Origin of the sequence: Pseudomonas sp. UBA2684 (assembly GCA_002354655.1) — a bacterium.
Taxonomy (GTDB): domain Bacteria; phylum Pseudomonadota; class Gammaproteobacteria; order Pseudomonadales; family Pseudomonadaceae; genus Aquipseudomonas.
Genome location: DELY01000006.1, coordinates 75,460 through 128,524 on the forward strand (window position 1 = coordinate 75,460; position 53,065 = coordinate 128,524).

At 63.2% G+C, this 53,065-nt stretch carries 45 protein-coding genes and 1 pseudogene; 20 read left to right on the forward strand and 26 right to left on the reverse strand.

Annotated features, from left to right (window positions below; translation table 11 throughout):
- Window positions 1-610 precede the first annotated feature (610 nt).
- The 3 genes from B3M58_RS03160 (at window position 611) to B3M58_RS03170 (ending at window position 5,307) form a co-directional block, all read left to right on the forward strand.
- Window positions 611-1,996, forward strand: coding sequence for a GntP family permease (locus B3M58_RS03160; protein ID WP_296217102.1), 1,386 nt, complete (start codon window positions 611-613; stop codon window positions 1,994-1,996).
- A gap of 291 nt (window positions 1,997-2,287) precedes the next feature.
- Window positions 2,288-3,853, forward strand: coding sequence for an acyl CoA:acetate/3-ketoacid CoA transferase (locus B3M58_RS03165; RefSeq protein ID WP_296217103.1), 1,566 nt, complete (start codon window positions 2,288-2,290; stop codon window positions 3,851-3,853).
- A gap of 188 nt (window positions 3,854-4,041) precedes the next feature.
- The gene (locus B3M58_RS03170; RefSeq protein ID WP_296217104.1) at window positions 4,042-5,307 is read left to right on the forward strand and encodes an OprD family porin; all 1,266 of its coding nucleotides are present in this window, start codon (window positions 4,042-4,044) and stop codon (window positions 5,305-5,307) included.
- A gap of 90 nt (window positions 5,308-5,397) precedes the next feature.
- Here the strand turns inward: B3M58_RS03170 and speB are convergent, their stop codons facing one another.
- On the reverse strand, window positions 5,398-6,354 hold the full coding sequence (gene speB / locus B3M58_RS03175; protein ID WP_296217105.1) for an agmatinase: 957 nt from the start codon (window positions 6,352-6,354) through the stop codon (window positions 5,398-5,400).
- A 121-nt stretch (window positions 6,355-6,475) separates the two neighbouring features.
- Window positions 6,476-7,549, reverse strand: coding sequence for a polyamine ABC transporter substrate-binding protein (locus tag B3M58_RS03180; RefSeq protein WP_296217106.1), 1,074 nt, complete (start codon window positions 7,547-7,549; stop codon window positions 6,476-6,478).
- Between the two features lie 190 nt (window positions 7,550-7,739).
- Between B3M58_RS03180 and B3M58_RS03185 the strand changes: the two genes are divergently transcribed.
- From B3M58_RS03185 to B3M58_RS03195, 3 genes are all read left to right on the forward strand, one after another.
- A complete protein-coding gene (locus B3M58_RS03185; RefSeq protein ID WP_296217107.1) occupies window positions 7,740-8,654 on the forward strand; it encodes a LysR family transcriptional regulator in 915 nt (304 codons plus the stop codon).
- A 90-nt stretch (window positions 8,655-8,744) separates the two neighbouring features.
- A complete protein-coding gene (locus B3M58_RS03190; RefSeq protein WP_296217108.1) occupies window positions 8,745-9,305 on the forward strand; it encodes an NADPH-dependent FMN reductase in 561 nt (186 codons plus the stop codon).
- Window positions 9,306-9,762: 457 nt separating this feature from the next.
- The gene (locus tag B3M58_RS03195) at window positions 9,763-10,419 is read left to right on the forward strand and encodes an endonuclease (protein WP_296217109.1); all 657 of its coding nucleotides are present in this window, start codon (window positions 9,763-9,765) and stop codon (window positions 10,417-10,419) included.
- Window positions 10,420-10,477: 58 nt separating this feature from the next.
- Here B3M58_RS03195 and B3M58_RS03200 read toward each other — a convergent pair whose 3' ends face one another.
- The 11 genes from B3M58_RS03200 to bioB form a co-directional block, all read right to left on the reverse strand.
- Window positions 10,478-12,256, reverse strand: coding sequence for an acyl-CoA dehydrogenase C-terminal domain-containing protein (locus B3M58_RS03200; RefSeq protein WP_296217110.1), 1,779 nt, complete (start codon window positions 12,254-12,256; stop codon window positions 10,478-10,480).
- 169 nt (window positions 12,257-12,425) lie between these two features.
- Window positions 12,426-14,222, reverse strand: coding sequence for an acyl-CoA dehydrogenase C-terminal domain-containing protein (locus tag B3M58_RS03205; RefSeq protein WP_296217111.1), 1,797 nt, complete (start codon window positions 14,220-14,222; stop codon window positions 12,426-12,428).
- A 117-nt stretch (window positions 14,223-14,339) separates the two neighbouring features.
- Window positions 14,340-15,629 carry a GGDEF domain-containing protein gene (locus B3M58_RS03210; protein ID WP_296217112.1) on the reverse strand — a complete coding sequence of 430 codons (1,290 nt, stop codon included), beginning with the start codon at window positions 15,627-15,629 and terminating at the stop codon, window positions 14,340-14,342.
- A 417-nt stretch (window positions 15,630-16,046) separates the two neighbouring features.
- Complete coding sequence (locus B3M58_RS03215) at window positions 16,047-17,852, reverse strand: phenylacyl-CoA dehydrogenase (protein WP_296217113.1); 1,806 nt, start codon at window positions 17,850-17,852, stop codon at window positions 16,047-16,049.
- A 167-nt stretch (window positions 17,853-18,019) separates the two neighbouring features.
- Window positions 18,020-18,781 carry a putative metalloprotease CJM1_0395 family protein gene (locus tag B3M58_RS03220; RefSeq protein ID WP_296217114.1) on the reverse strand — a complete coding sequence of 254 codons (762 nt, stop codon included), beginning with the start codon at window positions 18,779-18,781 and terminating at the stop codon, window positions 18,020-18,022.
- 54 nt (window positions 18,782-18,835) lie between these two features.
- The gene (locus B3M58_RS03225) at window positions 18,836-19,135 is read right to left on the reverse strand and encodes a hypothetical protein (RefSeq protein ID WP_296217115.1); all 300 of its coding nucleotides are present in this window, start codon (window positions 19,133-19,135) and stop codon (window positions 18,836-18,838) included.
- Between the two features lie 94 nt (window positions 19,136-19,229).
- Entirely contained in the window at window positions 19,230-19,919 is a 690-nt protein-coding gene (gene bioD, locus B3M58_RS03230) for a dethiobiotin synthase (protein WP_296217116.1), read from the reverse strand.
- 84 nt (window positions 19,920-20,003) lie between these two features.
- Entirely contained in the window at window positions 20,004-20,810 is an 807-nt protein-coding gene (gene bioC / locus B3M58_RS03235) for a malonyl-ACP O-methyltransferase BioC (RefSeq protein WP_296217117.1), read from the reverse strand.
- Window positions 20,803-21,534: an alpha/beta fold hydrolase gene (locus B3M58_RS03240; protein WP_296217118.1), complete on the reverse strand. Its 732-nt coding sequence runs from the start codon at window positions 21,532-21,534 to the stop codon at window positions 20,803-20,805. The genes bioC and B3M58_RS03240 overlap by 8 nt, the downstream gene beginning before the upstream one ends.
- Window positions 21,527-22,714 carry an 8-amino-7-oxononanoate synthase gene (bioF, locus tag B3M58_RS03245; protein ID WP_296217119.1) on the reverse strand — a complete coding sequence of 396 codons (1,188 nt, stop codon included), beginning with the start codon at window positions 22,712-22,714 and terminating at the stop codon, window positions 21,527-21,529. Before bioF ends, B3M58_RS03240 begins: the two co-directional genes overlap by 8 nt.
- Before the next feature lie 122 nt (window positions 22,715-22,836).
- Window positions 22,837-23,892 (reverse strand): biotin synthase BioB, encoded by a 1,056-nt coding sequence (bioB, locus tag B3M58_RS03250; protein ID WP_296217120.1) that lies wholly within the window; start codon window positions 23,890-23,892, stop codon window positions 22,837-22,839.
- A gap of 80 nt (window positions 23,893-23,972) precedes the next feature.
- Between bioB and B3M58_RS03255 the strand changes: the two genes are divergently transcribed.
- From B3M58_RS03255 to rarD, 4 genes are all read left to right on the forward strand, one after another.
- Window positions 23,973-24,710: a ComF family protein gene (locus B3M58_RS03255; protein WP_296217121.1), complete on the forward strand. Its 738-nt coding sequence runs from the start codon at window positions 23,973-23,975 to the stop codon at window positions 24,708-24,710.
- Window positions 24,711-24,801: 91 nt separating this feature from the next.
- The gene (locus tag B3M58_RS03260; protein ID WP_296217122.1) at window positions 24,802-25,566 is read left to right on the forward strand and encodes a TOBE domain-containing protein; all 765 of its coding nucleotides are present in this window, start codon (window positions 24,802-24,804) and stop codon (window positions 25,564-25,566) included.
- Between the two features lie 96 nt (window positions 25,567-25,662).
- On the forward strand, window positions 25,663-26,637 hold the full coding sequence (locus B3M58_RS03265; RefSeq protein WP_296217124.1) for a serine/threonine protein kinase: 975 nt from the start codon (window positions 25,663-25,665) through the stop codon (window positions 26,635-26,637).
- 243 nt (window positions 26,638-26,880) lie between these two features.
- Window positions 26,881-27,771: an EamA family transporter RarD gene (gene rarD, locus B3M58_RS03270; RefSeq protein ID WP_296217125.1), complete on the forward strand. Its 891-nt coding sequence runs from the start codon at window positions 26,881-26,883 to the stop codon at window positions 27,769-27,771.
- Window positions 27,772-28,171: 400 nt separating this feature from the next.
- Here the strand turns inward: rarD and B3M58_RS03275 are convergent, their stop codons facing one another.
- On the reverse strand, window positions 28,172-28,690 hold the full coding sequence (locus tag B3M58_RS03275; protein ID WP_296217126.1) for a glycine cleavage system protein R: 519 nt from the start codon (window positions 28,688-28,690) through the stop codon (window positions 28,172-28,174).
- Window positions 28,691-28,715: 25 nt separating this feature from the next.
- Window positions 28,716-29,162: a GNAT family N-acetyltransferase gene (locus B3M58_RS03280; RefSeq protein WP_296217127.1), complete on the reverse strand. Its 447-nt coding sequence runs from the start codon at window positions 29,160-29,162 to the stop codon at window positions 28,716-28,718.
- 312 nt (window positions 29,163-29,474) lie between these two features.
- Between B3M58_RS03280 and B3M58_RS03285 the strand changes: the two genes are divergently transcribed.
- The 8 genes from B3M58_RS03285 to B3M58_RS03320 all read left to right on the forward strand — a co-directional run bounded on the left by B3M58_RS03285 (window position 29,475) and on the right by B3M58_RS03320 (window position 40,398).
- Window positions 29,475-31,652, forward strand: coding sequence for a malate synthase G (locus B3M58_RS03285; RefSeq protein WP_296217129.1), 2,178 nt, complete (start codon window positions 29,475-29,477; stop codon window positions 31,650-31,652).
- Between the two features lie 382 nt (window positions 31,653-32,034).
- A complete protein-coding gene (locus tag B3M58_RS03290) occupies window positions 32,035-33,966 on the forward strand; it encodes a putative nucleotidyltransferase substrate binding domain-containing protein (RefSeq protein WP_296217130.1) in 1,932 nt (643 codons plus the stop codon).
- The gene (locus B3M58_RS03295; protein ID WP_296217131.1) at window positions 33,963-34,667 is read left to right on the forward strand and encodes a 3'-5' exonuclease; all 705 of its coding nucleotides are present in this window, start codon (window positions 33,963-33,965) and stop codon (window positions 34,665-34,667) included. Before B3M58_RS03290 ends, B3M58_RS03295 begins: the two co-directional genes overlap by 4 nt.
- Window positions 34,668-34,929: 262 nt before the next feature.
- Complete coding sequence (locus B3M58_RS03300; RefSeq protein ID WP_296217133.1) at window positions 34,930-35,448, forward strand: RNA polymerase sigma factor; 519 nt, start codon at window positions 34,930-34,932, stop codon at window positions 35,446-35,448.
- On the forward strand, window positions 35,445-36,386 hold the full coding sequence (locus B3M58_RS03305; protein ID WP_296217134.1) for a FecR family protein: 942 nt from the start codon (window positions 35,445-35,447) through the stop codon (window positions 36,384-36,386). Before B3M58_RS03300 ends, B3M58_RS03305 begins: the two co-directional genes overlap by 4 nt.
- 227 nt (window positions 36,387-36,613) lie before the next feature.
- Window positions 36,614-39,010: a TonB-dependent receptor gene (locus B3M58_RS03310; RefSeq protein WP_296217136.1), complete on the forward strand. Its 2,397-nt coding sequence runs from the start codon at window positions 36,614-36,616 to the stop codon at window positions 39,008-39,010.
- A gap of 78 nt (window positions 39,011-39,088) precedes the next feature.
- Window positions 39,089-40,219 (forward strand): PepSY-associated TM helix domain-containing protein, encoded by a 1,131-nt coding sequence (locus tag B3M58_RS03315; protein ID WP_296217137.1) that lies wholly within the window; start codon window positions 39,089-39,091, stop codon window positions 40,217-40,219.
- A complete protein-coding gene (locus B3M58_RS03320; protein ID WP_296217138.1) occupies window positions 40,216-40,398 on the forward strand; it encodes a hypothetical protein in 183 nt (60 codons plus the stop codon). The genes B3M58_RS03315 and B3M58_RS03320 overlap by 4 nt, the downstream gene beginning before the upstream one ends.
- A 76-nt stretch (window positions 40,399-40,474) precedes the next feature.
- On the opposite strand, the gene B3M58_RS03325 is transcribed toward B3M58_RS03320, so the two are convergent.
- The 5 genes from B3M58_RS03325 to creD all read right to left on the reverse strand — a co-directional run bounded on the left by B3M58_RS03325 (window position 40,475) and on the right by creD (window position 45,380).
- Entirely contained in the window at window positions 40,475-40,981 is a 507-nt protein-coding gene (locus tag B3M58_RS03325; protein WP_296217139.1) for a hypothetical protein, read from the reverse strand.
- Between the two features lie 83 nt (window positions 40,982-41,064).
- Entirely contained in the window at window positions 41,065-42,834 is a 1,770-nt protein-coding gene (locus B3M58_RS03330) for a sodium:solute symporter family protein (protein WP_296217140.1), read from the reverse strand.
- A 3-nt stretch (window positions 42,835-42,837) separates the two neighbouring features.
- Window positions 42,838-43,098 (reverse strand): DUF4212 domain-containing protein, encoded by a 261-nt coding sequence (locus tag B3M58_RS03335; RefSeq protein WP_296217141.1) that lies wholly within the window; start codon window positions 43,096-43,098, stop codon window positions 42,838-42,840.
- A gap of 404 nt (window positions 43,099-43,502) precedes the next feature.
- A complete protein-coding gene (locus B3M58_RS03340; RefSeq protein ID WP_296217143.1) occupies window positions 43,503-43,808 on the reverse strand; it encodes a hypothetical protein in 306 nt (101 codons plus the stop codon).
- 213 nt (window positions 43,809-44,021) lie between these two features.
- Entirely contained in the window at window positions 44,022-45,380 is a 1,359-nt protein-coding gene (gene creD, locus B3M58_RS03345; RefSeq protein WP_296217144.1) for a cell envelope integrity protein CreD, read from the reverse strand.
- Between the two features lie 194 nt (window positions 45,381-45,574).
- Between creD and B3M58_RS03350 the strand changes: the two genes are divergently transcribed.
- Together B3M58_RS03350 and B3M58_RS03355 are read left to right on the forward strand one after the other, a co-directional pair.
- Complete coding sequence (locus B3M58_RS03350) at window positions 45,575-46,081, forward strand: GNAT family N-acetyltransferase (protein ID WP_296217146.1); 507 nt, start codon at window positions 45,575-45,577, stop codon at window positions 46,079-46,081.
- Between the two features lie 13 nt (window positions 46,082-46,094).
- A complete protein-coding gene (locus B3M58_RS03355) occupies window positions 46,095-46,397 on the forward strand; it encodes a hypothetical protein (protein ID WP_296217148.1) in 303 nt (100 codons plus the stop codon).
- 82 nt (window positions 46,398-46,479) lie between these two features.
- Here B3M58_RS03355 and B3M58_RS03360 read toward each other — a convergent pair whose 3' ends face one another.
- The 6 genes and pseudogenes from B3M58_RS03360 to B3M58_RS03385 all read right to left on the reverse strand — a co-directional run.
- A complete protein-coding gene (locus B3M58_RS03360) occupies window positions 46,480-46,914 on the reverse strand; it encodes a CBS domain-containing protein (RefSeq protein WP_296217150.1) in 435 nt (144 codons plus the stop codon).
- Between the two features lie 171 nt (window positions 46,915-47,085).
- Window positions 47,086-50,268 (reverse strand): type I restriction endonuclease subunit R, encoded by a 3,183-nt coding sequence (locus tag B3M58_RS03365; RefSeq protein WP_296217157.1) that lies wholly within the window; start codon window positions 50,266-50,268, stop codon window positions 47,086-47,088.
- Window positions 50,269-50,273: 5 nt separating this feature from the next.
- Window positions 50,274-51,239, reverse strand: coding sequence for a Fic family protein (locus B3M58_RS03370; protein ID WP_296217152.1), 966 nt, complete (start codon window positions 51,237-51,239; stop codon window positions 50,274-50,276).
- Between the two features lie 11 nt (window positions 51,240-51,250).
- The gene (locus B3M58_RS03375) at window positions 51,251-52,183 is read right to left on the reverse strand and encodes a hypothetical protein (protein WP_296217153.1); all 933 of its coding nucleotides are present in this window, start codon (window positions 52,181-52,183) and stop codon (window positions 51,251-51,253) included.
- Entirely contained in the window at window positions 52,180-52,752 is a 573-nt protein-coding gene (locus tag B3M58_RS03380; RefSeq protein ID WP_296217154.1) for a DUF6932 family protein, read from the reverse strand. The genes B3M58_RS03375 and B3M58_RS03380 overlap by 4 nt, the downstream gene beginning before the upstream one ends.
- Window positions 52,753-52,795: 43 nt before the next feature.
- Window positions 52,796-53,065: pseudogene (locus tag B3M58_RS03385) on the reverse strand (restriction endonuclease subunit S); the annotation flags it as partial.

The following is a 53,065-nucleotide window of genomic DNA, read 5'->3' on the forward strand; positions in this document are numbered from 1 at the left end:
TGGCGGCATTTCGCTTTAGCGGCTGAGCTTGCGACAGTTGTTGTCGCGGCTGAAGCCCCTCCCACGATCTGTACGCGTGTCAGATGCGTAGCCTGGATGGAGTCCGGGCTACGGGCTGTAGGAACCGCATTGGCCGCGATGCTTTTGAGTGCGCAAGAGATCGCGGGCAAGCCCGCTCCTACAAGAGCTAAGCCAGTCATCAACGACGTGGAAGGCGCTGGGTAGCATTTCGCTTTAGCGGCGGGCTTGCGACAGCTGTTGTCGCGGCTGAAGCCCCTCCCACGGTCTGTATTCGTGTCAGATGCTGTGCCTACACAAGCAAAAGTCCATAATTTTGGAATAGATGCCTGCTCAGTCATCCAGATTTCTGGACTTATTCCATAATTAAAGACACCTCGTCCGGCCCGTGTGGCCTTATCGAGTCACCGGAAAATCAGCGCAAGCCTCAAGCACAGGTCTCTCGCCCACTTAGACCAAAGTCGTAGGGCCGCCTGGCACAGCTTTCGCTCTAGGGTTGCTTACGGCTTGCGTCTGTTGCCTGACTCAACGCGCACTCCCAACAAGCGTCGCCACAGAGCGATGCCTAAAACAACAACAAAAGGAACCACCCATGGGTACCCTCGGTATTCTGATTTCCCTGGCTTTGTTGATGTACCTCGCGTACCGCGGCATCAACGTGCTGATCCTCGCCCCACTCCTAGCCCTGCTCGCCCTGCTGTTCTCCGGCGACGTGGCGATGCTGTTGCCGACTTACACCCAGGTGTTCATGAAGGCCATGGGTGGCTATGTCATCCAGTTCTTCCCGCTGTTCCTGCTCGGGGCGCTGTTCGGCAAGTTGATGGACGACTCCGGATCGGCCCGCGCTATCGCCCATGGCATCGTCGCCAAGGTCGGTAGCGAGCGGGCGATCCTGGCCATCGTGCTGGCCTGCGGCATCCTCACTTACGGCGGCGTGTCGCTGTTCGTGGTGGCCTTCGCCGTGTACCCGATCGGCGCCGCGTTGTTCCGCGAGGCGGGCATCCCCAAGCGCCTGATCCCCGGCGCCATCGCCCTCGGTTCGTTCACCTTCACCATGACCGCGCTGCCGGGCACCCCGGCGATCCAGAACGCCATTCCCAACCCGTTCTTCGGCACCGATGCCTTTGCCGCGCCGGGTCTGGGGGTGATTGCTGGCTTGATCATGTTCGGTCTCGGCACCTGGTGGCTGACCGCCCAGGCGCGCAAGCTGAAAACTGCCGGCGAAGGCTATGGCGAGCATCGTGACGACCCGGTACAACAGGACAACAGCGGAATTCCCGGCTTCTGGCTGGCATTGCTGCCGATCCTGTTGGTGATCGCTCTGAACTTCCTGATGGCCAAACAGGTGCTGCCGGGCATCGACGCCAGCTACCTGGCCAAGCCGGAGTTCGGCGGGTTGCAGGACGCCAAGTCGCTGATCGGCATCTGGTCGATCATCGTGGCCCTGAGCGCAGCCATTCTGTTGCTCATCGCGATGCACTGGAAACGCTGGATGGACCTGAAGAAGAGCGTCAACGACGGCGCGTTCGGCTCCATGCTGCCGATCCTCAACACCGCTGCCGAGGTGGGTTATGGCACGGTAATCGCCTCGCTGGCCGGCTTCGTGATCATCCGCGACCTGGTGCTCGGCGTCTCCGACAACCCGCTGATTTCCGAAGCGGTGGCGGTGAACATCCTCGCCGGCATCACCGGTTCGGCCTCCGGCGGCATGTCGATCGCCCTGAAGACCCTCGGCGAGCAGTACCTGACCATGGCCAACGCCGCCGGCATCAGCCCGGAGCTGCTGCACCGCGTGGCGGCGATGGCCTCCGGCTGCATGGACACCCTGCCGCACAACGGCGCGGTGATCTCGCTGCTGGCGATCTGCAAACTGACCCACCGCGAGTCGTACAAATTCATCTTCGTCAACACCGTGGCCTTCCCGCTGGTGGCGTTGGTGGTGGTGATTACCCTGGGTACGTTGTTCGGCAGTTTCTAAGAACCTGTTCACGATCTGCTGCGCGTCGGCCATACGGCGTTGCAACGAAGCGAAGCGGAGTAACAGCCGAAGGCTGGCCCGCAGGGCGAGCGAGTCAATCGGGCTCAGACTGCTGATTTACACTCCGCGTCTTCGCCCGATTTCGCCTTGTCTGGCTCTAGCTCGCAAGGTCGTGAACCTGTTCTAAGCAATAGTCCTGTAGGAGCGGGCCATGCCCGCGATGCGATTCGCGGCCATGGCCGCTCCTACGGGTGACATATGACATAGCCCCCTTCGTTACGAGTACCCGCTATGAGCAAAATCATGACTGCCGCCGCTGCGGTGGCGCGCATCGCCGATAACAGCAACGTCGCCACCGGCGGCTTCGTCGGCATCGGTTTCGCCGAGGAAATCGCCATCGCCCTGGAGCAACGCTTTCAGGCCGAGCAGGCGCCGCGCGACCTGACCCTGGTGTATGCCGCCGGCCAAGGCGACGGCAAGGGTCGCGGCCTCAACCACCTGGCCCACGAAGGCCTGGTGCGGCGGGTGATCGGCGGCCATTGGGGGCTGGTGCCGGGTTTGCAGAAGTTGGCGGTGGAAAATCGCATCGAAGCCTACAACCTGCCGCAAGGGGTGATCTCGCAGCTGTTTCGCGACATCGCCGCGGGCAAGCCTGGGCAACTGTCCAAGGTTGGCCTGGGCACCTTCGTCGACCCCGAATTCGGCGGCGGCAAACTGAATGCCTGCACCACGCGTGATCTGGTGCGACACATGCCGATCGATGGCGAGGACTACCTGTTCTACCAGGCCTTCCCGGTCCATGTCGGCATCGTGCGCGCCACCAGCGCCGATGCGGACGGCAACCTGTCGTTCGAGCGCGAGGCGCTGACCATCGAGAGCCTGGCCATCGCCATGGCCGCGCACAACTCCGGCGGCCTGGTTATCGCCCAGGTCGAACGCATCGTCGAACGCGGCTCGCTGAACCCGCGCGAGGTGAAGATTCCGGGAATCCTGGTCGACTGCGTGGTGGTGGCCGAACCGCACAACCACCAGCAGACCTTCGCCACCGCCTACAACCCGGCCTTCGCCGCCGAAGTGCGGGTGCCCGTGGACAGCCTGACGCCGATGGCGCTGGACGTGCGCAAGCTGATCGCCCGCCGTGCGGCACTGGAGCTCAGGGCCGGCGCGGTGGTCAACCTCGGCATCGGCATGCCGGAAGGCGTGGCCGCGGTGGCCGCCGAGGAAGGGGTGATCGATTTGCTGACGTTGACCGCCGAGCCTGGGGTAATCGGCGGCGTGCCGGCCTCGGGCCTGGACTTCGGCGCGGCGAGCAACCACAGCGCGCTGATCGACCAGCCCTACCAGTTCGACTTCTATGACGGCGGCGGCCTGGACATGGCCTTCCTCGGCCTGGCCCAGGCGGACGCGGCCGGCAACCTCAACGTCTCCAAGTTCGGCGCACGCCTGGCCGGCGCCGGTGGTTTTATCAATATCAGCCAGAACGCCAAGCAGGTGGTGTTCGTCGGCACTTTCAGCGCCGGCGCGCAGGACATCCGCATCGAGGATGGCCAGTTGCGCATCGTCGAGGACGGTGCCATGCGCAAATTCGTCGCCGAGGTCGAGCACCGTACCTTCGCCGGACGCCGCGCTGCCGAGCGCGGCCAGCCGGTGCTGTATGTCACCGAGCGCTGCGTGTTCCGGCTGACCCTCGACGGCCTGGAGCTGATCGAGATCGCCCCCGGCGTCGACCTTGAGCGCGACATCCTCGCGCGCATGGACTTCGCGCCCCTGGTGCGCCAGCCCAAGTTGATGGACGCGCGGCTGTTTCAGGCCGCGCGCATCGACCTGCGCGACAGCCTTGGCCAGAGCGGTGCCTAGGGTCGGCTCCGGCGCGACCGCGAATGAAACGGCAATAGACCCTAGCGTTTGAGCGTAAACGCGGGCCGGCGTCTTGGGCCCGCGCTTTTTTCGAATACCCCTACCCCACGGCGCTGCCCCGGCACGCGTTGCCAGGACGGCTGTGGGCCAAAAACGCTGTAGCCACAATAAAAACAAGAGGAACACCCATGAACCATCGCCGTAACACCACCCGCCAGTTGCTCGCTGCCAGCACCGCCATCGGCCTGATCGCACCGGCCGGCGCAGCCTTTCTCGACGACAGCACAGCCAGCCTGGACGCACGTAATTTCTACTTCAACCGCGACTTTCGCGGCAGCGAAGCCACCCAGGCCAAGGCCGATGAATGGGCTCAGGGCTTTATGCTGCGCGTCGAGTCCGGCTTTACCGAAGGCCCCATCGGCGTCGGGGTCGACGCCATCGGCCTGCTCGGTCTGAAGCTCGACTCCAGCCCCGAGCGCACCGGCACCGGCCTGCTGAAATCCGACCATGAGGCGCCGAAACGCGCCCAGGACGAATACGCCGAGCTGGGCCTGACCGCCAAGCTGCGCGCCTCGCAGAGCCTGCTCAAACTCGGCACCGTGCAACCGCTGCTGCCGGTGCTGATGCGCAACGACAGCCGCCTGCTGCCGCAGACCTTCAGCGGCGCCTGGCTGACCAGCAACGAGATCGACAACCTCAGCCTCGACCTCGGCCGCCTCGACCGGGTCAACCAGCGCGACTCGTCGGACAACCAGGAGATGGCGGTTTTCAACGGCGGCAAGCGCAACATCGTGCTGGGCAGCACGACAACCAGCGACGAGTTCCTCTTCGCCGGCGGCCGCTACCAGTGGAGCCCGCAACTCAGCAGCAGCTATTACTACGGCGGCCTCGACGGTCTCTATCGGCAGCACACCCTGGGCCTGGTGCACCAGTTGCCGCTAAGCGCGGGGCAAAGTTTCAAGTCCGACCTGCGCTACGCGCGCTCCACCGACGATGGCGGCAGCAATGTCGACAACCACGCGTTCGGCGCACTGTTCACCTACAGCCTCGGCGGCCATGGTTTCACCGCCGGTTACCAGCACCTGAGCGGCGACACCGGCTTCGCCTACATCGCCGGTGCCGACAACTCGCTGGTCAACCTGGTGCAGATCAACGACTTCGGCAACCAGGACGAGCGCTCCTGGCAGGCGCGTTACGACTACAACTTCGCCAGCCTGGGGCTGCCCGGCCTGACCTTTATGACCCGCTACCTGTCCGGCGACAACGTCGAACGCGGCACCGGACAAAGCGAAGGCAAGACCTGGGAACGCAACACCGATATCGCCTACGTGGTGCAGAGCGGCCCACTGAAAAACCTCGGCCTGCGCCTGCGCAACGCCACCACCCGCAGCAACATCGCCAGCGACCTGGACGAAAACCGCGTGATCCTCAGCTACAGCCTGTCGCTCTGGTAAGCAAAAAACCGCTCGACTTCTCGTGCAACCATTACCGGGCCTCATGGCCCGGCTTTTTATGGCGCTGCCCCGGCATGCGCCAGCCGCACCTCACACTGCCTTATGCCGCGCGGCATACAGGCAAATCATCTCCATCGCCAAGGTGGCGCCAATCAGCGCGGTGACTTCGGCGTTGTCGTAGGGCGGCGCCACTTCCACCACGTCCATGCCGACCAAGTTGATGCCGCGCAGGCCGCGCAGGATTTCCAACGCCTGGTGGCTGCTCAGGCCGCCGCACACCGGCGTACCGGTGCCGGGCGCAAAGGCCGGGTCGAGGCAGTCGATGTCGAAGGTCAGGTACACCGGATGGTCGCCGACGCGGGCGCGGATGCGTTCGGCGATCTGCTCTGGGGTGTGCCGGTGCACCTCGCGGGCATCCAGCACCTGAAAGCCCATGACGTCGTCGTTAGTAGTGCGCAGGCCGATCTGCACCGAGCGCGCCGGGTCGACCAGGCCCTCGCGGGCGGCGTGGTAGAACATGGTGCCGTGGTCGATGCGCTGGCCCTCCTCGTCCGGCCAGGTGTCGCTGTGCGCGTCGAAGTGGATCAGCGCCAGCGCGCCGTGCTGCTTCGCGTGGGCCTTGAGCAGCGGGTAGCTGATGAAGTGGTCGCCACCCAGGGTGAGCATGGCGCAGCCGGCGCCAAGGATTTTGTCGGCGTGCGCTTCGATGGCTGCCGGGGTGTCGTGCGGGGTGCCGTGGTCGAAGTAGCAGTCGCCGTAATCGATGCAGGCGAGTACGTCGAAGGGATCGAACTCCCAGGGAAAATGCCGCGCCCAGGCCGACTGGATCGAGGCGGCGCGGATCGCCCGTGGGCCGAAACGACTACCCGGCCGGTTGGTGGTGGCGGTGTCGAACGGCACGCCGCTGATCACCAGGTCGACGCCGCGCAGGTCGCGGCTGTAGCGACGGCGCATAAAGCTGGTGATGCCGGCGTAGGTCGGCTCGGCGGCGGTGCCGTACAGGCTGTCGCGGGTGATGGCCTGGTCGTTGTCGAAGGCGTGATGCATTTTTCGGGTCCTCAGCGGTTGTGAAAATATCGAGCGCCGTAGCGAGACCGTCTCAAGGCGTTCGCGGCAAGACGCGTTACGTTGCAGCGGGCGTTTGGAGGCGGTCGCAGCACACAAGCGCTCAGTACTGGCTACGGAAGGACGTCCACAGGCGGGTGCGCAGGCGCTGCTCGCGCAGGCTCTGGATTCGCTCGGGGAACAAGGTGGCGCGCACCTCGGCCGGCGGGTAGATGTCCGGGTCGCCACTCACGGCCTTATCGAGCAGCGGCGCGGACGCCGCATTGGCGTTGGCGAAGTACAGCGTGTTGGTCAGCTCGGCGATGGCTTCGGGCTTGAGCATGTAGTCGATAAACGCGCGGGCGGCCTGGGGGTGCGGGGCATCCACGGGGATGGCCATGGTGTCGAACCAGATCAGCGTGCCCTCCTGCGGAATGCGGAACAGCACGTCGAACGGCTGCCCAGCCTCGGCGGCGCGGACGGCGGCCATGCCGGCGTCGCCGGTGTAGGTCAGCGCCAGGCAGATGCTGCCGTTGGCCAGGTCGTCGATATGCTTGCCGGTGCCGACGTAGCGCAGGTTCGGCTGCAACTGGGCGAGCAGTTGCTGCACCGCGTCGAGGTCGGCGGCGGCGCTGCTGTAGGGGTCCTTACCCAGGTAGTTGAGGGCGATGGCGATCACCTCCTGCGGCGAATCGAGCACGGCGATGCCGCAGTCCTGCAATCGGCTGGCGTACTGCGGCTTGAACAGTAAATCGAGGCTGTTCAGCGGCACGCCCGGCAAACGCTGCTGCACCGCTTGTTGGTTGATGCCCAGGCCCACGGTGCCCCAGGTGTAGGGCACGCCGTAGCGGTTGCCAGGATCGACGCTGGCCAGCTTGCCCAGCAGCTCGGTATCCAGGTTGCCGGCATTGCCCAGCGTCCCGAGCGGCTGCACCGCCTGGGCCTGAATCGCCCGTGCCAGCCCGCTGGACGCGGGAAACACGACGCCGTAACCGCTGCCGCCGGTGAGCAGCTTGCTGTCGAGCACCTCGGCGCTGTCGAAGGTGTCGTACTTGACCCGGATGCCGGTCTCGCTCTGGAAGCGCTTGAGCGCCTCGGGCGCCACGTAGTCGGCCCAGTTGTAGATATTCAGCACCGCCTCTGCGGCGTGCAGCGGCAGGGTGAAGGCAAGCAATAGCAGGCTTGCGGCAAGACGCATGGCGATAACCTCATGTCAGGCGGACCGGTTTGCTTTGGGATAGGAGCCCGCTTGCTGGCGATCACCGCTAACCATGCGAATCGCCAGCAAGCGGGCTCCTACAACGGCTCCATCCTGCGCCGCACGTTGCTTCCGATAAATACGAAGTGATCTACTCTGACATCTAGATTCATCAATGTTTGGAGCCGGCATGCTCAGCCAACTGCGCGACCTCGACCTGCACCTGCTGCGCCTGTTCGTCACCGTGGTGGCCAGCGGCGGCTTCAGCGCCGCCCAGGGCGAGCTGGGGATCGGCCAATCGACCATCAGCACACAGATGGCCAAGCTGGAAACCCGCCTGGGTTTTCGCCTGTGCGAGCGCGGCAAGGCCGGCTTTCGCCTGACGCCCAAGGGCGAGCAGGTGCTAGTCGCCGCGCGCAAGCTGTTCGCGGCCATCGAGACGTTCAAGGGCGAAGCCCAGGGCATGGCCGACAAACTGCTCGGCAGCCTCACCATCGGCCTCTCCGAAGCGCTGGATGCCCAGGTGCTGGAGCGCGTCGGCGCGGCCATCGCCCGCTTTCGCCAACGCAACCAGGCGGTGCAGATCGAACTGCTCAGCGCCATGCCGGCCGAGCTGGAGCGGCGCCTGCTGCAAGACCAGTTGCACCTGGCCATCGGCTACTTCGCCGGCACCCAGGCGGCGCTCGACCATCAGCCGCTGTTCGAGGAACAGCAGCGGCTCTACTGCGGCCGCGGCCATCGCCTGTTCGACGTTGCGTCGATCAGCCTCGAACAGCTGCAAGACGAAGACAGCGTGCACCATCCGTATCGCTTCATTCAGCTCGACGAGCCCTGGCAAGCCGCCACCAGCAGCGCGCGCAGCGAACAGGTCGAGGGCACCCTTGCCTTTGTCCTGTCCGGCGCACACATCGGCTACCTGCCCCAGCACATCGCCGCGCCCTGGCAGGCACGCGGCCTGCTGCGCGCGCTATTGCCCGAGCAACTCGGTTTCAGCGTGCAGTTCCAGCTGACCCACCACCGCGGCCGCCAGCCCAGCGAGGCGCAGCAAGCCTTTAGCGAGGACCTGCTCAGCGCCTTCACGCGCGCGCGTGCCGTCTCTGGTTAGGGTGGGCCAAGGCCATGCTGGGCGCGGCGGTCTATAGTTTTTTACTGACGCCCTCTCGTTCGCCCCCTCTCTCACCTGCAAGGAGTCATCATGAGCACGGTTTATCACGTTGCCGTTCTGGTCGGCAGCCTGCGCAAGGCCTCGATCAACCGCAAACTCGCCCTGGCCCTGGCCGATCTCGCGCCGCCCTCGCTGAAGCTGGAGATCGTCGAGATCGGCGAGCTGCCGCTGTACAACGAAGACATCGACATCGACCCGCCACCGGCGCCCTATAGCGCCTTCCGCGCCAAGCTCAAAGCCGCCGACGCGCTGCTGTTCGTCACCCCGGAATACAACCGCTCGGTGCCGGCGCCCATGAAGAACGCCATCGACGTCGGTTCGCGGCCCTATGGCCAGAGCGCCTTCAGCGGCAAGCCCGGCGCCGTGCTCAGCGCCTCGCCCGGCGCCATTGGCGGCTTTGGCGCCAACCAGCACCTGCGTCAGTCCATGGTCTTTCTCGACGTGCCGATGATGCAGCAGCCGGAGGCCTACCTCGGCGGCGCTGGCAGCTTCTTCGAGGAAGCCGGCATGCTCGGCGACGGCATCAAGCCGTTCCTGCAGAAGTTCATCAATGCCTATGCCGAGTGGGTGGCGCTGTGCGCTAAAGGCTGAGACGCGGCAGTGCCGCTCGGGCGTGTGAGGTGGCCCTGAAGAGCGCGGTTATCGCTGAGAGGTGGCGCGGCGCACGCCGGAAAAAGAAAACCCCGCTGGTGCGGGGCCTTTGCAGACTGAGTCCTGACATCCGTGATCTGCACACCGTCCTGGTGGCTATCCCGCGTATCCCTGTTGGTTGGTTTGCGCTTCCTGCGCGACGTCCATGGGCAGCAGATTACTCGCCGCCCCAGGGGGACAACAGTGGCGATCGGCAGCGCGCCATGTAAGCCAAAGCTTACAACGCACCCACCAAGCATTCGCTTGGCTTTATTTTGTGGCCCGCCATCCCTGGCGGCCACCCTGCGGGGCGACGTCAAAAAACGCTCCCGGCGTTTTTTTGTGACGGCCGTCTTGTTAGACTCACTTTGTCCTACAAAAACAACAGACCCCGAACACGGTGGTCATGGGGCTCATTATGCGTGCAGTGGTTATCGCCCTTGGTTGCCTGGCAGCCAGTCTCAACCTACCGGCCCTGGCCGGCGGCCAAAGCCAGATTGCCGATGCGCAAGCCAGCGAACAGCTGTTTTGGAATGAGTTGTACGCTGACGGCGGAACCTCGCTGTATTGCGACAAGTCCTTCGATAGTGCAGGCGGCCTGCTGACCGCCAGCCCGATCTACAGCAGCAAACAGCTGAAGAGCGCGTTGCGCTGCATCACCGACCGCCAGTGCACCATCATGAACCCGCGTTACCCCTATCTCGCCGCGGACCTGCACAACTTTTACCCGGCACTGACGCGCGTCGAACTGGCGCGGCGCAATGCGCAGTTCAGCGACCTGGGCGACAGCGTACCGAGCAAGTTCGACGACATCGGCTGCGATATGAAGACCAGCTTCCAACTGGTTGAGCCACGCGATGCGGCCAAGGGCAATATCGCTCGGGCGATCTTCTACATGCACATCGAATACGACCTGCCCATCGTCGGCCAGGTGCAGATGTACAAGCAGTGGCACCAGATCGATCCGCCGGACGCCGAAGAGCAAGCCCGCAACGACAAGATCGAAAGCCTGCAAGGCACGCGCAACCGCTTCATCGACGACCCCGGCCTGGTCGAAAAACTGATCGCCAACTGACCACCCGCGCGCACAAAAAAGCCCCGCCGAAGCGGGGCTTTCTTATACGCATGTACGTTTAGAACTGCGCGGCATCGAGCAGATACAGCGGCTCGCTACCCGCCTTGACCGACGCGGTCAGTGAGTGGATGCGCGGCAGCAGACGAGCGAAGTAGAAACGCGCGGTGCCCAGCTTGCTGACGTAGAACTCGTCCTGATCCTGCTTGGCCAACGCGGTGCGCGCCATCAAGGCCCACATATAGGCGTAGGCGGTGTAACCGAACACCTGCAGGTACTCGACCGAGGCGGCGCCGACTTCATTCGGGTTGGCCTTGGCGCGCTCCAGCAGGTCGCTGGTCATCAGTTCCAGGTTGGCGATGGCGTCTTTCAGCGGGTTGACGAACTCGGCCAGCGAAGCGTCAGCGCTGTCGGTAAAGGCTTTGATCTCTTCGGCGAAGTGCTTGTAGAACGCACCGCCGCTGCCGACCACTTTGCGGCCGACCAGATCGAGGGCCTGGATACCGTTGGTGCCTTCGTAGATCTGGGTGATGCGGCAATCGCGGATCAGTTGCTCCTGGCCCCACTCGCGGATAAAGCCGTGGCCGCCGAAAATCTGCTGACCGTGTACGGTGGTTTCCAGCGCCATATCGGTGAGGAAGGCTTTGGCCACCGGGGTCAGCAAAGCCACCAGCTCTTCCGCACGCTTGCGGGTGGCGGCGTCTTCGCTGTACTTGGCGGTGTCGAGCTGCATGGCCACATAGCTGGAGAAGGCACGGCCGCCTTCGTTCAGCGCTTTCATGGTCAGCAGCATGCGGCGCACGTCCGGATGCACGATGATCGGGTCGGCGGCTTTGTCTTTAGCCACCGGGCCGGTCGGCGCGCGGCTCTGGATGCGGTCGCGGGCGTATTCCACGGCGTTCTGGTAGCTGCGCTCGCCCAGGGACAAGCCCTGGATACCAACGCCCAGACGCTCGTAGTTCATCATGGTGAACATGGCAGCGAGGCCCTTGTTCGGCGCGTCGACGATCCAGCCGGTGGCTCCGTCGAAGTTCATCACGCAGGTGGCCGAGGCCTTGATGCCCATCTTGTGTTCGATCGAACCGCAGGACAGGCTGTTCTGCTCGCCCAGGGAACCGTCGGCGTTGACCATGAACTTCGGCACCAAGAACAGCGAGATGCCTTTCGGCCCCGCTGGCGCGTCCGGCAGCTTGGCCAGTACCAGGTGGATGATGTTCTCGGTCAGGTCGTGCTCACCGCCGGTGATAAAGATCTTGGTGCCGGACACCTTGAAGCTGCCATCGGCCTGCGGTTCGGCCTTGGTGCGGATGATGCCCAGGTCGGTGCCGGCGTGCGGCTCAGTCAGGCACATGGAGCCCGCCCAGACGCCTGAATACATATTCGGCAGGTATTTTTCTTTCAGCTCTTCGCTGGCGTGGGCGTTGATCGACAGGCAGGCACCGGCGGTCAACATCGGGTAGAGGCCGAACGACAAGTTAGCCGAGTTGACCATTTCCTCGACCTGGGCCGAGATCGCCTTGGGCATGCCCATGCCGCCGAACTGCGCGTCACCACCGACGCCCACCCAACCGCCTTCGGCATAAGCCTGATAGGCCTCGGGGAAGCCGGCCGGGGTTTTCACCGCGCCGTTGTGCCACGAGCAGCCTTCCTCGTCGCCGCTGCGATTGAGCGGGGCGACCACGCCTGCGGTGATCTTGCCGGCTTCTTCGAGAATGGCACTGGCGGTGTCTTCATCGACCACTTCAGCCAGGGCCGGCAGTTCGGCCCACAGCTTGGAAACTTCGAACACTTCGTTGAGTACGAAGCGCATATCGCGCAGGGGAGCTTTGTAGTCAGCCATGGAGCAATCCTCGAACGAACCAACGGGTTTACATCAGGCTTCGGAGTTTACCCGAACAACTTTTAAGACACATAGGGTCGCGTTGTGACCGTATGGACACGCAAAGTTTCTAGCCTATTGATATAAAAAGACCCGCCGCTGGCGGGTCTTTTTTCCACACAACCGTCGGTCAGAGACCGAAATGCTCGGCCGGTAGACTCATCATGCACTCGCTCCCTGCCTCGGCCGCCGCCAGGTGCGCCGCGGTGCGCGGCAGCAGGCGCTTGAAGTAGAACGCGCAGGTTGCCAGCTTGGCCTGGTAGAACGCCGCCTCGCCCGTGCCCGCCTGCAGTTGCTGCTGCGCGACCAGCGCCATGCGCAGCCAGAAATACGCCAGGGTGACGTAACCGGAGTACATCAGGTAGTCGACGGACGCCGCGCCGACCTCGTCGGGGTTCTTCATCGCCGCCATGCCGAGCTTTTGGGTCAGCTCGCCCCACTGGGTATTCAGGCTCGCCAACTGCGCGACGTATGGCTTGAGCTGTGCGTGATCCGCCTGCGCCTCGCAGAATTTATGCACGATCTTGGTAAAGCCGCGCAGCAGCTTGCCCTGGCTGCCGAGCACCTTGCGCCCGAGCAAGTCGAGCGCCTGGATGCCGTTGGTGCCCTCGTAGATCTGCGCGATACGACAATCGCGCACCAGCTGTTCCATGCCCCATTCGCGGATGTAGCCGTGGCCGCCGAACACCTGCATGCCGAGGTTGGTCGCCTCCTGGCCGGTCTCGGTCATAAAGGCTTTGCAGATCGGCGTGAGGAAGGCCAGCAGGTTTTCCGCCTCCTCGCGCGCCTCGGCGCTGTCGGCACGATGGGCCTGGTCGAGCAGTTGCGCGGTGAAGTAGGCCAGCGCGCGGTTGCCTTCGTTGAAGGCCTTCATGGTCAGCAGCATGCGCCGCACGTCGGGGTGCACGATGATCGGGTCGGCGACCTTATCCGGCGCTTTCGGGCCAGTCAGCGCGCGCATCTGCAAACGCTCGTTGGCGTACTTGAGCGCGCCCTGGAAGCTGGTTTCACCGAGACACAAGCCCTGCATGCCGGTGCCCAGGCGCGCGTGGTTCATCATGGTGAACATGCAGTTGAGGCCCTTGTTGGCCTCGCCGATAAGGAAGCCGGTGGCGCTGTCGAAGTTGATCACGCAGGTGGCCGAGGCCTTGATGCCCATCTTGTGCTCGATCGAGCCGCAGCTCACGCCATTGCGTGCGCCGGCCTGGCCCTGCGCGTCCGGCAGGAACTTCGGCACGATAAACAGCGAGATGCCCTTGGTGCCCGCCGGTGCGTCCGGCAGCTTGGCCAGCACCAGATGGACGATGTTCTCGCTCATGTCGTGCTCGCCGGCGGAGATGAAAATCTTGCTGCCGCTGATCGCATAGCTGCCATCGGCCTGCGGCACGGCGCGGGTCTTGATGATGCCCAGGTCGGTGCCGCACTGCGCTTCGGTCAAGCACATGGTGCCGGTCCAACGACCCTCGGTGAGCTGGGTCAGGTAAGTCTGTTTCTGCTCCTCGCTGCCGTGGGCGTGGATCGCCGACATGGCGCCGTGGGTCAGGCCGGGGTACATGCCCCAGGAGGTGTTGCTGGCGCCGACCATTTCGCTGATCAACAGGCCCAGCGAATGCGGCAGGCCCTGACCGCCGTAGGCCGGGTCAGCTGCCAGGCCGTTCCAGCCGCCTTCGACGTACTGGGCGAAGGCTTCCTTGAAGCCCTTGGGCGTGGTCACCACGCCGTTGTTGAACTGGCATTCCTGCTCGTCGCCGAAACGGTTGAGCGGCGCCAGCACTTGCTCGCAGAACTTGGCGCCTTCTTCGAGGATCGCGCTGACCATGTCCGGGGTCGCATCGGTGGCGCCCAGCGCCGCGTAGCTGGCGTGAAAGTCGAAGACATCGTCGATCAAGAAGCGCATGTCGCGCAGGGGAGCCTTGTACTCGGGCATGGTCGTTCTCCGTCAGCAAGCGCGCTGGGCGCGGGTTAATACCCCGAGCTTCTGCTACGTCACGCCACGGCACAACGATTGTGCATGCGCTGAATGCGCCGCCATAAACAGCCGAGTTCAGTTGCGCGGGGCCGCCAGCTTAATCGCGCCACGCCGCTGGCCATGGCTGCGAATGCAGTTGCGCCCGGCACTCTTGGCACTGTACAGCGCCTGGTCGGCAGCCTTGATCACCTGTTGCGGGCTGCCTTGCTCGGCCGCGCGTTCGGCCACCCCGATGCTCACGGTCACCGACACCTGCGCAGCGCTCGTACCAGCGCGGCGCTGGCGGCCTTGCTGGTCATTCTGCGGACGGCTGTTTTTGTCGCGCAGTTGCAGGTGATAGTCCTCTACTGCCTGACGCACCACCTCGAGATGCGGCAGGCATTCCTCGAGGGTTTTGCCGGGAAACACCAAGGTGAATTCCTCGCCGCCGTAGCGATAGGCCTTGCCGCCACCGCCGACCTTGCGCAACTGGCTGGCGACCAGACGCAGCACCTGGTCGCCGACATCGTGGCCGTGGCTGTCATTGAATTTCTTGAAGTGGTCGACGTCGGCCATGGCGATCACATAACTGCGGCCCAAACGCTGCAAGCGCTCGGTCAGCGCACGGCGCCCCGGCAAGCCGGTCAGCTCATCGCGAAAGGCCATCTGATAAGCCTCGTGCGCCACCGCCGCCACCAGCATCAGCATCACCTGGCTGCTCATCACATGCAGGGCATGCGGCAGGCTGAACGTCTGCGGCAACATCCACAGCACGCCGCACAAGCCGAGCAGTTGCGCCGCATGCAGCGGCCGCGGCGCGCGCAGGTACTGCACCAGCAGGAGGATCAAGCCAAGCAGAAACACCGGGTACGCCAACTGCACCAGGCTCATCCATTCGCCATGCAGAGCCGGCCAGCGAATCACCGACAACCACTGCAACAACGCCTCTGGGTGACGCTGCGCCAACGCCAAGGCGACCCCGCCCAACGCCAGCAATACCGCGGCACGGGCAACCAAGTCCTGCACCAGGTGGGTACGTTCCTGCCACGCGGCATATAACCCATACAGCAGCGGCAACAGCAGGCTGCAAAGATGGAAGACCAGCGCGGCATCGGGGCGCACCTGGCCTTCGCTGCGGTAATGGTCGAGCTGGATATCCAGGAGGAAATAGCCGAGGTACAGCACCAGCAGCAAAAACAGCTCGCGCTGACGGCTGTAGACCAAGCAGAAGGTGCCGCCGAGCAACAGCAGCAGGGTCGGCAACACATTGAACAGCGAGGTGAAGAACTCGCTCAGGTGCGGCAGGCTGGCCGCCAGCATCCCGCAGCCGAGCAGCAGCAACGACGGCAGAAAGTGGCTGAAGCGCACAGCAGCAAAGCGCGACAAGGCGAGCTCCAGGAAAATAGCGAGACGAAACAAAGGCTGGCATTTTGCCTGCCCCAGATCACTTGCGCAGCGGGCCTGGCTCGCAAAATCGACAATTCAGTACGCGCTTCGTCAGCGGCCGCACACCTATAAAAAATCGCTGCGCCGTTAACTGTTGATGCGATCCAGCGCCGCATGGGACGGCCTTGCACGATTAAACCCGCATAACACAGGCCTTGGCCGCGAGCGCGCGGGCCGACCTGGAACGCGGTAATGCGTAGGATGGGTTAGGCGCATGACCACGGACTATCGGCTGCACAGTCAGTTGCACCGTCACCCGCCCTACACAATCGACGTACAACCGTTAACGGATACACAGCCATAAAAAAACCGCTGCCAGACAGGGCAGCGGTTTTTTCGAAGCGAATTCGCGAAGGCTTAGTAGCCCAGTGCGAAATCTTCTTCTTTCATGTCCATCAGGTTGTTAGCACCCGACAGCATGGTTTCAACGTAGGTACGGGTACGCGGCAGAATACGCGCGAAGTAGAAGCGCGCAGTTTGCAGCTTGGCCTGGTAGAAGGCCTCTTCGCTGGTGCCCGCGGCGAGCTTCTCGGCAGCCAAACGCGCCATGTCGGCCCAGAAGTAGGCCAGGCAGGCGTAACCGGAATACATCAGGTAGTCCACCGACGCGGCGCCAACTTCTTCGCGATCTTTCATCGCTGCCATGCCGACTTTCATGGTGATGTCAGCCCATTCCTTGTTCAGCTTGGCCAACGGCGCGACGAACTCTTGGACAGCTTCGTTGGCTTCGTTGCTCTGGCAGAACTTGTGAATGATCTTGGTGAAGCCTTTCAGCGCCTCGCCCTGAGTCATCAGAATCTTGCGACCCAGCAGGTCGAGTGCCTGGATGCCGGTGGTGCCTTCGTACAGCATGGAAATCCGGCTGTCGCGCACGTTCTGCTCCATGCCCCACTCGGCGATAAAGCCGTGGCCGCCATAGATCTGCACGCCATGGTTGGCCGCTTCGAAGCCGACTTCGGTCATGAATGCTTTGGCGATTGGCGTGAGGAAAGCCAGCAGTGCGTCGGCTTGCTTCTTCTCGGCTTCGTCTTTGCTGTACTTGACGATATCAACCTGCTTGGCGGTGAAGTACACCATCGCGCGGTTGCCTTCGGCGAAGGCCTTCATGGTCAGCAGCATGCGCCGCACGTCCGGGTGGACGATGATCGGGTCAGCGGCTTTTTCCGGCGCTTTCGGGCCAGTCAGGGAACGCATCTGCAGACGCTCACGAGCGTACTTCAGACCACCCTGGAAACCGATTTCGGCGTGCGCCAGACCTTGCAGAGCAGTACCCAGGCGAGCCGTGTTCATAAAGGTGAACATGCAGTTCAGGCCTTTGTTGGCTGGGCCGATCAGGTAACCGGTGGCGCCGTCGAAGTTCATCACGCAGGTGGCGTTACCGTGGATGCCCATCTTGTGTTCGAGCGAGCCACAGGAAACGGCGTTGCGTGCGCCAACGGTGCCGTCAGCGTTGACCGAGAACTTCGGCACGATAAACAGCGAGATGCCTTTGGTGCCTTGCGGCGCGTCGGGCAGGCGGGCCAATACGATGTGGACGATGTTATCGGCCATGTCGTGTTCGCCAGCGGAGATAAAGATCTTGGTACCGGAAACCTTGTACGAACCGTCAGCCTGAGGCTCGGCCTTGGTCCGCAGCATGCCCAGGTCGGTGCCGCAATGCGGCTCGGTCAGACACATGGTGCCGGTCCACTCGCCGGATACCAGCTTGGTCAGGTAGGTGTGCTTCTGGTCGTCGGTGCCGTGCTCGGCGATGGTGTTCATCGCGCCGTGCGACAGGCCTGGGTACATGCCCCACGACCAGTTCGAGGTGCCGACCATTTCGCTGACCACCAGACCCAGGGACTCCGGCAGGCCTTGGCCACCGTGGTCGACGTCATGCGCCAGGCTCGGCCAGCCGCCTTCTACGTACTGCTTGTAGGCTTCCTTGAAACCAGTCGGGGTCTTAACGCCGGACTCGCTCCAGGTACAGCCTTCGGTATCACCCACACGGTTCAACGGTGCCAGCACCTGCTCACAGAACTTGGCGCCTTCTTCGAGGATGGCGTCAACCATGTCTGGAGTAGCGTCTTGGCAGCCAGGCAGGCTCTGATAGTGCGCTTCGTAGCCGAGCAGTTCGTCGCGTACGAAACGAATATCACGCAAGGGGGCCTTGTAATCAGGCATAGCGGTTAACCTCTGCGGTGGACTCTTAGTGTTTGGGTGACCGGGTATGCGGTCGTTGGCGGGATCGCTCCCGACTGCTTGGCTACCCCTTGGCAACCAAACAATCAAACAGGCGTTTGAAACATACGTTTACGCCCCGGCCTTGTCAAGCACCTCTGGGTGGCTGGTCATGCACGTAGATCAATCAGCGGTGCTGCCGCTTGGCGCTCGCCTAATTGCCGGTATAGATCCAGATTAGGCGTTGACGGCTGGGCCTGCGCGGTGGATTCCTGCGATTCATCGACTGGCGCCGGCTCCTCGTCCGGCTCGCTTTGCGCCGCCAGCTCGGCGCGTTGCTGCTCGGCGGCGCTGCGTTGCAACTCGGCTAAATCGGCGCGGGCCTGGACGATCTGCGCCTGCGCTTGCGCCGCCACGCGCAGGTCCTGGGCCGAGGGTTCGGCGGGCGCCAAGGCTGCCCGCAGGACGATTTCCATCTTGCGCAACGTCGCTTGCGGGTCGTTCGGCACCGGGCCGACATCGATGCCTACCTCACCGCCCACCGCATAGCGTTTGCCATCCGGGCCACGGGTGTAGGTGTAGCTCGGCGCACCGGCATAGCGCCCACCTACCGCCGAGTGGGCCTGCTCATGCGCGCGGACTTCCTGGTCGCGACTGACCAGTTCGGCGATTTGCAATTGTTCGGTGCGCTGCTGCTGCGGGCTGGGATTGGTGTTACCGCGGCCATTGGCCGACTGTTCGGTGGGCTGGTCCGCTTCTTCTCGGGCAAACGCCGACTGTTCGTCACGCAACGATTGGCTTGGGGTTGCTGGCGCTTGGGCAGCGCGAGTCAGGTCGGGGGATACCGCGGGTGAAACGCTGGCCGAAGCGGACCGCGCCGGCAGTAGAGAGGCTGCTGGCGCCAGGTAAGACGACGCGCCGCCAATGTACATGAATCCCTCCTCGCCCAGGTGTCTCGACGGCGTCTGCAGTCGGGGCGTAGTCGCTTAAGCGGTGGTGTCGATCAACGTACCCAGCACTTCATCTGCGGTGGCCACCACGCGCGCACCCGCTTGTGCCTCGTTCTGGCCAACGCGCAACGCCACCAGGCTTTCCGCCAGATCAGGAGGATTGTTGGTGGCGACTTCGGACGCTTGCCTGACCTGGTTCTGTGGTGGCGTCTGCACCGGCTGTTGCGGGGGCGTGACGGCCGTACTGGCGATCTCGGCAGCCGCTTGATCGACGCGGCGTTGCCCCGACTGAATGGTGCTGAGGCCTGAACTAAAGGCGCTACCGGAGATTTCCATGCACAAACTCTCGCTGGGGAAAGACACTTACGTTGCATTGAAACAGAAAATGCTCAAAAAACGTACACGCAAAAGGCTATGGCAAATGGCCTGCTTATAGCGCGAGGTCAAGCAACGTCAGATCGAGGTAGGTCGCCACAGCGGCTGGCGAGGCCGCCGCCAAGCGCGGCACGCGCCCCAGGCAGGGTGCGGGCAGGCGCTCGGCGAGAGTGGCCAGGTTTTCGTCCAGGCGCGCGGTCTGCGGGTCGATCACATTGGCCACCCAACCGGCCAGAGTCAGGCCGTCGCGAACAATTGCCTCGGCCGTCAGCACCGCCTGGTTGATGCAACCCAAGCGCACGCCGACCACCAGAATCACCGGCAGGCGCAGGCTGATCACCACGTCCGACAACGAGGCCTGGCCCGCCAGCGGCACACGCCAGCCGCCGGCACCTTCGACCAGGGTGAACGCAGCGCGCTTGTCGAGAATCCGCTGCACCGGCGCCCGCAGCGCCGCCACATCCAGCAGCACGCCAGCCTCGCGCGCGGCCAGGTGCGGGGCGATGGCCGGGGCGAACGCCAGCGGGTTGACCTCGTCATAGCGCAACGCCAGGCTGCATTCGCCGAGCAGCGCCAGCGCATCCTCGTTACGCAGACCGTCAGCTGTCTGGGTGCAACCGGAGGCCACCGGCTTCGCCGCGGCGGTCGACAATCCCGCCATCCGGGCGGCGTGCAGCAAACCGGCGGCGATGGTGGTCTTGCCGATTTCTGTATCGGTGCCGGTAACGAAAAAGGCCGCACTCATAGCAACTCCATCACGACGGGTTTTGCCGGCTCTTTATCGAAAATCAGGGTGTCGGTGCCGGTGACAAAAAAAGCCGTGCTCATATCAATCCTTACGCAGTACGCCGTAAACCACCTGATAGGTCGCCGGCAGCCCTTGCGGCTGGCGGAACTGCTCATAGGCATTGAGCAGCGCCAGCATGCGCGCCCGCCCGGTCAGCCCGCCCGGGCGGCCGGGGTTGAGGTTGTGCGCGCCGAGGGCTTTCAGCTCGTGGGTCAGACTGCGCAGATCCGGGTAGTGCAGCACCTCGGCCTGGGTCTGCAAGCTCGTCACTTGCAGGCCACTGGCGGTACACAGGCGCTGGTAATCCTCGAAACGGCGGAAGCGATTGACGTGAACGAAGCCGTCCACCGCCTGCCAGCTGTCGCGCAACTCCTGCAAGGTGCCGACGCACAGGCTGCTGAAGGCCAGCACACCGCCCGGCCGCAGCACCCGTTTAGCTTCGCGCAGCACCGCCGCAAAATCGGCGCACCACTGCAAGGCCAGGCTGGAGAACAGCAGATCGCAGGAAGCGCTTCGCAGCGGCAGGCGCTCGGCATCGCCGGCGATAAACTGCTGCGCGCCGCCCAACGGCCGGGCATGGCGCAGCATGCCTTCGGCGATATCCAGGGCCACACCTTGGCTGGCCGAAAAACGCTCGCCTAACGCGCGACTGAAATGCCCGGTGCCGCAGCCCAGGTCCAGCCAGCGCTGCGGGCTGATTGAGGCCGACACCTGCGCCAGCAACTCAGCGCCGACTTTGCGTTGCAAGGCCGCAACGCTGTCATAGCTCTCGGCCGCGCGGGAAAACGAAGCCGCCACCTGACGCTTATCCGGCAGGCCGCCCGGCGGGTTTTGGCTGAGATCAGTCATCGCCGGCCTCATGCAGAAACGCCTGAATTGCCGCCGCGATCTCATGCGGACGCTCCAGGGCGAAGGCGTGACTGGTGTTATCAATCAGGCCGATCTCGACGTCCGGCAACAGCGCCAGCAAGGCCGGTGCGGCACTCGCGGGAACCAGGGCATCCTGACCGGCGAATAGATGCAGCTGCGGCCCGACAAAGGCCTGCAGCGCTGCACGACTGTCCAGCGCCGCCAACAGATCCAGTCCAGCCAGCAGCGTCTCGGGTTGTGCCTGCGGTGCGCCAGCCAACAGCAGCCGGGAAAGACCGCGGGCGTCCGCAGCGCCTTGGCTACAAAGCAGAGCAAAGCGTTTCAGGGTGGCGGCCGCATCGGCGGCGCAGCCTTGGCGAAAGGCAGTAAAAGTCTCGACCGGCATAGCCGCAGGCCAGCTGGGCTCGGCGACAAACCGTAGGTTGCTGGCCAAGGTCAGCAGGCCGCTGCAACGTTCGCCACGCCGCACCGCCAGTTGCGCGGCGAGCATGCCGCCGAGCGACCAGCCACCCAGCCAAGTGTCCGGCGGTAGGTTGGCATCGAGCTCATCCAGCCAGTCGGCCGGGTCGCTGGAATCCAACAACGGCAACGGCTCAATCTGCACATGCAGGCGTGGATCGAGGCCGCGCAAGGCCTCGGCCAGCGGCTCCAGCGGCGCGCTGCCAAGACCCCAGCCGGGCAGCAGAATCAGCCGATCACGCATCCGCCACACTCCCGTCCTGAGTCGCCAGCAGCGGCCAGCACTCCGCCAAAGCCTCCAGCAACAACTCCAGCTGCTCCAGGCTATGGGCAGCGGACAGGGTCACGCGCAGCCGCGCGCTGCCGGCCGGCACGGTCGGCGGGCGGATGGCGGTGACCAACAGGCCGCGCTCGCGCAGCAGGTGCGACAGCTGCAGGGCGCGGCCGCTGTCGCCAATCAGAATCGGCTGGATCGGCGTGGCGCTGGTCATCAGTTCAAGACCAATCGCCTCGGCGCCTTGGCGAAAGCGCGTGATCAGGGCATTCAGGTGCTCGCGCCGCCAATGCTCGCTACGCAGCAGCTCCAGGCTTTTCAGGGTGGCGCAGGCCAGCGCTGGCGGCTGGCTGGTGGTGTAGATATAGGGCCGGGCGAACTGCACCAGGGTTTCGATCAGCTCCTCGCTGCCGGCGACAAACGCACCGGCGGTGCCGAAGGCCTTGCCCAGGGTGCCGACCAGCACCTGCACATCGTCCAGGCCCAGGCCGAAGTGCTCGACGATGCCGCCGCCGGTCGCGCCCAGCGGACCGAAACCGTGGGCGTCATCGACCATCACCCAAGCCCCTTTCAGACGCGCTTCGCCGCACAGCGCCGGCAGGTCGGCGAGGTCGCCGTCCATGCTGAATACGCCATCGGTGACCACCAGGGTATTGCCGTTGGCTTTGCGTAACCGGCTCGACAGGCTGACCGCATCGTTGTGCAGGTAACGCGAGAAGCGCGCGCCGCTGAGCAGGCCGGCGTCGAGCAGCGAGGCATGGTTGAGACGGTCTTCGAGCACCGTGTCATCGCGACCGACCAGCGCGGTGACCGCCGCCAAGTTGGCCATATAACCAGTGGAAAACAGCAACGCGCGCGGCCGCCCGGTGAACTCGGCGAGCGCCTCCTCCAGCTGATGGTGCGGCGTGCTGTGGCCAATCACCAAGTGCGAGGCACCACCACCGACGCCCCACTTTTCCGCACCGGCGCGCCAGGCCTCGATCACCTGCGGGTGATTGGCCAGGCCGAGGTAGTCGTTGGAACAGAAGGCCAGCAGCTGGCGGCCATCGACCTGCACCAGCGGGCCCTGCGGGCTTTCCAGCAGGGGCCGCTGGCGATAGAGGTTGGCGGTGCGGCGCTCGGCGAGGCGGGCAGCAAGGTCGAAAGACATAGGCAACCTGGATATAAGGACGCAATACCGTGGGAGGGGCCGGGCGGCGATCCGCTTTAGCCGCGACCGACCTAACGCCGGATCGCGGCTAAAGCCCCTCCCACCTATTCAGAGCACAGCCATCAGAACGCGGCGTTATAGAACAGCTTGGCATCGCGCTGTTCGACCAGGGCTTGCTCGATGGCCGCCTGGTGCACTTCGTCGGCGTGCTCTTCGCGCGCTTCCGGCTGGATGCCGAGGCGGGCGAACAGTTGCATGTCCTTGCCGGCTTGCGGGTTGGCGGTGGTCAGCAGTTTTTCGCCGTAGAAGATCGAGTTGGCACCAGCGAAGAACGCCAAAGCCTGCATCTGCTCGTTCATCGCCTCGCGGCCGGCGGACAGGCGCACGTGCGACTGCGGCATCATGATCCGCGCCACGGCGAGCATGCGGATAAAGTCGAACGGGTCGACGTCCTGTTCATCGGCCAGTGGCGTGCCCTTGACCTTGACCAGCATGTTGATTGGCACGCTTTCCGGGTGTTCCGGCAGGTTGGCCAGCTGGATCAGCAGCCCGGCGCGGTCGTCCAGCGACTCGCCCATGCCGAGGATGCCACCGGAGCAGATCTTCATCCCCGCATCGCGCACGTAGGCCAGGGTTTCCAGGCGCTCGTTGTAGGTGCGGGTGGTGATGATGTTGCCGTAGAACTCCGGCGAGGTATCCAGGTTGTGGTTGTAGTAATCGAGGCCGGCCTCGGCCAGCGCGACGGTCTGCTCCTGGGTCAACTTGCCCAGGGTCATGCAGGTTTCCAGGCCCAGGGCGCGCACGCCTTTGACCATCTCCAGCACGTAGGGCATGTCTTTCGCCGAGGGATGCTTCCAGGCCGCGCCCATGCAGAAGCGCGTCGAGCCGATGGCCTTGGCCTCGGCGGCGGCTTGCAGGACCTTCTGCACTTCCAGCAGCTTTTCTTTTTCCAGGCCGGTGTTGTAGTGGCCAGACTGCGGGCAGTACTTGCAATCTTCCGGGCAGGCGCCGGTCTTGATCGACAGCAGGGTCGAGACTTGCACGCGGTTCTGGTCGAAATGCGCGCGGTGCACGGTCTGCGCGGCGAACAGCAGGTCGTTGAACGGTTGCTCGAAGAGCGCCTTGACCTCGGCGAGAGTCCAATCGTGGCGCAGGTTGGCGGCGGTGGTGGCGCTCATGGGTAATTCCTTGTTATTGGCAACAGCCTGCTAGATTGCTCAGGCACGACACGGATGTTCGGCATATTTATGGAAGCCTTATGCGCTGTCAACCCAGCAACCAGCCAGTGGTTTACAACTGGTTAAAAAACAAACAAACCTGTTTGCTCTGCGACGAACCGGCGGATACCGTCCATCCGTTGTGCAGCAGTTGCGAAGCCGAACTGCCCTGGCTCGGCGGACACTGCCAGGTCTGCGCCTTGCCGCTGCCGAGCACGGGGCTGACCTGCGGCGCGTGCCTGAAACGACCGCCGAGTTTCCAGCGAGTGGAAGCGCCCTGGCGCTACGCCTTCCCCATCGACACCGCGATCAATCGTTTCAAGCACCAGGCCAAGTGGCCATTGGGACGTCTGCTCGGTGGGCTTTTGTCACATCACCTGCAACATGCCTTCGCGGAAGGTCTGGCGCGCCCCGACCTACTGCTCCCCGTGCCCCTGGCCGGCCCTCGGCAGCGCCAGCGCGGCTTTAACCAGGCCGGCCTCCTCAGCCAGTGGCTCAGCGCAAGCCTGCACCTGCCGCAACAACCGCACTGGCTCGAGCGCACCAGCGACACCCCGGCGCAGCAACAGCTAACGGCGGCGGCGCGCCAGCGCAACCTGCGCCGCGCCTTTGCCCTGACGAACGCCAGCCGGGTCGAGGGTCTGCACCTGGCGCTGATCGACGATGTCCTGACCACCGGCGCAACCGCCGAAAGCCTGGCGCGCCTGTTGCTCCGCGGCGGTGCCGCGCGGGTCGATGTGTATTGCCTGGCACGCACCGCAAAACCGGGCGATGACTAGCAGACCGAGGCACGACGGGCGACGAGATTGACTCGGCGGTCAGCATCGCGCACATTGCAGCGTTATATCGCCCACCACACAGCGCACCCGCATGACGCTCCTGACCACCCTCGCCCAGCATGTCGTCCGCCGCCCGCAGCGCATGGCGCTGCTGGAGCAAATCGCCATCCAAGGCTCGATCACCCGTGCGGCGAAGGCGGCCGGGCTGAGCTATAAAGCCGCATGGGACGCCATCGACGAACTCAACAACCTCGCCGAAGAGCCTCTGGTGCAACGCACCGTGGGCGGCAAAGGCGGTGGGGGCGCGCGCCTGTCCAGCGCCGGCGAACGCCTGGTGCTGCTCTACAAGCACCTGGAAAGCCTGCAAGCGCAGGTCTTGCAAGCGGTCGAAAACGCTGGCGACCTGCAACTGCTCGGTCGCCTGATGCTGCGCACCAGCGCGCGCAACCAGCTGAGCGGGCGGGTGCGGGCGATTCAGGCGCAGGGGCGCAACGACCTGCTCGACATCGAACTGCCCGGTGGCGCGCGGATTCATGCGCAGATCACCCGCGACAGCACGGAAAAACTCGAATTGGCCGAAGGCAGCGGCGTGGTCGCCCTGATCAAGGCTGGCTGGCTCGAATTGAGCCCGCTGTCCAGCGCCGCCGACCCGCAGCGCAATCAGCTGACCGGCTGGATTGAACAGATCCTGCCGGCCAACGACGGCCCCAGCGAAGTGCGGATCGGCCTGGCCAGCGGGCAAACCCTCTGCGCGCTGGTCGCGCCGGACGTCCTGGCGACGCAACACCTGCGCGCGGGCGACCCGGTGCGCGCGCAGTTTGCCGCCAATCAGGTGCTGCTCGGCACGCAAGTCTGAGCAGGCGCCGAGTCGATTAGCCCGGCCGCGCCACACCAAGCGCCGCTGGGGTACAGGTAAGCGCTACACTCTGCGCCCCACCGACCGGAGCCAGTCATGTCCCACCCATTTGCCACCCTCACGCCCGACTTGGTGCTGGATGCCGTGGAGAGCATTGGCTACCTCAGCGACGCCCGCGTGCTGGCATTGAACAGCTATGAAAACCGCGTCTACCAAGTGGGCATCGAAGACGAGACGCCACTGATCGCCAAGTTCTACCGCCCCCAACGCTGGACCGATGCGGCGATTCGCGAAGAACACAGTTTCACCTTCGAACTGGCCGAGTGCGACGTACCGGTGGTCGCCCCACTGGTGCGCGACGGGGAAACCCTGTTCGAGCACGCCGGGTTCCGCTTCGCCCTGTTCCCGCGCCGCGGCGGCCGCGCGCCGGAGCCGGGCAACCTCGATCATCTGTATCGCCTCGGCCAGTTGCTCGGCCGCCTGCACGGAGTCGGCTCGCTGAAGCCGTTTGCCCACCGCGAAGCCTTGCAGGTGGAGAACTTCGGTCATGCCTCGCTGGCCACCCTGCTCGACGGCAACTTTATTCCGCGCAGCCTGCTGCCGGCTTATGAGTCGGTGGCGCGCGACCTGCTCAAGCGCCTCGACACGCTGTTCGCCAACAACCCGGTGCAGGCCATTCGTCTGCACGGCGACTGCCATCCCGGCAACCTGCTGTGCCGCGACGAGACCTTTCACATGGTCGACCTCGACGACTGCCGCATGGGCCCAGCGGTGCAAGACCTGTGGATGATGCTCGCCGGCGAACGCCACGAACGCCTCGGTCAGCTCTCCGAGTTGATGGACGGCTACCAGGAATTCCACGATTTCAACCCGCGCGAACTGCCGCTGATCGAAGGCCTGCGTGCGCTACGGCTGATGCATTACAGCGCCTGGCTGGCGCGGCGCTGGGACGACCCGGCCTTCCCGCACAGCTTTCCCTGGTTCGGCAGCGAGCGCTATTGGGGCGATCAGGTGCTGATGCTGCGCGAGCAACTGGCGGCGCTGGATGAAGAACCGCTGAAGCTGTTCTGAGCCGGCTAGCCGTGGCGGGGTGCGGCGTGGCGCCGTCGTAGGGCGGAGCCTGCCGCCGGCTTGTCCGCCGCGGGCACAAGCCTGCGGTGGCTCCACCTTACAGAACGGTCATCGCCAGGCTGTAACGTCTTCCTTACGACTGGCTGGATTTTCCCCTGCAAGAAAACCCTCAACCCACAGACAAGGGCCGCGCGTCACGACTAGAATTCAGGGCTTTAGTTAGCTGCCTAAGCAAGGATCTCCATGGCCACCGTCAACCCGCAGCGCGGGTATATTCTCGGCCTCACCGCCTACATCATTTGGGGCTTGTTTCCCCTGTATTTCAAAGCCATCCAGAACGTGCCCGCAGTGGAAATCATCGTCCATCGCGCGCTCTGGTCGGCGTTGTTCGGCGCAACGCTGCTGCTGGTGTGGAAACACCCGGGCTGGCTGCGCGAACTGCGCGACAACCCCAAGCGGGTTGCCGTGCTGGCCGCCAGCGGCGTGCTGATCGCCAGCAACTGGCTGGTGTATGTGTGGGCGGTGAACAACGAGCGCATGCTGGAGGCCAGCCTCGGTTACTACATCAACCCGCTGGTCAATGTGCTGCTCGGCATGCTGCTGCTCGGCGAGCGCCTGCGCCGCCTGCAATGGCTGGCGGTCGGCCTGGCGGTAGTGGGCGTGGCGCAGCAGGTATGGCAGGTCGGCAGCCTGCCCTGGGTGTCGCTGGTGCTGGCGCTGACGTTCGGTTTCTACGGGCTGATTCGCAAGCAGGCGCCAGTCGCCGCACTGCCGGGCCTGGTCGTGGAAACCTGGCTGCTCCTGCCGCTGGCCATCGGCTGGCTGCTCCTGAACCCGGCGGCGATGAGCAGCCAAACCGAGTTCTGGAGCACGCCCGAAGCGCTGTGGCTGATCGCCGCCGGGCCGATCACCCTGGTGCCGCTGGTGTGTTTCAACGCCGCCGCGCGGCACCTGCCCTACACCACCCTGGGCTTCCTGCAATACGTCGCGCCGACGCTGGTGCTGTTGCTTGCGGTGCTGGTGTTTGGCGAGCGCTTCGATCCGAGCAAGCTGCTGGCCTTTATCTGCATCTGGGCCGGTTTGGCGGTCTACAGCGTCGACGCCTGGCTGACCCTGCGCAAACGCAGCGAGTAGCCGCGACGCAAACGCCTCTGCGCTGTACAAAAAACCATCAGCACCACGCAGCCCACGCAACGCCTGGGCTGCCGCTATCCATCCCAACCTTATCCACAGAAACATCCCCGGTTTACGTGCACAAGTTATTGAAATAGCTGTTTTTTTGACCAAGGAACGGCAAGCCGCGGGGGACGGGCGCTGGCGGCGAAGCTCCCCAGGTTATCCACAGTGATACACCCGTTAACAGGCCGTTGAAAAACTACCTGCGTTGCCGATACGGCGTTAAAAACAGGCTCGGAATGCTCATTTACAACACGTAAACTGCGCTTCCTCGCCTGTTTTTGCCTTGTCTCGGCTGCCTCGCCTACGCTTTTCAACGGCCTGTTAGCCGTGGATATGTTCAGCCACGCGCCCGCGCTCAGGTGTCCGTGCGCAGGTTGAGCTCGACCATCAGGTCATCGGCGAGGGTTTCCAGCTTGGCCTGCAACACATCCAGCGACAGCCCCAGCGGCACGGCCAGCAGCGCCTCGGCGTGGAACAGCGGCTCGCTGCTCATCGGCGCCGGCGTCACTTCGGTGACCAGGCTTTCCAGGTTGACGCCCTGCTCGGCGAGCAAACGGGTGATGTCGCGCACGATGCCGGGGCGGTCGTTACCGACCAGATCGAGGAGAATCGGCTTCCAGGTGCACGACGGCTCGACACCGCCCCCCGCCAACAACACGCGGATACCGTGCACGTTCAGCGCCTGCAACGCATCGACCAGCTCGCCATGCGCCTCGGCCGGCACGGCGATGCGCAGAATCCCGGCGAACTGCCCGGCCATTCGCGACATGCGACTCTCCAGCCAATTGCCACCGTGGTTGGCCACGCACTGGGCGATACGCTCGACCAGACCCGGCTGATCCTGGGCAATAATCGTAAGTACCAGATGTTCCATGCTCGACTCCTCGTGCAGTGGCAGCTCAAGCCAGGCTGAGCCAATAGGTATAGAACACTTCATCGCGCACATAACCGAGGCGCTCATACAGTGCCTGCCCCGCCAGATTGCTCTTCGCCGTCTCCAGCTGCAAACCGCAGGCCCCGGTGGCTTCGGCATGCGCCCGGGCGGCGTTCATCAACGCCTCGCCAACCCCCTGACGGCGTGCAGCCTGGCTCACATAGAGATCGCTCAACAACCAGGCCGGCTCTAGCGCCAGCGAGGAAAAAAACCCGTACAGCTGGACGAACCCCAGCGCCTGCCCGGCCTCATCGCGGGCGATAAACAGCGTCGAATCGCCGGCACTCAGGCGCGCGGCGAGGAACCCCTGAATCGCCGCTGGCGTTCGCGCCACTTCATAGAAGCTCAGGTAGTCGGCAAACAAGCGAACCAGGTCGTCGAGATCGGCAGGGCCGGCGGCATGGATTGGCATCGGTAGGCTCCAGATGGCTGTCGTCGCAGTATAGGCAGTGGCGTCGGCAGAGCCGGCAAGCGACCGCCGAGAACACTGCGCAATTAATCGTGTACCGTTTTCATATTTTTATGAAACAATTACGAACTTTTTTGAGAACACAACGTCCCCGCCGTGACTGCAAAGCGCTTCTTGGTCGCAGAGCGACGCGCACCCACTGATTTTCCCGAGTTCTTGATGTAGTATGCCGCGCCTCGGACTACAAGACGGGAACCCCCGGGTCCGAAGCGGCTATTGAGTAGAGCTGAAGAGCTGAGCAGAGTGAGGCAAGTGATGACTGAACGCGTTCAAGTCGGTGGCCTGCAGGTCGCCAAAGTGCTGTTCGACTTCGTGAATAACGAAGCCATCCCCGGTACCGGCATCGCTGCCGAGAAATTCTGGGCCGGCGCCGAAGCCGTGATCAACGAGCTGGCCCCGAAAAACCGCGCCCTGCTCGCCAAGCGCGACGACATCCAGGCGCAGATCGACAGCTGGCACCAAGCCCGCGCCGGTCAAGCGCATGACGCGGCGGCCTATAAAGCCTTCCTCCAGGAAATCGGCTACCTGCTGCCAGAACCGGCGGATTTCCAGGTCACCACGCAGAACGTCGACGACGAAATCGCCCGCCTGGCCGGCCCGCAGCTGGTGGTGCCGGTGATGAACGCGCGCTTCGCCCTGAACGCCTCCAACGCCCGCTGGGGCTCGCTGTACGATGCCCTGTATGGCACCGACGCGATCAGCGAAGCAGACGGCGCCGAAAAAGGCCGTGGCTATAACAAGGTGCGCGGCGACAAGGTCATCGCCTTCGCCCGCGCCTTCCTCGACGAAGCCGCGCCGCTGGCTGCTGGCTCCCACGTCGATTCCAGCGGTTACCGCATCGAAGCCGGCAAGCTGGTGGTCAGCCTCAAAGGCGGCAGCAACAGCGGCCTGCGCGACGACGCGCAACTGGTTGGCTTCCAGGGCGATGCCGGCGCACCGATTGCCGTGCTGCTGAAGAACAACGGCCTGCACTTCGAAATCCAGATCGACGCCAGCAGCCCGATCGGCAGCACCGACGCCGCCGGCGTCAAAGACCTGCTGATGGAAGCCGCGCTGACCACCATCATGGACTGCGAAGACTCGGTCGCTGCCGTCGACGCCGACGACAAGACCGTGATCTACCGCAATTGGCTCGGCCTGATGAAGGGCGACCTGGCGGAAGAAGTGGCCAAGGGCGGCCAGACCTTCACCCGCACCATGAACCCGGACCGCGTCTACACCACCGTCGACGGTGGCGAGCTGACCCTGCACGGCCGCAGCCTGCTGTTCGTGCGTAACGTCGGCCATCTGATGACCAACCCGGCGATCCTCGATGCCCAAGGCAACGAAATCCCCGAGGGCATTCAGGACGCGCTGTTCACCAGCCTGATCGCGGTGCACAACCTGAATGGCAACACCAGCCGCAAGAACACCCGCACCGGCTCGGTGTACATCGTTAAACCGAAGATGCATGGCCCGGAAGAAGTCGCCTTCACCAGCGAAATCTTCAGCCGCGTCGAAGACGTCCTCGGCCTGCCGCGCAACACCCTGAAAGTCGGCATCATGGACGAAGAGCGGCGCACCACCGTCAACCTGAAAGCCTGCATCCAGGCCGCCAGCGAGCGCGTGGTGTTCATCAATACCGGCTTCCTCGACCGCACCGGTGACGAAATCCACACCTCCATGGAAGCCGGCGCCGTGGTGCGCAAGGCCGCTATGAAGAGCGAGCAGTGGATTGCCGCCTACGAGAACAACAACGTCGACGTCGGCCTGGCCACCGGCCTGCAAGGCCGCGCGCAGATCGGCAAAGGCATGTGGGCCATGCCCGACCTGATGGCCGCCATGCTCGAGCAGAAGATCGCTCACCCACTGGCCGGTGCCAACACCGCCTGGGTTCCGTCGCCGACCGCCGCCGCGCTGCATGCGCTGCACTACCACAAGGTCGACGTGTTCGCCCGCCAGGCCGAACTGGCCACGCGTGCCCCAGCGTCGGTGGACGACATCCTGAGCATCCCGCTGGCCAAGGACACCAACTGGTCGGCCGAGGAGATCCAGAACGAACTGGACAACAACTCGCAGGGCATCCTCGGTTACGTGGTGCGCTGGATCGACCAGGGCGTTGGCTGCTCCAAGGTGCCGGACATCAACGACATCGGCCTGATGGAAGACCGCGCCACCCTGCGCATCTCCAGCCAGCTGCTGGCCAACTGGCTGCGTCATGGCATCGCCACTGAGGAGCAGATCGTTGCCAGCCTCAAGCGCATGGCCCCGGTGGTCGACCGGCAGAACGCAGCTGACCCGCTGTACCGTCCGCTGGCACCGAACTTCGACGACAACATCGCCTTCCAGGCTGCCCTGGAACTGGTGGTCGAAGGTGCCAAGCAGCCGAACGGCTACACCGAGCCGGTGCTGCACCGCCGTCGTCGCGAGTTCAAGGCCGCCAACGGTCTGTAATTCGCCGCTGCAATAAAAAAACCGCCCTCCGGGGCGGTTTTTTTATGCTCGGGTGCCTGTATTTTTATGGCTATGCCCCTGTTATGTGCTGGAACGGTTCATTCGTAGGGTGGGTTACGTGGCGCACCTACAGCGCAGTTGCTGTTTCCAGACCGGCGTGCGCCACTAACCCACCCTACAAGCGCCGTGCGCAACCCGTTACTGGGACATCGCCTGGTTATGGAGCGTGTTTACGCCCAGGCAGAAGCTCACAAGCAAACCCACTTCTACAATCGCGCGGTACGCCACGGCTCGCATGCAGCGCTGTTCTAGACTTACGTCCAATGGGCAGTCGCCCAGCAGCGGCCGACCATAGTGGTCAAACCACGCCCTCGAGAGCGCAATGAGCAAAGCGGACGCCTTCGCCCAGGCCGGCAAGACCGCGGTGCTGCAGAACATCCACGGCACCATGGAGTTTCTGCAGAAGTTCCCTCCGTTCAACCAGATGGACATGGCTCACCTGGCCTACCTGGTGGAGCACTGCCAACTGCGTTTTTTCGGCGAAGGCGAAACCATCATCAAACCCACCGACGGGCCGGTGGAGTTCTTCTATATCGTCAAGCAAGGGCGCGTGCACGGCGAACGTCCGCACTCGGCACGGCGCGGCACCGAGACCACCTTCGAGATCACCAGCGGCGAATGTTTCCCGCTGGCCGCGCTGATCGGCGAGCGCGCTACCCGCACCGAACACCTGGCAGCCGAAGACACCTTCTGCCTGCTGCTGAGCAAACCGGCCTTTATCAAGCTGTTCGCCCTGTCCAACCCGCTGCGCGATTTCGCCCTGCGCGGGGTCAGCAGCCTGCTCGACCAAGTCAACCAGCAAGTGCAATTGCGCGCGGTGGAAACCCTCGGCGCGCAGTATTCGCTGGACACCCGCCTGGGCGAATTGGCCATGCGCCAGCCCATCGGCTGCGCCCCCGACACCCCCGTGCGCGAAGCGGTCAAGCTGATGCACGAGCAGCACGTCGGCAGCATCGTGGTGGTCGACCCGGCGCTCAAACCGCTGGGCATTTTCACCCTGCGCGACCTGCGCCGAGTGGTCGCCGATGGCAGCTCGCTGGATCAGCCGATCGACAACCTGATGACCCACGCCCCGTTCCACCTGCCGCCGGATGCCAGCGCCTTCGACGCCGCCATCGCCATGACCGAGCGGCATATCGCCCACGTTTGCCTGGTCGAACATGAGCGCCTGTGCGGAGTGGTCTCCGAGCGCGACCTGTTCTCCCTGCAACGGGTCGACTTGGTGCACCTGGCGCGCACCATTCGCCATGCCGGCCGAGTGGAAACCCTGGCGGCGCTGCGCGACGACGTGCGCCAGCTGGTCGACCGCATGCTCGCCCACGGCGCCAGTTCGACGCAGATCACCCACATCATCACCCTGCTCAACGACCATACCGTGTGCCGAGTGATCGAACTGACCCTGGAAGACCTCGGCGATCCCGGCGTGCCGTTCACCTGGCTGTGTTTCGGCAGCGAAGGCCGCCGCGAGCAGACCCTGCACACCGACCAGGACAACGGCATTCTCTTCGAAGCCCAGGATGCCGTCGAAGCGGCCGACATCCGCCGGCGCTTGCTGCCGTTGGCGGCCGAGATCAACCAGCGTCTGGCGCTCTGCGGCTTTACCCTGTGCAAAGGCAACATCATGGCCGGCAATCCCGAGCTGTGCCTGTCGCGTCAGGAATGGACGCGGCGCTTCAACAACTTCGTCCGTGAAGCCACCCCGGAAAACCTGCTCGGTTCGAGTATCTACTTCGATCTACGGGTGGTCTGGGGCCCGCCCGAAGGCTGCGAACAGCTGCGTGAAGCGCTGCTGCGGGTGATCGACGGCAATAGCCTGTTCCAGCGCATGTTGGCCGAGAACGCCCTGCGCCAACGCCCGCCGGTGGGCCGCTTCCGCGACTTCGTGGTGGCCCGCAAAGGCGCCGAGAAAGACACCCTGGACCTCAAGGTGCAAGGCCTCACACCATTCGTCGACAGTGCCCGCCTGCTCGCCCTGGCCCACGGCATCGAAAGCTGCAACACCCTGGAGCGCTTGCGCGAACTGATCGCCAAGGGCGTGATTGAGCCACTCGACGGCGCCGCTTATGAAGAGGCCTATCACTTCATCCAGCAAACCCGCATGCAGCTCCACCAGCTGCAAGCGCGCCAGCAGCTGCCTTACTCCAACCGCATTGATCCGGACAGCCTTAACCACCTGGATCGGCGTATCCTGCGTGAATCCTTCCGCCAAGCCCAACGCCTGCAAAGCAGCCTGGCAGTGAGGTACCAACTATGAGCAGGTTTACCTGGTTTAGCGGGCGCGGCCCGGCGCTGACCCAACGGCAGTTGGAACGGCGGCACACACTGGCCGAAGCGTGCGCGCTCGACGAACGTCCGCTGCACCAGCAGCGCTTTGTCATCCTCGACCTGGAGACCAGCGGGCTGAACATGCGCCGCGACCAGGTGCTGTCGATCGGCGCGGTGGTGATCGAGGACGGCGCCATCGACCTCAGCCAGCAGTTCGAATGCACCCTGCTACGTGCAGGCCACCAGGCCAGCGCCAGCACCCTGATCCATGGCATCGCGCCCAACGCGATCGCCAATGGCGAGGACCCGGTCGAGGCTCTGCTGAGTTTTATGGAGTTCGTCGGCGGCAGCCCGCTGCTGGCCTTCCACGCCGAGTTCGACCAGCGCATGCTGGCCCGCGCCCTCAAGCAGAGCCTCGGCTACCGGCTGCAGCATGCCTTCTTCGATGTCGCCGAGATCGCCCCGCTGCTCTGCCCGCAGGCCAAACTGAGCCACCCCGGCCTGGACGGCTGGACGCAGCACTTCGGCCTGCAAGTGCAACAGCGCCACCACGCCAGCGCCGACGCCCTGGTGACCGCCGAGCTGGCGCTGATCCTGTTCAGTAAGGCGCGCCAGCAAGGCCTCGATAGCCTGCCGGCACTGCTGCAGCAACTCAACAGCCGTCGCCGCCAGCGGGCGCATTCGATGTAAGGGAATAGCGCCCCTGTAAGAGCCCGTTTGCGGGCGATGGGCCAGGGCTTTTCAGCAGGCTCTTGCCGGTGACGGCATCAGCAATGGCCTTGCGAGTGCGCGCCAACGCACAGCCGCTAGTGACCGGCATCTATGCCACGACGTGGCATAACCACCCATCGCGGTAGAGCAACAGCGGATTGCAGCGCAGGGGGCGGCCCTGTCATCATATGCGAATAATTATCGATTTATTTCTTATCTGCCGCTCAATGGCGAGGTCCGCGTGTCAGCTGGGGACTCCACGAATCAGCATCTGGTGGGCCTGCTCTATCGCGATCACCGCGATTGGCTGCTTGGCTGGCTGCGCAAAAGCCTTTACTGCGCCGACCGCGCCGAAGACCTCAGCCAGGACACCTTCGTGCGCCTGCTCGGCCGCAACGATCTGCATGAAACCCGCGAGCCACGGGCGCTGCTGACCACCATCGCCAAAGGCCTGCTGATCGACCACTTCCGCCGCAGCGCCCTGGAGCGCGCCTACCTCGACGAACTAACGGCGCTACCAGAGCCGCTGCAACCCAGCGCGGAAGAACAGGCCATCGCCCTGCAAGCCCTGCGCGAGATCGACCGCCTGCTCGGCCAGCTGTCGAGCAACGCGCGGGCCGCCTTCCTGTATAACCGCCTCGACGGCATGGCCCATGCGGAAATCGCCGAACGCCTCGGCGTGTCGGTGTCGCGCGTGCGCCAATACCTGGCCCAAGGCCTGCGCCAGTGCTACATCGCGCTGTATGGTGAAACGCTATGAGCGCCGTCGCCGCCAGCGTGCTGGACGCCGCCATCGACTGGCAACTGTGCCTGGGTTCCGGCGAAGCCAGCACCGAGCAACGCCATGAATTTGCCTTATGGATCGCCGCCCACCCGGAACATGCGCGGGTCTGGCAACAGCTCAACGGCCTCGATCAGCACTTTGCCGCGGCAGCGGCCGCGCCGGTCAGGCAAGCGCTGCTCCGCCGCCCGCGCCGCCGCCCCGGCGCCACTGCGCTCAGCCTGGTACTTGGCGGCGCCCTGCTGCTCGGTGTGCTGGCCCAGCAGCGGCCCTTGAGCGACTACCTGGCCGACGAGATGACCGCCCGCGGCGAACAGCGCGAGGTGCTCCTCGCCGACCGCAGCCAGGTACGCCTCAATAGCGCCAGCGCCCTGGATATCGACTTCAGCGACACCGAACGCGTGCTACACCTGCGCAGCGGCGAAATCCTCGTGCAGACCGCACCGGGCGACAGCCGCCCTTTCGTGGTGGTCACCGCGCAAGGCCGCCTGCGCGCCCTCGGTACGCGCTTCCTGGTGCGCCGCGAAGGCGAGAGCACGCGCCTCACCGTGCTCAAGTCCGCCGTCGCCGCGCGCCCGCTCGAAGGTACGCAAGAACACATCATCCCCGCCGGACAACAGGTGCTGATGCAGCGCCAGCGTCTGGCGGCCAACCAACCCGCCGCCGCGGCCGCCGACGCCTGGAGCCACGGCATGCTGGTGGTGGAGAACCAGCGCCTGGGCGACCTGCTCGCCACGCTGGGCGAGTACCGCAGCGGCTACCTGGGCGTCGACCCGGCCATCGCCGACCTGCGCATCAGTGGCAGCTTCCCGCTGCACAACCCTGACCAAGCCCTGGCCGCGCTGCCGCCGAGTGTGCCGGTGCGCATCGAACGCCTGGGCACCTGGTGGGCTCGGGTGCTGCCGGCGGAGAAATAGCTACGGCGGGTGATGGGCCTGATGCTTTGGTGGATAAGGCTGCGGCATGTCCAGCCTTGGGTTAGGTCGTGGGTTTGTGGTGCGGGCCTGCCACCGCGCGGTTTGTCCGCCGCTTGCCCTCGTCCTCGGCGCGCGCCACAGATTTTTTTCAGGCAGCCCCTGTCACTTCTGCGGTTTGCTTCGGCATCAGGGCATTGAGATGCATTACCGCTTAGGAGAACTTCGCAATGCCCCGCACTTTGCCACTGTTCCGCCCCCGCCTGCTGACCGCCGCCATCGCCTTCGCCAGCCTGTCTTCGGTGGCGCTGGCCGAGGTTTATCAGTTGCCTGCCGCGCCGCTGGCCAGCACGCTCAACCAGATCGCGGCCCAGGCCGGTATCGTCCTGAGCATCGATCCGCGTCTGACCGCCAACAAGCTGTCGGCGCCGGTGGAAGGCGACTTCGATGCCTTTACCGCGCTCAACCAGGCCTTGCGCGGCAGCGGCCTGCAACTGCTGCAGGGCAGCGCCGGCACGTATAACCTGGCCCCGCTCGCGGCAACCACGATGGCCCTGCCGGATGTCACGGTAACCGCTACGGCCCTCAACGCGGGCAGTGAAGCCGCCGGCTATCGCAGCGAGGCGGTGAAGAACGTGGGCGCATTGGGTGGTATGTCGTTGCAGGACGCGCCCTACTCGGTGAGCGTGCTGTCCAGCGAGTTGCTGCAAAACATCCAGGCCACGTCCACCGACGATGTCTTCAAGCTCAACCCCGCCACCCAGTTCACCTCGCCGACCTCTGCCGGCTATGCCAGCGCCGTGAGCATGCGCGGCTTCAGTGCGGCCGGGAACCTGAGCATCGCCAACGACGGCCTGCGCTTCAGCAACGGCTACGACGGCGGCAACTTCATCGAGGAAATGCAGCAGCTGGAAGTACTGACCGGCCTCAGCGGTTTTCTCTATGGCCCAGCCAGCCCCGGCGGCCTGGTCAACTACGTGCTCAAGCGCCCGACCTACGAGCGCTACAACAGCGTGACCCTGGGCAATGCCGGTGGTGAGAACTATTACCTGCATGGCGATTTCGCCGGCCCGATCGACGACGCCGGGGTATTCGCCTACCGCGTCAACGTGCTGACCCAGGATGGCGAAACCGCCATCGATTTGCAGAAGCGGCGCCGCGAAATGATCAGCGTCGCGCTGGACTGGAACATCAGCGAAGACCTGCTGGTGCAGTTCGATGCCTCGCACAAGAAAAGCCAAACCCGCGGCCTGACCAGCTACTGGTACTTCAATGACCAGGCCCTGCGCCCGGACGCCAAAGACCTCGACAACGACACGCTGTACAGCCAGAAGTGGGCGTTCGCCGACAGCGAGCATGATCGCCTGGGCAGCCGCTTCAGCTGGCGCCTCAACCAAGTCTTCAGCCTGCGCGGCGCGCTGGCCTACAGCCAGTTCACCGAGGAGTACACCTACACCGGGCCGACCGTCTACAGCGCCAATAGCTACACCCAGCCGCTGTATGCCTTCGCCCCGGTTGAGCACGAAGAAACCTCCGCCAACCTGTTCCTGGATGCCGACTTCAGCACCGCCGGGATTGGCCATAAGACCACCGTTGGCTACCAGGGCAACATTGCCCGGGTGCGCAACTATGAAGACCACATCCCCTACCCAGGCCCGCAATATGTGTCGGTGACGCCCGGCCTGTCGTTCGATGAAACGCTGCAAGTCGACAAACCCGGTTACTCCATCGGCAACGGCGACCAACGCCTGGCGTCGCGTACCCAGTCGGACAACATCCTGATCGGCGACGTGATCACCTTCAACGATCAGTGGTCGACCATCCTTGGCCTCACCCACACGCGGATCAAAACCTACAGCAACGACTTCGTCTGGGCTGAAGCCTTCGGCTACGCCGAGACCGCCAGCCAGTACGATGAAGCGAAAACCTCGCCGAACGCCTCGCTGGTGTTCAAGCCGCTGCCCTGGCTGACCACCTACGCCACCTACATCGAGGGTCTGGAAGAAGGCGGCATCGCACCCAGCACGGCACTCAACGCCGGCCAGGCGTTGGCCCCGGAAGTCAGCGAGCAGTATGAAGTCGGGATCAAAGCCACTGTCGGCGAGACCCTGCTGACCATGGCCCTGTTCAACATCGACAAACCCAATAGCTACACCAATGGCAGCGGGGTCTTTGTCCAGGACGGTCGCCAGGAAAACAACGGCCTGGAGTTCAGCGTCACCGGCAAGGTCCTGCCCGAGCTGAGCGTGATCGGCGGCCTGACCCTGCTCGACCCGACCGTGAAGGAATCCGGCAGCGCCGCCAACGACGGTCAAAAACCGACCAACGTGGCCACGCAACTGGCCAAGCTGTACGGCGAGTACGACATCGCCGCCGTCCCCGGCTTTGCCCTGACAGGCGGCGCCTACTACACCGGCAAGCAATACAGCGACGAGGCCAACCAGCACAGCCTGCCATCCTTCACCACCTTCGATGCCGGTGCCCGCTACCGCACGCAGCTCAGCGCGGACAATGCGCTGACCCTGCGCAGCAACGTCAGCAACCTGGCGAACAAGGAATACTGGCTGAGCAGCTACTACCTGGGCGCCCCCCGTACCCTGACGTTCTCCGCGCAACTTGAGTTCTAAAGCGCTGCTAGCCCCCTCTCTCACTAGACCGAGGGGGCGTTGCGCGACAGCGAACCGCACAGAAATTCCGGATACCCCATGCAAACCACCACCATCCGCCGCTGGTCCTCCGTCCACACCTGGACCAGCCTGATCTGCACCCTGTTTCTGCTGATGCTGGCCCTGACCGGCCTGCCGCTGATCTTCCACCATGAGCTGGAACACCTGCTCGGTGAAGCGCCCTCGCTGCGCGAGCTGCCGGCGAACGCGCCGCACCTGAGCTTGCAGCAACTGGTCGAGGCCGCCGAACGGCATCGCCAGGGCGAAGTGATTCAGTACCTGGGCTACGACGCAGATGAGCCCAATGGGGTGGTGGCGATTACCGCTGCCACCGCCGGCACCGAGCCGAACTCCTCGCACACTTTTATGCTGGATGCGCGCAGCGGCGAGGCGGTGGAGATGCCGGCGGCCAATGGCGGCATCCTGATGGTCATTCTGCGTCTGCATGTGGACATGTTCGCCGGCCTGCCGGGCAAGCTGCTGCTGGCCTTTATGGGCCTGCTGTTCGTGGTCGCAATTATCTCTGGCGTGGTGCTGTATTCGCCGTTTATGCGCCGCCTGAAATTCGCCGAAGTGCGCCGGGAGAAATCCGCACGCACGCGCTGGCTCGACCTGCACAACCTGATCGGCATCGTCACCCTGACCTGGGCCCTAGTGGTGGGCCTTACCGGAGTGATCAGCGCCTGCGCCGATCTGCTGATCAGTGCCTGGCGCAGCGAATCCCTGGCGGCGATGGTCGAACCGTACCGCGATGCCCCGCCGCTGACCCTGCGCGCACCGGCCAACCAGGTGCTGGCTATCGCCGCCAAGGCCACGCCGAATATGCAGCCGGACTTTATCGCCTTCCCCGGCACGCGCTTTTCCAGCGAACACCACTACAGCGTGTTTATGAAAGGCAACACGCACCTCACCGCGCACCTGTGGACCCCGGTGCTGATCGACGCGCGCAGCCTGGAAGTCACCGCCATCGGCCAACGCCCCTGGTACATGGATGCGCTGTCGATGTCGCAACCGCTGCATTTTGGCGACTACGGCGGCATGCCGATGAAAATCCTCTGGGCGGTGCTGGATGTGCTGACCATCATCGTGCTCGGCAGCGGCCTATACCTCTGGTGGCTACGCCGACGCACCCCGGCCATATCGCGTGAGCGCGCGGAGGCAACGGCATGAACTGGCGCCAAGCGACCTTCGCCCTGCCGCTGCTGCTCGGCCTGCTGAGCGCCATCGGCCTGATCAGTGCCCTGCTCGGTGATGGCGGCTGGGATGCTGTGGCCTGGCTTGGCCTCGGGCTGCCTGCGGTGATTGGCTGCTGGCCGTTGCTGCAACGCAGCCAAACCCGGCGCCCGTAAGCCCGGAAAGGGGCCAGGGCTAGCCGGTAGGCAACTTGAGTTTATTAGCGAGGGGAATTGACGATGCTGCGGCCTGCTACTGGCAGACTTGCCGGTAGAGCGCATCATCTTTAGCGACGACCTTCAACTGATCCAGCTGCGGCTTTTTCTGTTCATCCAGGGGCAGCAGCTCTGCGGTTGTGCAATTGAGCAGATGCGCCTGATGGCTAACGCGGTCGATGTGCTGCTTTTCAAAGCGGTACAGGTTAAAGGCGGCGACTGACGTGCCGTTCGCATCCTGGCGCTGCAGGCTTTTGCTGTCGAGCACGGTGAAGGCCGTGGTCATCGGCCAGAAAAACGTCCAGGGCCGCCAGAACACCTCGCCGGTTTCACTGGCCACCAGCACGGACTCAGTCGGCTGACGCTGTAGTTGGTGGTCGAACCAGGAATACTCGTAGTAAATCTGGTAGCTCAGCATGCCCAAACCGCCAAACGCGGGAATGATCCACTTCGGCAAGCGGTTGCGCGTCAGTTTGCGCAGCAGCATGGCAATACCAGCCGCCCCCAGCCCCGAAACCACGATGGCAAGTATTGTCCACAACATTGACTGACTCCCGAAAATAAAACGGGCCTCCTAAGGAGGCCCGCTGGTAAGACCCTGATCAAACCTGATCCGGGTGATTATGCTCAGTGGCTCAACGCGCCACCAGCACCTTTGGGAGTACGCACGCTCTCCACCAATTCCTGAATCTCCTTCGGCGGCGCAACGGTCGCAAGAGACACGGCGTAGGCGACCGCGAAGTTGATGACAGCACCGACGGTACCGATGGACAGCGGCGAGATGCCGAACATCCAGTTATCCGGGGTGTTGGCGAAGGTCGCAGTGCCCGGAATGAAGAACCAACCCAGGTACAGGAAGATGTAAACGACGGTGAACACCAGGCCTACCAGCATGCCGGCAATCGCGCCCTTGTCGTTTACCCGCTTGGAGAAGATCCCCATCATCAGCGCAGGGAACAGCGTGGCCGCGGCTATACCGAAGGCCAACGCCACCACCTGCGCCGCAAAGCCTGGTGGATTGAGCCCCAGCCAGGTGGCCAGCAAGATAGCCGCCGCCATGGAAATGCGCGCAGCGAGCATTTCGTTCTTCTCGCTGATCTTCGGGTTTATCAGTGTCTTGATCAGGTCATGACTGACTGCCGAAGAAATTGCCAACAATAGACCCGCAGCCGTGGACAACGCGGCCGCAATGGCACCCGCAGCGATCAGTCCAACAACCCAGCCCGGCAGGTTGGCGATTTCCGGGTTGGCCAATACCAGGATGTCGTTGTTAACGGTCAGCTCGTTGCCTTGCCAGCCGCGAGTTTCAGCCGTTGGGGTGAAGGCTGGAGCAGCATCGTTGTACAGCTGAATACGACCATCGCTGTTCTTGTCTTCCCAGGCGATCAGACCGGTTTTTTCCCAGTTCTTCACCCACTCCGGACGCTCTTCATACGCCAGCGCTGGAGCCTCGGCACCCTGCGGATAGATGGTGGTCATCAGGTTCAGACGCGCCATGGACGCCACAGCCGGAGCAGTGAGGTACAGCAGGGCGATGAAGATCAGGGTCCAGCCAGCCGACCAACGCGCATCAGCCACTTTCGGCACGGTGAAGAAGCGAATGATCACGTGCGGCAGACCGGCCGTACCAATCATCAGCGACATGGTGAAGAGCACCATGTTCAGCTTGTTGCTGACATCGGCGGTGTAGTCGGTAAAGCCCAGACCCGCTACGACTTCATTGAGCTTCTGCAGCAGTGGCACACCTGACTCAGTATGCTCACTGAACATACCGAACATTGGAATCGGATTGCCGGTCAGTTGCAGGGAGATGAACACCGCCGGAATGGTGTAGGCGATGATCAACACCACGTACTGGGCAACCTGGGTGTAGGTAATGCCCTTCATTCCGCCGAACACCGCGTAGCAGAACACCACGCCAGCAGCGATCCAGATACCGGTGGAGTTGCTCACTTCGAGGAAGCGCGAGAACGCCACGCCAGCACCAGCCATCTGACCGATCACGTAGGTCACACAGATGATGATCAGGCAGATCACGGCAGCCAGACGTGCACCGTTGCTGTAGAAGCGATCACCGATGAAATCCGGCACGGTGAACTTGCCGAATTTGCGCAGGTAAGGCGCCAGCAGCATGGCCAGCAGCACGTAGCCACCGGTCCAGCCCATCAGGAAGGTTGAGTTGGCATAACCACCGGCGGCAATCAGACCCGCCATGGAAATAAAAGAAGCCGCAGACATCCAGTCGGCTGCAGTTGCCATGCCGTTGGTGACCGGGTGAACACCGCCGCCGGCGACGTAGAATTCCTTGGTCGAGCCGGCACGTGCCCAGATGGCGATGCCGAAGTAGAGCGCGAAGGAGGCGCCCACAAACAGCATATTGATTACAAACTGGCTCATGGATTATTCCTCGACACCGAATTGTTTATCGAGTTTGTTCATTTTCCAGGCGTAAAAGAAAATGATCCCGATAAAGGTGATGATCGAACCTTGCTGGGCGAACCAGAAGCCAAGGTCGGTACCGCCGACAGAAATACCTGCCAGCATGGGTCGAAGAAGTATGGCGAAGCCGTAAGACACCAGGGCCCAGACAATCAGGCTCCAGGTAATCAGCCGAACATTCGCCTTCCAGTACGCTGCAGCGTTAGCTTGTTCAGAAGTCATAAACTCCTCCGGTTATTGTTATTCTCGTGCATCTTCAAGCTAGCAGCAGGCCACTACAAACCGACAGATAGACATTGGTATTAGCTGCCGAATGCCGCCCTGAAAGACAATATTTGTCTATAAATAACAACAACTTAATCAAACGCCAAAAAGTACCTGAATGCAGCGGCAGCACTTTGCTCGAACGACACGCAAGCTGCAGCCAGGCAAATGCCTGCAAGCAACGCTGCACGGCGACCTGCAAACCCGGCTTTAGCTGGACCGGGCAAGCCCATCGTCAGCCCCTGCCGGCTTGCCAGATGGACGCCTCGGCTGCCGGTACGCCGCGCAGGCAAACAACCGGGTAATCCGCCATGCCAGCAAGTGCCCGGCGCGCGATTCTTCGCGCAAACCGACATGCCCACTCATCGCACGTACCACCGGCGCAAGAAGCCTGCGGCCAACAGCAGGCCGATCTGCCCAAGGGCCGTACACAGACTGAGAAACGACGGCACATCACGGTTCTGCGTGGCGTTGGCCAGCCCCGTCAGGCGCTCCCAGAACGCTTCCGGCAAGAGCACCAGACTCAACTGCGCCAGCGGCTGACCGGTCAGCTGCAAGCCTTTGATCAGGTCGAACTGGCCGCAGAACATCAGGCCCAGCAGCACCAGCAGGGCCACCGCCAGACCCAGGGCGAAACAGGCGGCCCACCGTATAAATAGACGCATCATGTTCAACTCCCACACAGGTAAAAAGGGCCATGCCCCAGTTACGTGTTGCACGCAGCGTTTGTAGGGTGGGTTACGGCGCAACTGACTACGCAGCAGCCGATAGCCCGTGGTCATGCCTACGGATTGCCGCCCTACAGGGATCATCTAGCGAGCCCACAGATAACGGGTACATAGCCTAAAAAGCCGCGCAGGCCGGGCCTGCGCGGCTCTCCGTCAAAGGTCGCTGGTGGCGCTGGCCAGCGGCAGTCGGCCGACGCCGTACCAGTCGAGTTTGCGGGTCAGCACCATCACTCCGGCAAGCACGCCGAACACCAGCACCGAGCCCATCAGCAGGGCATAGTCCTCGGCGCCGAGCAGGCCGAAGAGCATGCCGTAGAGCAGCGCCAACAAGCCGGCAAAAACCCCGCCACGCACGGCGCTGCGCAGCACATAACTGACGTAGAAGCCGATCAGCAGCACACAGGCCGACGCCGAAATACCGTAGGCCAGCGCGAAGCTCAGGTGCTCGGACAGCGACAACAGCAGCAGGTAAAACAGCGCCAGCGACAGACCCACCAGGGCGTATTGCACCGGGTGCACGGCCAGACGCTTGAGCACTTCGAAAAGAAAGAACACGGCGAAGGTCAGGCCGATAAACAGCAGCGCGTATTTGATCGCCCGCTCGGTCTTCAGGTACTGGTCCACCGGATCGACAAAGTTCACCCCGAAGTTGCGCCCCGTCAGCCCCTCGCAACTGTCCTTGGCCGCACAGTCATGCAGCGCTTCTTCCAGGTTGGTGGCGAAGAAGCTGGTCTGCCACTGTGCCTTGAAACCCTTGCTCGACACCTCACGGCTGCTCGGCAGGTACTCGCCGACAAAGCTCGGATGCGGCCAATCGGAACGCAACTCGACCCGACTGTCGCGGCCCACCGGAGTGATGCTCAGCTGCTCGGTGCCTTGCAGCTTGAGATCGAAGGCGAACTCCAGCAACTGCCCGCCCTGGCTATCCAGCGGCGGCAATGGCGCATGCACCCCAGCGCCGAAACGCTCATCCGCGCTACCCGGAGCAAAACTCAAGGTCGTACCGTTAAAGCGCAATTGCAGGTCATTGCTGATGCCGCGGATATCGCTGATGCCCACCGAGAGGAACGGCCTCTCGAAGCGGTACAAGCCCAGCTCATCGCCCAGCCCCAGGCGCGCCGGCAGCTTGAATGCACCACTGATCTGGTTATCGCTGCGGTACAGCAACGCTTTGTAGATACCCCGCGCCCGCACCTCGGTGGCGACCGAGCCATTAAGCACAAAGCGCTCCGGCAGAAAGTACAAGCGGCCACGCGCCTGCTGCTCTTGCAGGTAGCGCTCGCCGGTCTTGGCGTGGGTTTTCCACTCCTGCCAGACCTTGGTGTAAGGCAGCACCAGAATCGGCCCGATAAGCTGCTGGCGGTAGCTGGAACTGCGCGCGATGTCCTGCAACACCTCGGCGCGCTGATACTGCCGCTCGCCCACCAGACCGCCGATCATCGCCAATGGGATCAGCAATAACAAAATCAGCAAGGCGATAGCGCCCAGTTTGAAAGCCAGGGTTCGACTCATGGTGCAACTCTCCGACACGGTTAAGGTGCAGAGATTCTGGGCAGGCCAAGTGGAGGCTTTATGGGGGGACTATGGAGAATGCGTGGAGATATGCGGCAATCTGCCAACCGGTAAATCGACAGCGAGAGACTGGCTGTGTAGGTTGCCGTGAGTGGGTAAGTGAATCTGCACTGCCCCCCTCACCGGAGCCTGCAATGACGCTCGACATCCGTCCAGAAACCACTGCTGACTCAGCCGTTATCAACGCCGTTACCACTGCTGCATTTCTGCATGCAGCACATAGCAGTCATACCGAACAGTACATCGTCAGTGCCCTGCGCCGCGCCGGGCAGCTGACGGTGTCGCGGGTGGCCGAACTGGACGGCGAAGTCATTGGCCATGTAGCCATCTCCCCAGTCGACCTTTCCGACGGCACGCCTGACTGGTATGGCCTAGGGCCGATTTCGGTGCTGCCTGCCTACCAGGGCCAGGGTATCGGCACGCAGTTGATGCATGCATCGCTACACGCATTGCGCATGCACGGCGCCGCGGGGTGCGTGGTACTGGGTGATCCCGCCTATTACAAGCGTTTCGGCTTCAAGGCCGAGCCTGCGCTGGTGCTCGCCGATGTACCGCCGGAGTACTTTATGGCGCTGGCATTCGACGCAGCACTGCCGCAGGCCGTGGTGAACTATCACCCAGCATTTGCGGCACAGAGCTAATGCCGAGCGCCGATTGAGAACACCTAAAGTGCTTGGAAAAACGCGCTTCAAGCCGCGGCTAACCACCATCAGCGTATCGCTGATGGTGCTCGCCATCGCCGTCGCGACCCAGCTTGGCCTTGGCCTGTACAAGCTTTATATCGGCTGCCCGCGAGCGTTTACCGACTGCTATGTACGCGATATCGATACGATCTTCTGGCCGCAGGTTCTGAGCATCCTCGCGCTCTATCTCATGCTGCCGGTTCTGCTGGTTAGCATCAGCAAGCGTGCGACATGCTGGATCCTCCAGCGGATCAGGCGCGGGTCGGCCAGCTAAACCGCTCCCTGACCTGTTCGGCGTCTCCATCGGGTCTGTCCGTGGTTGCGCCGTGCCTCGGCGCACCCTGGCTGCGCACCGACTACTCGCCGCGAATGTACTGTTCCAGCTGCTGGATCAGGCTGGCCTGCTCGGCGATGGTGTGCTTGACCAGGTCGCCAATCGACAACAGGCCAATCAGTTCGCCTTCGGCCAGCACCGGCAAGTGGCGCAGATGGCGGTCGGTCATCAGTTGCATGCAGTGTTGCGAGGTGTCGCGTGGGCCAACGGTGATGACATCGGCGGTCATGATTTCGCTGATCTTGGCGCTGAAGGCCGAGCGCTCCAGCAGCGCCACCTTGCGGGCATAGTCACGCTCACTGACGATCCCCGCCAGGCGTCCGTTGTCCAATACCACCAGCGCACCAATGCCTTTCTCGGCCATCAGTTTGACCGCGTCGAGCACCGTGGTTGTCGGGCCGACGCTGTAGACGGCGGCATGTGGCTTGGCTCTGAGAATCTCGGCGACTGTTTTCATGCAGTGGCTCCCTGTCTTGGTCTTCTGGCAATGGAGGATGGCGCGAGGACAGCTGCGTTGAAGAGCGTAGCCAACCTGACGACAGAATCAGAGCATCTGGGCGACTTCGACGCAACAACCGGCGGCACCTACTGCAATCCTAAGCCTAGCAGCAGGCGCCCAGGCCACGGCCTACCTAGACCAGTTCTGGCTCAACACCTCGGCTTGCTTGAGCACCAGCTCGATGGCCTCATCAGCCTTATCCGGCGGGTACTTGTAGCGGCGCAGGGTGATGCGCACCAGATTGCGCAGCTTGGCGCGCACGCTGTCGCGCACCTGCCAGTCCACAGTAGTGCTGCTGCGCAGCTTGCCAGTGAGTTCATGGGCGATCTGCTTCAGTACCTCGTCACCCAACTCCCGCACAGCGCTCTCGTTATTGGCCAGGGCATCGTAGAACGCCAACTCATCTTCATTCAGCCCAAGTTCTTCATGACGCCTGAGCGCCTCTTGGAACTCCTTAGCCATGGCGATCAGTTCTTCGATGACCTGGGCGGTTTCGATGGCGCGGTTGCGGTATTTGCGCAGGCTTTCCAGCAGCCGGTCGCTGTATTTCTTCTCCTGCACCACGTTGTTGCGGGTGTGGGAACGGATTTCATCGCGCAGCAATTTTTCCAGCAGCTCCACCGCCAGGTTCTTGCTCTTCATATTGCGCACATCGGCCATAAAGTCATCGTCGAGCAGACCGATATTGGGTTTATCCAAGCCGGCCAGTTCGAAGATGTCCGCCACGCCCTCGGCAATTACGGCGTTATCGAGAATCTGCTTGAGTGCGGAGTTCTTTTCTTCCTCGGTGAGTTTTTTATCGACCGTGGTGTACTTGGTAATCACCGCCTTCACCGCCGCGTAAAAGGCGATTTCCTTTCGGTACTCTTCGGCTTCGTCCAGGGTGCCGCACAAGGCGAAAGCCTTGCTGATCGCCAACACCAGGTCGAGGAAGCGCTTCTTGCCGTCATTCAGCCCCAGTACATGGTTGGCCGCCGGCACCAGCAGCAAGGTGGCCTTGGTCGCGTAGGCGCCAATATCGAGCTTCTCGCCGTCCACCTCGGTGGCGAACATGCCGCGCAGCACATCGACTTTCTCCACCAGCAGGGCGAAGGCTTCCTGCGCCAGGTTGGCCGGCTGGCCCTTGCCGTTGGCGTCGGTGTAGGTCTTCAGCGCGCTTTTCAGCTCGTTGGCGATGCCGATGTAATCCACCACCAGCCCGCCTGGCTTGTTCTTGAACACTCGATTGACCCGGGCGATGGCCTGCATCAGGTTGTGGCCCTTCATCGGCTTGTCCACATACATGGTATGCACGCAGGGCGCATCGAAGCCGGTCAGCCACATGTCGCGCACTATCACCAGGCGCAGCGGGTCGTTGGCGTCCTTGAAGCGTTTCTCCAGGGTCTTTTTCTGCTGCTTGTTGTAGATGTGCGGCTGCAGCAGCTCGCGGTCGGAGGCCGAGCCGGTCATCACCACCTTGATCGCACCGCGGTCGAGGTCCGCGCTATGCCATTCGGGCCGTAAGGCGATTATGGCGTTGTACAGGTGCACGCAGATTTCCCGGCTCATGCCGACGATCATGCCCTTGCCATCCAGGGCCGCGCTGCGCGCCTCGAAATGCTGCACCAGGTCGGCAGCCACCTGCTGAATGCGTGGCTCGGCACCCACCAGTTTTTCCAGGGCCGCCCATTGGCTCTTGGTTTTCTCGCGGTAGGAGATGTCTTCCTCGTCCTCGATGATCTCCTCGACATCCTCGTTGAGCCGCTCGATCTCGGCCTGGTTGATGTCCAGCTTGGCCAACCGGCTTTCGTAGTAGATCGGCACGGTGGCACCGTCGTCCACGGCGTCCTGAATGTCGTAGATGCTGATGTAACCGCCGAACACCGCTTGGGTGTCTCTGTCTTCGTTGGCAATCGGCGTGCCGGTGAAGCCGATAAAGGTGGCATTGGGGATGGCATCGTGCAGGTGCTTGGCGTAGCCACTCACATATTTGTGGCCGGTTACTTCGCCACTGGCCTTGTCCTTTACTTCCACCAAACGGGTTTTCAGGCCGTACTGACTGCGGTGCGCCTCGTCGGAAATCACCACCACATTGCTGCGCGAGGTCAGCGGCGGATGCTGCTCTTCATCTTCCAGCAGCGAGAACTTCTGCACTGTGGTGAAGATGATGCCGCCGGACTGCCGCGACGCCAGCATCTCGCGCAGCTCCTCACGGCTGTTGGCCTGCTCCGGCTCCTGCTTGAGCAACATCTTGGCGCTCTTGAAGTTGTCGAACAGCTGGCCGTCGAGGTCGTTGCGGTCGGTCACCACCACCAGCGTCGGGTTCTGCATCTGCGGTTGCTGCAACAGCTTGCCGGCATAGCAGACCATGGAGATGCTCTTGCCCGAGCCCTGGGTATGCCACACCACTCCAGCCTTGCGGCAACCGGGCTGTACGCCCTTACCGTAGCTGGCGCGCTCCTGCTGCGTCTGGCCCTCGGGCACCGAGGCAATAAGGGTGACACGCACCGCCTCGCGCACGGCATGGAACTGGTGGTAACCGGCGATCTTCTTGATCAAGCGGTCGCCGTCCTGTTCGAACAGCACGAAGTGGCGGATATAGTCGAGAAACAACTCGCGCTGGAAAAAGCCGCGCACCACCGCTTCCAGCTCGTAAGACAGCAGCGGCTTGTCGTGCTCATCGTGAATGGTGCGCCAGGGCAGGAAGCGCTCCTTGTTGGCGGTCAGCGAACCGACCCGTGCGGTGATGCCATCGGAAATCACCAGCGCCTGGTTAAACAGGAACAGCTCGGGGATTTCCTCTTTGTAGGTCTGCAACTGATTGCAGGCATCCCAGATATCGGCGTTCTCATCGCCGGGGTTTTTCAGCTCGATCACCGCCATCGGCAGGCCGTTGATAAACACCAGCAAATCCGGGCGACGGTTGCCCTTGCTGCCCAACAGGGTGAACTGGTTGACCAGCAAAAACTGGTTGTTGTGCGGCAGCTGGAAGTCCACCAACTGCGCGTGGTCATGCTGCATCTCGTCAGCATCGCGGTACTGCACCGGCACACCCTCCAGCAGCCAGCGCTGGAACTGCCGGTTGTTGTGAATCAGCACCGGGCTTTGCGCCTTGCCAAGCAGTTCCACCACCTGCTCCTGCAGCACGGCAGGCGGGATATGCGGGTTGATACGCACCAGCGCGGCCAACAGGCGACCACTAAGAATCACCTGGCGATAATCCAGACGCTCGGCCGCCTCGCCGTCCGGGGATAGATCCGGCCCATAGGCGATCTCATAACCGCCCTCGCGGAACCACTCCAGGCACAGCTGCTCCAGCAGGTCTTCCGTAATAACCTTCACTGCATAACCTCCCAATGGCCACCCTTGGCCGGGCCAATACGCCGCAAGCGCCCTTGCTCGCGCAGCTTGGCAATCTGTTTTTCCACCGCCCGTGGGCTGATGCCCAGGCGCTCGGCCAGCACACGGGCCGGTAGACGCGGTTCGCTGCGCAGCAGCGCAAGAATCTTCTCCGAACTTTCTTCCGAACCTTTCTCCGAACCTGTCGCCAGGGTTTCGCCCAGGGCATCGAGCAAGGCTTGCAGCATAAATTCGATAAAGGGCGTGGCCTCGGCGCGCTGGTCCGCCTCGCTCAAGGCCTGGTAATACGTCGCCTGGCGCGCATGCACCAGGGTTTCCACCGGCAGGTAAGCCAATAGCGGCTGCCACTGACTCAAAATCAACGTCTGCCACAAGCGCCCCATACGGCCATTGCCGTCGTCGAAGGGGTGGATAAATTCAAACTCGTAATGGAACACGCAACTGGCAATCAGCGGGTGGGCGTCGCTGGAGCCCAGCCAGTGCAACAGGCCGCCCATCAACTCAGGCACCCGGTTGGCCGGCGGCGCCATATGCACCAGCGCCTCACCGCGATAAATGCCCACCCCGCCCTGGCGATACTGGCCTGGCCCATCCACCAAGCCCAGCATCAGGGTTTTATGCGCCGCCAGCAGGTCAGCGGCACGCTCGGGCTGCCACTGGGGCAGTTGCTCATAGGCGACAAAGGCATTGCGCACCTCCTGAATCTCCCGTGGTTGGCCGAGCACGCGCTTGCCATCCAGTACGGCAGTCATCTGCTGCAGCGACAGGGTGTTGTGCTCAATGGCCAGGGAAGCATGGATGGTGCGGATACGGTTATCGCGGCGCAGATGGGGCGACAGCGAGGCAACGCCCGTGACCGACCAACGCCCGAGCAGCTCGCAGATGCTGGCGACCTGCTGGAGGATGCGGGCGGTGAGTTGGTAGGGCGGCTGATAATCAGGCATAGGGCAGAAGGCTAGCCCCCTGAAGCCAATGGCTGTAGTGCATCCAATGACAGCAACGTGTAGCGCGGCCGCCCTTGCCCGACCTGGATGACGTTCAGTTTGATCCGCGCGGGCTTGTGTAACCAGTCGCGGTTGAGCACATCAGGATCCTCGATGGCGGTATCGACCTTACCCTTGAGAATCACCGCCTGATCGCCCAGCTTGAACTCGAAGGTGCGGCTGGCAGGCAATACGCCCTGGAACTCGCCCCGGTACTCCTCTTCGGTTTCGTGGATATTGTCCTCCTGCAAGCGCGCGGCAGACCGCTTGAGCTGGGCCATATCCTGAAAGCGAAAATACTGGTTCTTGAACTCAAGCCCGCACCAAGCATCCTGCTGCTGCAGGTAACCGAGAAATTCGGCGACCTTGCGCACCGCACGCGGGTGAATGTCCTCGACCAGTTCGGCCACTTCATCATCGCTGCCCTGCGCGGCTTGGCGCATAAGCGCCTGAATTTTCGCCAGCGCATCCTCCGCCTTGCTCGGTTCGGGAAACAGGTCGTGGTCTTGTGGTTTGGGCAGCTCGAACTCGAAACCGAACGAGCCGATAGCCGTGCCGGTAATCAACAACTGATTTTTGCTTTTATCCGGGATAGGCCCCATATAGCGCAGGCTCTCGCCAATGCCAGCCGCCACCGCCGCCACCGCATCGGAAAAGACGCCCGCCGCCTTACCGGCAAAATCTGCGGCGATACCATGGCTACCCAGCACGGGTCGCCCACGGAAGGTGAGTTTGGCCTTGTGGCTCAATTGCTCGGGTGCGCGCCCTGCGATCAGTTGCTGTGCCGACGCCAAGCGTGCTTCCAGCCCCATGCGTTCAAGCACACTGTCCTGCGGAATCTGCGCCAACAGGGCTTGTAGCTGATCGATCTCGCCCGCGATGGCCAAGTATTCGTCGTAACTCATGGCGTCACCCCTCCACCCTGTACCAACTCAAGCATACGCCTTGCCACCTGATCATCCTCTGGTGCCAGGTCTACCTGCACAAAACCCTTCCATACGCCGTTACGCCGGTGCGACCACATGCTGTACCAATAGGCAATCTGCTGCACATGGCGCGGCTCGGTGGGCTGGCCAAGGATGCACGGGTAGGCATCCAGTAAATAATTGGCTTTGGTCTGTGCGGGGATAAATAGATGCGCGGCCTTGGCTGCCAGGCTGGCCTGGGTTTCATTGGCCGGCAGATGGAAGAAGGTCACCACATCCATATCCTGCGGCGGGCGGGACTCCAGCACTTCCACGTGCTCCATAAAGCTGCCATCCAACCATTGAAACCCACGAACAATGCCCAAGGCATGCAAGGCGGCCCGATAGTCCAGCAGGCCCTGGAGAATGCCCACGCGCTGCGCGGAACCGGAAAAGCCCTCGACCACCTCGGCCAACGCCACCCGATAGGGTGAGCGGCTCACGCTATGTCCGGCCTCGCCGGGATGGATCGGCGGCAATACACCGGCCAGGTTCCATGCAGGGATCATGTATTCATCCTTGAGTGCTCGGGGTTCAGACGGGCAAGCATAGTTAGGCCACGGCCTGCTCGGCCAGCTTTTCGGCGGGAAGGCGCAGTTGCCCGGAGATTAGGCGGGGTAAGAGGGTGTCGCGTAGCTGGGTGAGGGTTTGAGCTTGCGCTTGGTTCTCGTGAATAGCAGCCCAAAGCGGTGCCGCAACATCAACGAATGCCGACTTTAAAGGCTCGGGCGGATTGAGCACCGGGTAGCCTGGAAAAGCCTTGAGAGCAATACGATTGACCGTTGCACCGTGGATCGTATGTGCGGATTCCACGCTGACTCG

Bases quoted from the DNA above. Each gene is read 5' to 3' on its own strand.
- B3M58_RS03260 (WP_296217122.1), top strand. From the start codon at position 24,802: ATGACGCTCCTGACCACCCTCGCCCAGCATGTCGTCCGCCGCCCGCAG.
- B3M58_RS03285 (WP_296217129.1), top strand. From the start codon at position 29,475: ATGACTGAACGCGTTCAAGTCGGTGGCCTGCAGGTCGCCAAAGTGCTG.
- B3M58_RS03315 (WP_296217137.1), top strand. From the start codon at position 39,089: ATGCAAACCACCACCATCCGCCGCTGGTCCTCCGTCCACACCTGGACC.
- bioD (WP_296217116.1), bottom strand. From the start codon at position 19,919: ATGAGTGCGGCCTTTTTCGTTACCGGCACCGATACAGAAATCGGCAAG.
- B3M58_RS03310 (WP_296217136.1), top strand. From the start codon at position 36,614: ATGCCCCGCACTTTGCCACTGTTCCGCCCCCGCCTGCTGACCGCCGCC.
- B3M58_RS03180 (WP_296217106.1), bottom strand. From the start codon at position 7,549: ATGCGTCTTGCCGCAAGCCTGCTATTGCTTGCCTTCACCCTGCCGCTG.
- B3M58_RS03290 (WP_296217130.1), top strand. From the start codon at position 32,035: ATGAGCAAAGCGGACGCCTTCGCCCAGGCCGGCAAGACCGCGGTGCTG.
- B3M58_RS03375 (WP_296217153.1), bottom strand. From the start codon at position 52,183: ATGAGTTACGACGAATACTTGGCCATCGCGGGCGAGATCGATCAGCTA.
- B3M58_RS03275 (WP_296217126.1), bottom strand. From the start codon at position 28,690: ATGGAACATCTGGTACTTACGATTATTGCCCAGGATCAGCCGGGTCTG.
- rarD (WP_296217125.1), top strand. From the start codon at position 26,881: ATGGCCACCGTCAACCCGCAGCGCGGGTATATTCTCGGCCTCACCGCC.
- B3M58_RS03255 (WP_296217121.1), top strand. From the start codon at position 23,973: ATGCGCTGTCAACCCAGCAACCAGCCAGTGGTTTACAACTGGTTAAAA.
- B3M58_RS03280 (WP_296217127.1), bottom strand. From the start codon at position 29,162: ATGCCAATCCATGCCGCCGGCCCTGCCGATCTCGACGACCTGGTTCGC.
- B3M58_RS03205 (WP_296217111.1), bottom strand. From the start codon at position 14,222: ATGCCCGAGTACAAGGCTCCCCTGCGCGACATGCGCTTCTTGATCGAC.
- B3M58_RS03200 (WP_296217110.1), bottom strand. From the start codon at position 12,256: ATGGCTGACTACAAAGCTCCCCTGCGCGATATGCGCTTCGTACTCAAC.
- bioC (WP_296217117.1), bottom strand. From the start codon at position 20,810: ATGACTGATCTCAGCCAAAACCCGCCGGGCGGCCTGCCGGATAAGCGT.
- B3M58_RS03190 (WP_296217108.1), top strand. From the start codon at position 8,745: ATGAGCACGGTTTATCACGTTGCCGTTCTGGTCGGCAGCCTGCGCAAG.
- B3M58_RS03325 (WP_296217139.1), bottom strand. From the start codon at position 40,981: ATGTTGTGGACAATACTTGCCATCGTGGTTTCGGGGCTGGGGGCGGCT.
- B3M58_RS03215 (WP_296217113.1), bottom strand. From the start codon at position 17,852: ATGCCTGATTACAAGGCCCCCTTGCGTGATATTCGTTTCGTACGCGAC.
- B3M58_RS03335 (WP_296217141.1), bottom strand. From the start codon at position 43,098: ATGACTTCTGAACAAGCTAACGCTGCAGCGTACTGGAAGGCGAATGTT.
- B3M58_RS03160 (WP_296217102.1), top strand. From the start codon at position 611: ATGGGTACCCTCGGTATTCTGATTTCCCTGGCTTTGTTGATGTACCTC.
- B3M58_RS03165 (WP_296217103.1), top strand. From the start codon at position 2,288: ATGAGCAAAATCATGACTGCCGCCGCTGCGGTGGCGCGCATCGCCGAT.
- bioF (WP_296217119.1), bottom strand. From the start codon at position 22,714: ATGTCTTTCGACCTTGCTGCCCGCCTCGCCGAGCGCCGCACCGCCAAC.
- speB (WP_296217105.1), bottom strand. From the start codon at position 6,354: ATGCATCACGCCTTCGACAACGACCAGGCCATCACCCGCGACAGCCTG.
- B3M58_RS03330 (WP_296217140.1), bottom strand. From the start codon at position 42,834: ATGAGCCAGTTTGTAATCAATATGCTGTTTGTGGGCGCCTCCTTCGCG.
- B3M58_RS03195 (WP_296217109.1), top strand. From the start codon at position 9,763: ATGCGTGCAGTGGTTATCGCCCTTGGTTGCCTGGCAGCCAGTCTCAAC.
- bioB (WP_296217120.1), bottom strand. From the start codon at position 23,892: ATGAGCGCCACCACCGCCGCCAACCTGCGCCACGATTGGACTCTCGCC.
- B3M58_RS03185 (WP_296217107.1), top strand. From the start codon at position 7,740: ATGCTCAGCCAACTGCGCGACCTCGACCTGCACCTGCTGCGCCTGTTC.
- B3M58_RS03240 (WP_296217118.1), bottom strand. From the start codon at position 21,534: ATGCGTGATCGGCTGATTCTGCTGCCCGGCTGGGGTCTTGGCAGCGCG.
- B3M58_RS03225 (WP_296217115.1), bottom strand. From the start codon at position 19,135: ATGGAAATCTCCGGTAGCGCCTTTAGTTCAGGCCTCAGCACCATTCAG.
- creD (WP_296217144.1), bottom strand. From the start codon at position 45,380: ATGAGTCGAACCCTGGCTTTCAAACTGGGCGCTATCGCCTTGCTGATT.
- B3M58_RS03170 (WP_296217104.1), top strand. From the start codon at position 4,042: ATGAACCATCGCCGTAACACCACCCGCCAGTTGCTCGCTGCCAGCACC.
- B3M58_RS03265 (WP_296217124.1), top strand. From the start codon at position 25,663: ATGTCCCACCCATTTGCCACCCTCACGCCCGACTTGGTGCTGGATGCC.
- B3M58_RS03370 (WP_296217152.1), bottom strand. From the start codon at position 51,239: ATGCCTGATTATCAGCCGCCCTACCAACTCACCGCCCGCATCCTCCAG.
- B3M58_RS03380 (WP_296217154.1), bottom strand. From the start codon at position 52,752: ATGATCCCTGCATGGAACCTGGCCGGTGTATTGCCGCCGATCCATCCC.
- B3M58_RS03320 (WP_296217138.1), top strand. From the start codon at position 40,216: ATGAACTGGCGCCAAGCGACCTTCGCCCTGCCGCTGCTGCTCGGCCTG.
- B3M58_RS03305 (WP_296217134.1), top strand. From the start codon at position 35,445: ATGAGCGCCGTCGCCGCCAGCGTGCTGGACGCCGCCATCGACTGGCAA.
- B3M58_RS03220 (WP_296217114.1), bottom strand. From the start codon at position 18,781: ATGTACATTGGCGGCGCGTCGTCTTACCTGGCGCCAGCAGCCTCTCTA.
- B3M58_RS03340 (WP_296217143.1), bottom strand. From the start codon at position 43,808: ATGATGCGTCTATTTATACGGTGGGCCGCCTGTTTCGCCCTGGGTCTG.
- B3M58_RS03350 (WP_296217146.1), top strand. From the start codon at position 45,575: ATGACGCTCGACATCCGTCCAGAAACCACTGCTGACTCAGCCGTTATC.
- B3M58_RS03360 (WP_296217150.1), bottom strand. From the start codon at position 46,914: ATGAAAACAGTCGCCGAGATTCTCAGAGCCAAGCCACATGCCGCCGTC.
- B3M58_RS03295 (WP_296217131.1), top strand. From the start codon at position 33,963: ATGAGCAGGTTTACCTGGTTTAGCGGGCGCGGCCCGGCGCTGACCCAA.